Origin of the sequence: Winogradskyella helgolandensis, from assembly GCF_013404085.1 — a bacterium.
GTDB classification, from domain to species: domain Bacteria; phylum Bacteroidota; class Bacteroidia; order Flavobacteriales; family Flavobacteriaceae; genus Winogradskyella; species Winogradskyella helgolandensis.
The window spans coordinates 230,687-288,357 of sequence record NZ_JABFHO010000001.1 but is presented as its reverse complement, the minus strand read 5'-3'; the positions used below and the strand labels follow the sequence as shown (position 1 = coordinate 288,357).

Sequence of the window (57,671 nt, the reverse complement as noted above, 5' to 3'; positions counted from 1 at the left end):
TCTGGAAAATTATTATTTGCCTCAGCATCTTCAATGACAGTCACGGAAGGCTGTTCTAAAAAAGTGTTTAGTAATTTTGAAGCCTATAAAGATAAACTTCTATTAAGACCTCAGAATATTAGTAATGCGGCTGAAGTCATTAATCGTCTAGGTGTTATTGGAATTAACACCGCAATTGAGGTTGATATCTATGGAAATGTAAACTCTACACATATTGCAGGTACTAAGATGATGAACGGTATTGGTGGTTCTGGTGATTTTGCTAGAAATGGCTACTTGAGTATTTTTGCTTGTCCTTCCATGTCTAAAGAAGGTCGTATTTCTCATGTAGTTCCTATGGTTTCACATACCGATCACAGTGAGCATGATGTTGATATCTTGGTTACAGAACAAGGTTTGGCAGATCTTAGAGGTTTAGCACCTGTAGAAAGAGCTAGAGTTGTTATTGAAAATTGTGCACATCCTGAATATAAAGCACAGCTTTTAGAATATTTTGAAGATGCTTATAAGTTGGGAGGACATACACCACATAGTCTCGAAAAAGCCTTTAAGTGGCATATACAACTTAAAACAGAAGGAACAATGAAATTAAAACAATACGCCTGTAATGAGATTGGGGTTTAGGCTTAAAATTCCTATTAATTAGATTCAGACCTATATCTTATTACAGTGGGTGTTTACTTTACTGAACTTGATTGGAAAATGATCTCTTTATTTTAGAAATATAGAGAGATACGTTTCCGTTAGATTCAATATCTATTGCTTTACTGCAACCTAGATAAGTTAAACTTTAGAAGAATTTGAATAAAGGTATCTAACCTAAAAATTAAATGTACTTTCTATTTTTTAATGAACTTTAAAACTTGCTTATCTAGATAGATAAAGTATAAGCCATTTGCAAGCGCTTCAATATTGATGTGCTTATTATGTGAAATTGTGCCTGTTGTTACCTTTTCTCCTATTAAATTATAGATGCTATAATTTGAATGACCGGTTAATCCCGAAACTTGAATGTTATGTTTTGCAGGATTAGGAAATATAGCGAATTTAGGTTCGTCAAATTGCTCAATAGTTAATCCTTCTCCTTCTATTAATTGAACATCGTCAATATAACCATCGTTGTTACTTCCTTGGTATCGCTCAGAAAGTAGTGTCACTTTAATAGTTCTTGTTCCTATTGGTGCTAAACGCGTATCTGTAAAATAAACCCATTCATCAGTTCTCGTATTAACCCCTGTATCATATGTATCTAAGATATCTCCAACTGAATTTATATAGTCAACTATAACTCTACCTTCATCCGTAGGTGTTTGAGGCCAAGAGTGTAAATAACAACTAAATGTATAGTATTGATTACCTGAATCAATGTTTGTGCTATTGTTAGAAACATCTACATCTTGAAATAATTCAGCACTACTATTAGCACCAGCAAAGAAATAAGCACTCCCTTCTTGTGGTAATGGTGAAGTTGTTCGCTGTTGCCAATCTCCTGAAATTTGTGTCCATCCATTTTCTATAATTGGACTGACTTCCGCGTTGCCATTTTCTACTAAATTTTGACTAGCAACAAAAGTTGGAAGCAATAAAAGATATAAGTAATATGTAATTTTAATCATAGTGCGCAGTATTAATAGTTAGATAAATTTAATGATAATATTTTGTGCTTAATGTTAAGGTGTATTATTGGAGGATAAATATGTGTGGTTGGAATAAAAACCGATGTGATGATATACTAATAAATCAGATTGAAGTCTTGCATTTAATAATCTAGTCGGTTGTAATTTGTCTAAAAATCACTATTCAAAAAAAAATAAAAAAAAGGTTCGCATATTAAAAAATAATATACATTTGTATTGAAATTGGTGCAGATCTTATAGGATTTTAAAACCAGTTTTAGCTGAACAAATTGAAACATGTTTTTATGTTCGGGTTTTTGAAAATTAGGAAGTCAATTTCAAAAGCTGCTTATAGGATAAGTAACCGAATTTTAGAGCTAACTTCCGCTTCTGCGATTGCTGCTAGTCAGCATATTTATGGTTTTGTACCAACTACACAAAGCCAAATTCAGGTATGATATAACGTAACCTTAACACTTTTTACGCTTATATTTTTTAACTTATCACTTGAATTTTTAATTTACAACATGAACAATAAATACATTGATCTCATCGATCAATCCTTTCACTTTCCACAAGATGAATTTAAACTTGAGGACAAAGAGCTGCATTTCCATGATATAGACCTAATGAAATTGGTTGAAGACCATGGAGTACCTTTAAAATTTACCTATCTACCACAAATATCTAATAACATACAACGCGCTAAAACTTGGTTTGCTGATGCATTTAAAAAGCATGGTTATAAAGGCAAGTATAACTATTGCTACTGTACTAAAAGTTCGCATTTTAAACATGTTTTAGATGAAGCTTTAACTAATGATATTCATATTGAAACGTCTTCTGCTTTTGATATAGATATTGTAAAAGCGCTTAAAAAGGAAGGTAAAATTACGGACAAAACGTTTGTATTAAGTAACGGTTTTAAACGCGAACGCTACATTACTAATATTGCCAACCTTATTAATGACGGACATAAAAATTGTATTCCTATTATCGATAATTATGAGGAAATCGATTTGTTATCTGAAGAAATTGATGGAAAATTCCAAGTTGGAATTAGAATCGCATCAGAAGAAGAGCCTAAGTTCGAATTCTATACGTCACGTTTAGGAATAGGTTATAAAAACATTGTGCCTTTTTATAAAAATCAGATTCAGGATAATAAAAAAGTAGAGTTGAAGATGCTTCACTTTTTTATCAATACTGGGATTAGAGACAATGCCTATTATTGGAATGAATTGCACAAATGTTTAAAGGTTTATACCGCTTTAAAGAAAATTTGCCCAACGTTAGATAGTTTAAATATAGGTGGAGGCTTCCCAATAAAAAACTCATTAGCTTTCGATTTTGATTATGCTTATATGGTAGACGAAATCGTGAATCAGATCAAATTAGTTTGTGAGGAAGAAGAAGTTGCGGTTCCAAACATTTTCACTGAATTCGGTAGTTTTACAGTCGGAGAAAGTGGAGGCGCATTGTATAAAATCTTGTACCAAAAACAACAAAATGATCGTGAGAAATGGAACATGATTAATTCATCTTTCATTACAACTTTACCAGATACTTGGGCAATTAATAAACGTTTTATAATGTTGCCTCTTAACCGCTGGAATGATAGCTATGAGCGTGTGCTTTTAGGAGGTTTAACTTGCGATAGTGACGATTATTACAACAGTGAGCAGCATACCAATGCTATTTATTTGCCTAAATACAATAAGGATAAACCCTTGTATATTGGCTTTTTTAATACAGGAGCTTACCAAGAAACTATTGGTGGTTTTGGTGGGTTACAGCATTGCTTAATTCCAACACCAAAACATATTTTAATCCAGAAAGATGCTGACGGTAATCTAAACACTAAAGTTTTTGCAGAGCAGCAAAAAAGTGAAAATCTGTTAGGTATTTTGGGCTATGAGCCAGAAACTAAAGTAGAAAAGACTAAGTCTAATTCGATTTCAAAATCAAAAATTTAAATTAAATTTCTAATTACTTAGAATAACTTAATAATGAAAACAAAAACTTACGCTGGTATTCCAGAAGAATTAGCAAAATTAGAAACTGCTAAAATTGTATTAATTCCTGTGCCTTATGATGGTACAAGTACATGGCAAAAAGGAGCTGATAAAGGTCCTGATGCTTTTTTAGATGCTTCAGCTAATATGGAGCTCTATGATATTGAAACAGGTTCTGAAGTGTATCAACAAGGTGTGTTCTTAGCTGATGCGGTAACAGAAAATGCGTCGCCAGAAGCGATGGTTGAAGCCGTACATCAAGCCACAAAAAAATATATCAAAAAGAACAAATTTGTAACTGTTTTTGGTGGTGAGCACTCTGTATCAATCGGTACTATTAGAGCGTTTAATGAAATGTTCGATGATATTACAGTGTTGCATATTGATGCACATGCCGATTTACGTGAAAGCTACGAAGGTACTAATTGTAACCATGCATGTGCCGTTTATGAAGCGAGTCAAACCACTAACTTAATTCAAGTTGGTATTCGTTCTATGGATATTCTTGAGAAAACCGTTATGGACGAGGACAAAACGTATTTCGCTCATGAAATGGCGCAAGATGACAGTTGGATGGATGCTGCTATAGACCAAATGACCGATAACGTATTTATCACATTCGATCTAGATGCGTTTGATCCTTCAATTATGCCAAGCACAGGAACACCAGAACCAGGTGGTCTATTTTATTACGAAACACTAGAGTTCTTAAAACAAGTATTTGAAGAAAAAAATGTAGTTGGTTTTGATATTGTAGAATTATGCCCTAATGAACATGATAAATCATCAGATTTCTTAGCGGCTAAATTGTACTACAAAATGTTGAGCTACAAATTTCAAGATCAAAATATTGAAGATGGTTTTGAAAGTAACTTTAACGATTCAAACAACACAGGAAACAAAAAATCTAAATTCAACACAGAAGATGACTACTAATAAAGGAGAAATTTCAAAATTTATAGAGAAGTATTATTTACACTTTAATGCAGCGGCTTTGGTTGATGCGGCAAAGGGTTACGAAGATCAGTTAAATTCTGGTGCAAAGATGTTAGTATCTTTGGCTGGTGCGATGAGTACTGCCGAATTAGGTAAGATTTTTGCTGAAATGATTCGTCAAGATAAGGTGCAGATTGTGTCTTGTACAGGTGCTAATTTAGAAGAAGATATCATGAATTTGGTAGCACACTCACATTACAAACGTGTACCAAACTACAGAGATTTAACACCTCAAGATGAATGGGACTTATTAGAAAAGGGATTAAACCGTGTCACAGATACATGTATTCCTGAAGAGGAGGCCTTTAGAAGAATTCAAGAACATATCGTTAAAATTTGGAAAGAAGCTGAAGCAAACGGAGAACGTTATTTACCACATGAATACATGTACAAATTGTTGTTGTCTGGAGTTTTAGAAGAGCATTACGAGATAGATATTAAGGATTCTTGGATGTATGCTGCTGCCGAAAAAAACCTACCTATTATCTGTCCAGGTTGGGAAGATAGTACCATGGGTAATATTTTTGCCAGCTACGTATTAAAAGGCGAATTAAAAGCAAGCACTATGAAATCTGGTATAGAATACATGACATTTTTAGCAGATTGGTATACTAATAATTCTGAAAATGGTATCGGATTCTTCCAAATTGGTGGAGGTATTGCTGGTGATTTTCCTATTTGTGTAGTACCAATGTTATATCAAGATATGGAACGTCCAGAAACACCTTTCTGGAGCTATTTCTGTCAAATTAGTGATAGTACAACGAGTTACGGATCGTACTCAGGTGCAGTGCCAAACGAAAAAATAACGTGGGGAAAACTAGATATCAATACACCAAAATTCATTATTGAAAGTGATGCGACCATCGTAGCACCATTAATTTTTGCTTATCTTTTAGATATGTAATCATGGACGAACAAAAAATTGAAAATATAGAATTAAGCTATCTAACAGTTGGCGATTTTGAGGAATTAAAATCGGCAACCTTAGAAGCCTATGGCGGTGTTCTTAATTCGTATTGGAAAAAGGACCATATTGCACGTTTGACCTCTATTTTTTCTGAAGGGCAAGTGGTCATTCGCATCGACGGACAGTTGGCAGGTTGTGCGTTGTCTTTAATTGTGGATTACGATAAGATTGATGACAACCATACTTACGCTGACATTATTGAAGGTGATAAATTTAAGAACCACGATCCAGATGGTGATGTGCTTTATGGTATTGATGTCTTTATTAAACCAGAATTTAGAGGTTTACGTTTAGGACGTCGTTTATATGATTACCGAAAGGAATTATGCGAGAACTTAAACTTAAAAGGAATTGTTTTTGGAGGTAGAATGCCAAATTACCATAAGTATAAAGATCAATATTCTCCAAAAGAATACATTCAGAAAGTAAAGCATAAAGAAATTCACGATCCGGTTTTAAATTTTCAGACCTCTAATGATTTTCATCCTATAAGAATTATAAAAGGCTATTTAGAAGGAGATACAGCATCTAGCGAATATGCGGTTTTAATGGAATGGGATAATATTTATTATACCAAACCTAATAAAAAAGCGAGCAGTGTAAAAACGGTAGTGCGTTTAGGGTTGATTCAATGGCAAATGCGACCTTATGATGGTTTAGACGATTTAATGCAGCAAGTCGAATATTTTGTAGATAGTGTGTCTGCTTATCGTTCTGATTTTGCCGTATTTCCTGAGTTTTTTAATGCACCCTTAATGGCTAAGTATAATCATATGCACGAGCCACAAGCCATTAGAGAATTAGCAGGTTATACGCAAACTATTGTAGAGAAAATGCAGCAATTGTCTATTTCTTATAACATTAATATTATCACAGGTAGTATGCCAGAGGTTGTGGATGATGTGTTGTATAATGTGGGTTATTTATGCCGAAGAGATGGAAGTTTAGAGCGTTATGAGAAAATTCATGTGACTCCAGACGAAGCTAAAGTTTGGGGAATGCAAAGAGGTCATCAATTAAAAACCTTTGAAACTGATGCCGGAAAAGTAGGAGTTTTAATTTGCTATGATTCCGAATTCCCAGAATTATCAAGACTGTTAGCAGATGAAGGCATGGATATATTATTCGTTCCGTTTTTAACGGATACTCAAAATGGGTATTCTAGAGTTCGTTTATGCGCTCAAGCAAGAGCTATTGAAAATGAATGTTATGTCGCTATTGCTGGTAGTGTTGGTAATTTACCGAATGTAAATAATATGGATATTCAATATGCCCAGTCAGCCGTATTTACTCCGTGCGACTTTTCATTTCCAAGTAATGGTATTAAGGCAGAAACCACACCTAACACAGAGATGATTTTAGTAGCAGATGTAGACTTAGGCTTATTGCGAGAATTGCATTCATTTGGTGCGGTAAAAAATTTAAAAGATCGAAGAAAAGATTTTTATGATGTTATTCGAGTAAATAAATAAGTATTATATTTAAAAAAAATTAGCTTTAGAAATATTATTAAGGAATGAAACCAAAAGACGCACATTTAAAACGAGTTATAGTTGATTTTAAAAAATTGACACCAGAAATTTTAGCACTTCTGGTAGACAAATATCCTGATGGATATGATGACGATAATGTTATTTCGTTTAAAAATGCAAAAAATGAAACAGTCGAAGCTGTAGAAGTTACCACAGAAGACACCAAATATTTGGTTAAGGTAAGTACGAAGCTAGAACAAACGATGGAAAATTATGACGAAGAGGATTATGAAGACTTTGAAGATGATGATCCAGATGCAGTTCAAGATCCAGAATTAGAACCTGGAGCTGAGGACGAAGATTTTGACTAAACTTAAGTTGCTCGCTTAAGACTATTTTGTAATTTACTGTATAATAAATTGTTATAAATTTAAAATGGTTGAATTATGGAAACAGCATTTCACATGTCTTTGCCATGTTTAAGTATAGAAGACACTGAGAACTTTTACACCAAAAACATAGGAGCTTCTCTAGGCAGAACTGGCGATAATTGGTTAGATATAGATTTATTTGGTCATCAATTAACATTTATTCAAGCCGAAAAATTTAATTTCAATAGTCCAAATTATGTATTTGAAGGTAAGTTATTACCTTCATTTCATTTTGGTGTTATTGTAAATATTGAAACCTGGGGAGAACTCTATGCAAAGCTTAGTGACTTAAAGCTTAAAGTAGTGACTCAAACCACATTTTTAAAAGATAAATCTGGAGAGCATTTATCGTTTTTCATTAAAGATCCTAACGATTATATGTTGGAATTTAAGAGTTTTAAAGACTCTAAAGATATGTTTAAAGCCTAATTAGGTATCCTTATTCAGAATAACACAAAAATAAATTCTTCAAAAAGTACCACAGTAATTATAACCAAGAGGTTGTAATCTAAAAGCATTTGGGCTTGAGGTGGCAAACTCCCAAAACCACAATCTTAAATTAATACATGCCAACATTAGTTTGGTATTAAAATTGAACGCAATGAATACAAAAAAAATTACAGTATTTGTGCTTATGGTAATGGTTTTAAGCGCGAATGCATTCTCAATTTCTATTGAAAATGGACAAGAAAAGGAAAAAGTAACTACCATTGCAACTTTTGATGGTTACGATGAAGATGATGGGTATGCTTTTTTAATTAATGAGGACCCAAACGATGAAGACAGTGAAGAAACGGTGTATTTTTCCGAAATTACAGAACAAGCTCTTAAAGCTGTAAATTTAAAGGCTAAAGACTTGGTTGGTAAGCGGTTTGAAATTTCGTATGAAATTACCGAACACGAAGAAGAGGATGAAAATGGTTATATAGAAGTTTACGAAACGTATAAAATAATTTCGATAAAGAAGTTGTAATGAATATATAATATTAGACTGCTAGGTAACTGGCAGTGTTTTTTTGAAACATAATTCCCAAATAAAAACAGAAAACACGATGCTATATTCTAAAGCGATTATCCAAAGGTTTTCAGAATTATCAGTATTGGAATATGCTAAATAACTGAGTATAATCACTAACGACCACACCAATGGAAATTTATAATTGGTAAAGATACTTAGGATTACTAAAGTTGCAATATACCATGGATGAACCGTGGTACTCAAAAACAAATAACAGGTTAATGCTAACAACATCGACGTTGCTAATTTAGCTAAGCTATTATTTTGTTTAAAAAACGAAAAGCCAAGAATTATAAGCACCGCAATAATGGGGAGTATTTTTCCAATAATAGCAATTTCATTATAACCTGTTATGGCGTAGCCGATGGCTCTTGCGAGATAGTACATGCTCGCATTAAATTCAAAATTCCCAAACCAAAGTCCTACTGTTTTAGAGTAATTTGTTACAAAATCAATTGAAAAAAAGGGTAAGAACAAGAACAATGTCGTTGCCATTACCATGGTATAAAATGTAATTAATTTTAAGAGACCTAATGTCTCTGTTTTATCATTCAACTTTTTAGTGGTGAACCATCCAAAAAACAAAGGCAATAACATCAAAGGGATCAACTTCACGGAAATGGAACACGCTAAAACGACGGCAGCCCATTTCCATTTTCCAGAATGTAATAAATACAATGACCACACTAGGAAGAAAATCATGACTCCTTCAAAATGAAGATTTCCTGTTAATTCTATAATAATAAAAGGGTTTAGAATATACCAAAAGATTCTATTAGATGGCAGTTTCAGACGTTCTAAAAGTTTCTTTCCAAAGAATAAGGTTCCTATATCTGCTGCAATAATTAAGACTCGCATGACAACCACGGAACCCAAAATGTTTTGTCCAGAGAATATAGCTGCAATGGTAAAACACAATTGATTTATTGGTGGATAATTAGTGAAATGAGAAGCGCTTAAAGTTCCCATGCCATTGTATAATTCTTGAGCCTGTGGTATGGGAAATTTCCCATTTTGAATGAATGAATCAGGTGTAAATAAATAAGGATTATAACCTTCAATAATCATTCGTCCATCCCAAATAAAACGGTAAAAATCTTGAGATAAATTCGGGATTGCAAATAAAAATAACAATCGAAATACAATAGAAAAAATGACTAATAGCTTGAAGTTAAAGCCTGTTTTCTGAATAATTTGAAAAGCAATTACAAATAATACAATATATAAAAGCAGCAGTTGGGTAGTTTCAACACGAGTTATATCGTAAGCAAACCATAAATAAACGATGCAACTAACAATGAAAAATAGAAATGGAATTTTGTGATATTTCCAAAGCGAAATCACACCTTAGAACTTAAGGACTTAAAAAACACATAGCCAAAGCCAATAAATAGCATTAAGTGAAACGGAAACAATCCGAAGTCACCACCTTGGTCTCCAACCACAAAAGCACTATACATCCCAAAAGCAAAATAAAGCATTAAAATACCTTCAATAATAACGTGAGGCGACATCTTTTTCATAATGTATTTATTGCCTTTCCATGAATCTCTAATGGTACTAATATTAAACTTTGGAGTTCTTACAAATTCGCTGCGTTTTCCAATATGCCCTTCAATAACAGCTATAGAATTATGAAGTGAAAAACCCATAGCAATTGAGAAAAAGGTGAAAAACATACCTATATAACTAAAGAATTTTTTAAAACCACTACCATAAATACTGCGGTACATAAACCAATAACATACAAAGAAAATGATGGTACTCATTACAAAGAAACTCATTATGTAGAAGTAGTTTCTTAGGTGCGCGTATTCATTTTTTATATAGAGCATTGGAATACTTAGAATAGCAACTGTAAAGATGCTTAAAAACATAGAGCTATTCAGTAAATGAAGTAAACCGTGTACTTTTGTTTTGGTGGATATGTTATCCGATTTTAAAACGCGCCACAGCATTTTTCTAAAATTCTCTGCACCACCTTTATTCCAACGAAATTGTTGAGAGCGTGCCGCACTAATGACTACAGGTAGTTCAGCGGGTGTTTCAACATCTTCCAAATATTTGAATTCCCAATTTTTTAATTGCGCTCTATAACTTAAATCTAAGTCTTCTGTAAGTGTATCTCCTTCCCAATTACCAGCATCGAGAATGCAGGTTTTTCGCCAAACACCAGCCGTTCCATTAAAATTAATGAAGTGACCTTTACTGTTTCTCCCAACTTGCTCTAATGTAAAATGCGCATCTAAAGCGAAGGCTTGAATTTTAGTTAGTAAAGAATAATCGCGGTTAATATGTCCCCAACGTGTCTGAACAACACCAATTTTCTCATTCTTAAAATACGGAATAGTGCGTTTTAACCAGTTTGGTTGCGGTAAAAAATCAGCATCAAAAATGGCTATAAAATCACCTTTAGCAATTTTTAAACCTTCTTTAAGGGCACCAGCTTTAAAACCACTTCTATCTGTTCTAGTAATATGTGTAATATCTAAACCTGTTTTTGCTAGTTGATCTACATGTGCTTTTGTGGTGGCAACTGTCTCATCTGTAGAGTCATCTAAAACTTGAATCTCTAACTTGTCTTTTGGGTATTCTAAAAGCGCAATATTATCTAATAAACGCTCCATAACATACATTTCGTTAAATACTGGAAGTTGTATAGTCACAAGAGGAATTTCATCGGAATTTGAAAAGTCAAAAGTATCGCAATCTTGCCTTTTCTTTTTAGACGATAAATAATTGTAGAGTAAATTTAATTGTGCCAAAGCATACATGAATATGAGTACTATGGCAATGGTGTAGATAACAATAACGATTGATTCGAGAATCATTTTTTAAAACTGTATTTAAAAATCCAACCTAAGATCTTTATACCTGCAAAGATAGCACCTTTTATGGTACCTGAAACTTTTGAGACACCTATTCTGTTCCTATAATTAACAGGAATTTCCCTATAGCTTAACTTCTGTTTTAAAACTTTTAATTGCATTTCTACAGTCCAACCATATGTTTTATCTTCCATATTTAACCCTAAAAGTTTGTCGTATTTAATAGCTCTAAAAGGTCCTAAGTCGGTAAATGTAGATCGAAAGAATAAAGTCATTAGGTTGGTTGCTAGCCAATTACCAAAAATTTGAGGAACAGTCATTGAGCCCTCTTCTCGTAATCCCTTAACACGAGCACCTACCACAAAATCAATGTTGTGATCAATAATGGGTTGAACGATTTTCGTTAATTCTTCAGGATAATCACTAAAATCTCCATCTAAAAAAACTACGATGTCTGTTTTTTTTTCTTGCTTAGCGATATAATCCATGCCTTTTAAGCATGCAAAACCATAACCTTTTCGGTTTTCGATTAAAACAGTGGCTCCAGCATTTTTAGCATTATATTCAGTGTTGTCAGTTGAATTGTTACTAACCACAATAATTTCGTCAACTATCTCAGGAATGGCGTTAATTACAAACGGAATTGAAGCTTCCTCATTGTAAGCAGGAATAATAACTTTTATATTGGGCATTTAGTGAGTTTGAAGGTGCAAAAGTAAGAATTAAATCGCGTAAAGTCGCAGTGACGCAAAGTGATGCTATAGAATTCTAATTATAAGTATCATCATAAATATGATTGGAGATTTATGTTAAGCGTTTTCTATAGGTCTCTTTGTGTAAACTATGTGAATCTTTGTGATATAATATTTCACGCGCAAAGGGTGATAAATACAACGCATTCGTAAAACTCATGTCAACTATCATATTTTAATGAGACTGAAACTAAATCCTACTTATCATTTACCAAATCCATTAAATCTACATCATTTCCTAAAAGAATTTCAGTAGGATTAATACGTCCTTTTTCTGGTCCATTCTCTAATTTCAAAACTCCTCTTGGGCAAACAGCAGAACAGATACCACAACCCACACAACTAGAGCGTATAATATTTTCTCCTTTTTGAGCATAAGCTCTTACATCAATGCCTTGTTCGCAATATGTGGAGCAATTTCCGCAAGAAATACATTGGCCACCATTAGTAGTAATTCTAAATCGAGATTTAAAACGCTGTACAAATCCTAAATAAGCAGCTAATGGACAACCAAAGCGACACCACACACGATTCCCAAAAATAGGATAGAAGCCAGTACCAATAACTCCAGCAAAAATAGAACCGATTACCAAACTATAAATACTTTGCACAGTTGAAGTTTTAATGCCTAAAACGGTTCCTGTTTCTGTAAAGAAACTATATAACGTCATACCTGTCATTATTAAAACGAATAATAAAACGGCATGAATTAAATAACGTTCCACTTTCCAAGCAAATAACGATTTATCAGAGTGTTGTCTGTACGGATCACCAAGTGTTTCTGCTAAGCCTCCACAACCACAAACCCAAGAACAGTACCAGCGCTTTCCAAAGAAATACACCATTACCGGCACAATAATTAAGGTTAAAACGATGCCCCAAACGAGAATAAAAATTCCTATTCCACCATTATTGATAAGATCTTTTAAATTCCATTGGAAAAAGAAATCGTAATCTAAAGGAAAAGCATTTTTAAAATCGTAATAAGGCATTTGTAGCCTTACCATAATTTCTGGAATAAGAAATGCAAATACAATTTGAAAGAATAAGACCGACGTTGTTCTAAATACTTGATAAATATTGTGACGGTATTTTATATACATTCTTACAGCCATTACGGTCATCACAGTACAGTACATAAAACCATAAACAAACCAATGACCTGCAGGATTTCCACTTAAAGCTTCACTAATTGGGTCGACCAAAAGTGTCCAATTGGTAGCGTATTCTGATGCGAAGTAAAGCACTAAATAAAATGAGACTAAAAAGATAAAAACCATCCAGCCAATCCAACCACGATTGGTAGCACTTTCATGGTAAATACCATCGTTTTTAATACCTTTTTTACCTAATAAAATAACGTTTGGCAAAATGAACATTAATGCTCCAATAATGCCTAAACCAAAGGTCAGTAGCCACATTAAACCTTTATTATTCGCAATAAATCCATTAGCTGATTTTTTACCAATCATGGCAGCCATATCGCTAGAGCTGGTATAGATTTTTTTATCCCATTCCTTATTTTTTATATGCGCTTCGTTCGCATTAGTTATAGCTTTGGATATATTAGGAGAAAGGCTTTGCATACCATTAAAGTCTTTGCCAACCACATTTGATTTTAAATCGTTTATAAAAATGTCACTTTTAATGTTCTGTTCTTTTACGATTGTATTAAAATCGGCTTCATTTAAGTTGAAGGTACCTAGTAGAGGTAAAGCGGTAAAAATGGCTAATCCTACTAAGAAAATTACCAATCCTATAGTTTTAATTGCTTTCATGAATTTGTGTTATGTTTATTTGAATTGAAAAAGTTATAATTAGACCTTGCTAAAAATGCGTTTCCAACTCTTTTTATGTGCGGTAAGATTGGTGTTAAATGTGTTGTTGTATTGTTTTAGAATATCGTTTTCATAAGTTTTGAAAAATTCAGGATCAAAGTTGGCATCTTTTAAATAGCTCATCACGTAATCCACATCTCTTTTTTCAGTTAACCACTTATCAAAAATTTCGTGACGCATTCTAATACCAAACGTATTGATGCCTAAAAATTCTTTAGTGTCTTTATGAAAAGCTACTGTAATGCAAATATTTTCTTTGGCATGTTTCCAATGAAAATGATGCTCGTATTCTGGACGTCCACGTTCTCCAAATACCCAACCATAAGTTTGATATTCAATATCTAAAAACTTCGCTGAGTTAAACCAATGGCCTGGTTTATATGGCGTCTTGTTTCCACAGATGGTTTGTGCCAAAGTCTCTCCCATCATTCGACCTGTGTACCAAACGGCTTCAATAGGACGTCGGTTTCCAATGGCTTCATGTTGTTCAGCACAATCTCCAATAGCATATACATCTGCAATGTTAGTTTCTAAAAAACGATTCACTTTTACTCCACGTCCTAATTCGATATCAGAATCTTTTAAAAAATCAACATTTGGAGTTACTCCTGCGGTTAAACCAACCACATTACATTCGAGTTCTTCACCTGTTTCTTCAATGATTACAGATTTGACTTTTCCGTTTTCGTCAGATTTTATTTCTTTTAAGTTTGTTGATAATCGTAAATCGATATGATGATTTTTTATATGATCGTTAATCATTTTACTTTCACCTTCAGGTAAAACGCCATTCCAAAAGCTATTTTCTCGAACTAAAAACGTTACTGGAATTTTTCTCGAGTTTAGCATTTCAGCCAATTCAATGCCAATTAGTCCACCACCAACAATCACAGCACGTTTACAAACTTCTTTATTAGGTGCGTATTTTTCAAGTTGTTCTAAATCTTGTTTATGATACATGCCAATCACTCCGTCTAAATCTTGTCCTGGCCAACCAAATTTATTCGGTTTGCTTCCTGTGGCTATAATTAATTTATCGTAATGTAAGGTGTCTCCTTCTGCAAAATGAAGGGTTTTTGTTTCTGTTTCGACCTGTTTTACATAGCCTTTCTTTAGTTCAATTCTATTTTTTTTCCAGAACCAATTTTCGTAAGGTTGGGTGTGTTCAAACTTCATGTGTCCCATATAAACGTACATTAATGCGGTACGTGAGAAGAAATAATCGGTTTCGGCAGAGACGATAGTTATTTTTTTGTCTGATAATTTTCGGATGTGTCTTGCGAGCGTTACTCCAGAAATACCGTTTCCAATAATTACAATGTGTTCCATTTAATAGGGGTTGTTAGTGAGCTCTAAGTCGAAGCTTTTGTTAAAACCTTAATCGCTTAGACGAATTTCTTTAAATTTAGGCATAATTTTACAGTATGCGATATGTTTTCTATTTCCTTTTAAGTCTTATGTTTGTGAGTTGTGCTGCGATTCCACATCAATCTTCTAAGATTAATGGTGTTAGTTTTGTGGCTTCTAGAGGAGTCGTAGATTCGACACATGTTAAACCAATTGTGAACATTAATGCGAATGCAGCTTCTGTTATGCCTTTTGGTTTTATTAAGGATATCAATCACCCTGAAATAATTCATAATACCGATCGTCAGTGGTTTGGTGAAACACGATCTGGAGCAGGGCAATATATTGAAGCGCTTCACAAGGAAGGTATTAAGGTAATGGTGAAACCGCAATTATGGATTTCTCATGGCGAATTTACCGGATTTTTAAAAGCAACTTCGGAAGCCGATTGGCAGTTGTTAGAAACTTCTTATACGGACTTTATTATAGAATATGCTGAATTGGCAGAGGAGTTAAACGTGGAAGTGTTCTGCATCGGAACCGAGCTTGAAGAATTTATAAAAAATAGACCAGAGTATTGGCGTCAATTAATAAAGGAAATTAGAACGATTTATACAGGAAATCTAACTTATGCGGCCAATTGGGATGAATTTTGGACCACACCTTTTTGGTCGGAATTAGATTATGTAGGCATTGATGCTTATTTTCCGGTGAGTGATATGCAAACACCAACGATTGAGGATTGTATTAAAGGCTGGGAAAAACATAAGCAAGGTTTAAAAGCGTTTTCTGAAAAACTAGATCGACCAATAGTATTTACAGAGTTTGGCTATAGAAGTGTTGATTATTCTGGCAAAGAACCTTGGAGATATGATCGTTCTATGACTTCTGTTAATCTTGAAGCTCAAAATAATGCCACACAAGCCTTGTTTGATGCTATTTGGCAAGAGGACTGGTTTGCTGGTGGTTACTTATGGAAATGGTTTATAGATCACCATAAAGTTGGTGGTTTGGAAGACAATCAATTTACTCCACAGAATAAGCCCGTTGAAGAAATACTTAAGGTGCATTACGGAAAGTATTAGTCATTCTCATTTTTATATTTAAATTCTGTAATGATGCCTTGTGTTAAACGTCTACTTTGTTATAAATTAAACAGTTTGAAACAAAAATCAATAGTATTTATTCTTATATTTTCTTTAGGTCTTTTTGGTTATTCACAAGAAGTGAATGTCTCGGAGGTTATAATAGAAGGCAATAAACGTACACGAACCAATTTTTTAAAGCGTTTGGCTTTTGTAAAAGAAGGGAGTGCAGTAGATTCTATAAGAATAGCATCGGATGTTAGACGTTTTAAATTATTACCATCGGTGGCGAGTGCCTCCTCAAAATTAGAAAAAGTTGATGACACTACTTATAGACTTATATATACGGTTGTTGAAAATTTCGCTATCATTCCAGGATTGAATGTGTCTCAAGATAATAATGACGATTTAGCATTTAGAACCTCCGTTTTTGATTTCAATTTTCTAGGTCAAAACCAAATCATTGGTGGGTTTTATAGTAAGAATGTATTCGATTCTTATGGGTTTTATTGGGAAGCCCCTAATTTATTTACTAGGAAATTAGGGATTGGCATTAACTATCAAAATAATGTATTACAAGAACCTATATTTTTTGACGACGAACGCGATGTTAAATATAAAAATACGAATAGAGCCTTTGAGATACGATTAATGTACGAGCATAATTTTAAAAATAGATTCGAATTTGGCTTTAATATCGCTAATGACGACTATAATTACCTAAGTGGAGATGTGCCTGAATCTATACCTGAAACTTTAGGCGTAGATAAAGTATCGGCTGTTGGTGGGTATGAATATAATAATATCACCAATGAGTACCAATACGTCGATGGTTTTAGAAGTATTTTTACCTATAGTTTTACATTACACTCTAATGGTAATAATGATCTATTACGTAATTTTTTTATTGGTAGAAACGATTTTGAATATTTTAAACGGATTGGTAACAAAGGGAACTGGGCTAATAGATTACGTTTAGGTTATGCCACTAACGATACTACACCATTTGCACCTTTTGCTCTAGATAATCAACTTAATATAAGAGGGGTTGGGAATACTATAGATAGAGGAACTGCTTCTGTTGTCCTTAATACAGAATACAGACATACGATAATAGAAAAAGGTTGGTTTGCCATGCAGGCAAATGCCTTTGTAGATGCTGGTACATGGCAAGAATCTGGTGGTAACCTTGGGGATTTAATAGAAGGTGAAAAAGCGTCTGTATTCTCTGGTTTAGGTGTTCGGTTTATTCACAAGCGTATTTTTAATGCTGTTTTTCGAATTGATTATGGTGTTGGCATAGGAAAAAAAGCGAATAATGGTATTGTCTTCGGTATTGGTCAATATTTTTAGAGCGTTCTACTCTGAAGTCATCACTTTAAATTCTTTTATAGCTTTATTAGGTTCAATAATATTATAACCTTTCCAAAATTCAGGATTGTATTGGTTTAATTGTGTTGGTGAAACTTGTGGTTTTTCTTTAAAGTTTTTAAAATCAGATTCGGAAATCATATGGGTTTCGAAGACAATAAGTTCTGTTTTTTCAATATTTCTAACAATAAAATGAATATCACCTTTTAATTCATTTTGTTTGCGTCTGCCTTTTACATGTTTGTTTTTCTCCACAATTTTAAAAGGACGCTTCACACCAATTTGTTCTCCTAAGGTTTCATCTCTATATTTTAAAGTATATTTTTCGTTATCGTTTTTCTGAAAGATGATAGTGCCTTCTTTTAAATATTTCCGCATTGAAATACCAAGGATAGAAAACTTACTGAGTGGCTTCACGTTTTTGTAATCCACTCGTACTACTGCAAAATCTTCTGTATTCACATACATGGTACCAGAAAAGTCTTCACTTCGTTTGGGCTTAAACGGAATCACATATACAAACATATCATTGATATAAGCATAATCTGCTATTTCAAATTCATACCGACCCGATTTATGAATAAAGTTGAGGTCGTTGTCTTCATCAATAAAATTATTGTTTTCAAAATTATGAATCATCATTTTTCGCCAATGTAAAAAGCCAATTTTACGTATGGAATCTTTCTTCTGTTGTTCTGCAAGTAAAGCATCAGTAACGGCTTCTTCTTTCTCGTTTGTATCTCCAAATAAAGATGAGTCCATCTCTTCTTTTACACTAAACCAACCCGATTTAATTTTAAAATACGAATCGCGTTTTACATACTTTTTAAAGATGTCATTAAATCGTTTTTCATAGTTGTTTAAGTTAATGTCTTTAGATTTGTCATACAAACGACACGCTTTTAGGATGTCCATTTTTTGAGATGCTTCAGGTTCAATTTCTCCGTAGAGTTCACCTAGTATTTCAGTATGATTACTATTGTTTTTGGGCATAATTTGAAGCAAGCTATCTATAAATAACTGGTTAAATTCTGGTATGGTTGACTTTTCTAATTTAACATCATACTTATCCATTTCATCATAGTAAGACGTTCTATAAAACAATTTTCGTTTGTTGTAACTATAATCGTAATTTACAGTTAAGCCTTCTTTTATTTTATCTAGAATTTCGTCAATTGTATAGTTTTTATTGGTGACTAATACTTCAGAAAGATCAACGGTTTTTGAGGTTAAGTAAATCGTAGAGTTGTTAAAGTTTAAAAGCGGAATTCGTTTTTCTTCATACCCCAAACAACTAATCATTAATGAGTCGGTTGCTTTTATAGCACGTGTAATACTGATATTAAATTCTCCATTATCATTACTTATAACCCCATTATTTGAGTTAAACTGAATCGTCGCAAAAGCAATGGGTTGCTCTGTTTTAGAGTCTAGTAATGTTGAAGAAAAGGTTTGCTGTCCGTAAGATTGCGACGTTAAAAATAACGCAAGCGCAATGATGATTTGATTGATTTTCATGATGATGTATTGGTTGGTTGATTAGATTTCAGCCAAAGTATAAGAATGAAGTCTTTTAGAAAGTCGATTTAATCTTTTGTTAAGTTAGTTTTACCTTAAGTTTAACAACTTTAAGAAAAATTAAGAATTCAAATTAAGTCTGTCTTAATTAAAAATTAAATTTTAGCTTTGATGAAAATCGAAATAATATGCGAACGTTAGCAATAGGAGATATTCATGGTGGTTTAAGAGGTTTAATTCAGGTGGTAGAACGCGCAAATGTGAGTTCTGATGATGCATTAATTTTCTTAGGAGATTATGTAGATGGTTGGAGTGAAGCGGCACAAGTCATTCAGTATCTCATTGATTTATCTAAAACAAACACATGCGTTTTTATTAAAGGTAATCATGATATTTGGTGCGAACAGTGGTTGGCTTATGGTACCGTGAATGATGTTTGGTTTAAAAATGGAGGTAAAGAAACCATAGAAAGTTACGATGGATTCTCTAAAGACCAAAAATTAATGCATCTCGACTTTTTTGAAAGTATGCCTTTATATCATATGGATTCACAAAATCGATTATTTGTGCATGCAGGCTTTACCTCTATGCATGGTGTGGAACGCGAATTACACAAAGAAAACTTCTATTTTGATAGAACGCTCTGGGAAATGGCATTAACGATGGATCAACGAATAGAGAAAAACTCTAAACTTTACCCTAACCGCTTGAAGCATTATTCCGAAATTTATATTGGTCATACACCTACCATTAATTTTGGTAAAGATAAGCCTATGCATGCTGCTAATGTCTGGGATGTAGATACAGGCGCAACGTTTACAGGAAAACTATCGGCTATTGATATTGATACAAAAGAAGTTTTTCAAAGTGATAAGCTTATGGATTTGTATCCTGATGAGTTGGGCCGGAACAAAAGATAGTTGTTTTTCATTACCTAAAATCCGAAACATAAATGATTCAAGCCAAACATTGCGATTTATGCGAACACCCAAAAAGAGATTTTGAAAATGGCTTGACTTGTGGTTTAACGGATAAAAAACCGGATTTTATTGGCACATGTCCTGATATTTTATTAGATGATCTATTTCAATCAAAACTTGAGAGTACGAATCTAGAATTCTATAAAATACAAAAAGGTAAAACAAAAGCTTATTTGACTTTTTATTTTCTAATAATTATTGGGTTTTTAATGATAATTGGGAATGAATTGTATGCTGATTTTACGCATACGAAAATTTATTCTTGGAGATTTATAGCAATTGCAATTGGCTCGGGTATTACAATTTTGACTAATGCTTATTTCCAGCTAAACCGTTTTAGGACGAAGCTTAAAACAGCGGAATTTAATAAACGAAAGATTGATTCAGTTATTGAGCAATATGGAATTAGCTATAATACCAAATTTGAATTTAAAGAGAAAATTCACGGAAATCAATATATTGAAATCACTACCGAATATATAAACTGGAAAGAAAAACAAACCAAAACATTATGGGAGTATTTTTAATTGTGTTTACTGAAAACGTAGATTGTTATTGGATTTAAATGATTTGTGTAAAATGAATAAGTATTTATAATTTTATACCTACAAGGTTCTTGAAACCTTGCAGAAAAGCAAACTAACAAACATACTTCTTATAATAAGCCAGCAAATCATAGGCTGAAGCACCAAACCATTTCTTTACATATATCATCCAGAAGTGATACTGTAATGTCCAAACACCATGTTTACGATAGAGTCGTGCTGAGGTAATAATTTTTTTATTGATAACCACATATTCTTTGCGAGTGTAGAGCTCGTTAATTAATATGTTGTCTTCATAAATGATATAATTTTCGTCATAACCACCAATGTCGTTAAACAGTGTTTTGGTTATAAACTGACTTTGGTCTCCTCCTCTGCAAGCACGCCAAGAAAATTGGGTGAACCAACTCGCTAAACGCAGCCACCAATGGTTGCTGTCAAACTGCATTCTAAAGCAACCTGCTTTATTCCCTTTGTTTATTTCATCTATAATGAGTTGATCAAAATGTTTTGGAGGAAAAGAATCGGCATGAAGAAAATATAAAATATTTCCAGTTGCAAGCTTTGCGCCAAGGTTCATTTGTTTTGCTCTGCCTTTTTCTGAATGAATGAGTTGTATGTCAGTTCGAGTGAAATTCTTTTTTTGAAATTTTGTATCGAGAATATCTGAAAAATCTTCTCGATACAATGCTTCTCTGCGTTCAGAATTACTCGAAGTAACGAAGTTTTTAACCTTATCCTGAGTCCCATCCGTACTTCCGCCATCCACCACAATAATTTCAGAAACATGAGCAGCATCAGAATTTTCAAAAAGGTGCATCAATACATCACCAATACGTTCAGCTTCGTTTAAAACAGGAATAATAATACTTATCATATTTGTATCTACGAAAAACTTGAAGTCTTAGTTTTAATCATTCAAACCCCAATTATAATCCGTGTAACTTTTCTTAGCCGATTCTGAAATGGTTACGTCAGCATATTGGTTTAAAAAATCTATTAAGCTGCCGTTTGTTTCGAAGTCTTTTTTAAACCATTTAAAGATTTTTGAAATTTTAATGTTGTCTTTTGAAAGTTCGTTTTTAGACGTGTCCGCTAAAAATTCTTTAGTCACCTTCGTTAATTGTGCATCTAAGTTTACAGCTGTAAATGCCGTATTCTGAAGTTTAGGACAAGATACCGAAGCGCAAACAATGGCGAAATGAATTCGAGGTTCATCCATGTTTCTAAGAATCTTATGCTCAATATCATTAAGGTTTTGCCAGGTATCACCAAATTTCCAAAGTCGTTGATCCCAAGGGTCTTTAATGTCTTTAATGCTTTTTGTTGGGTAATTTCTAAGGATTAAATCTATAGTAAGTGCATTGTAGGCGTTAATCCAATAGGCTAATTTTTCATTTTTAGACCATGTTTCGTTTGGTTGATTATCACTTAAATAGTCAATATAAATATCAAATTCAGCCTTGTCATTTTTAATGGCTTTATAATCGACATTCCCATCATCTGATACATGGTTTTGTAAAATCGTATGCCATCGCTTGTGCATTAATTCTTTAAAATTTGCAGACTTTTTCGGTGGTTTTGGTGGAAGCGGAATTTCTGTTTTTTCAATCTCATTAGTTGAAACTTTAATTGATTTTTGCATACCACAACACGACAAAGTGAATATTAAAGTGATAATTAATACTGATAAATATTTCATATATTTTTTTTATTATTCTGTTTTCCGTTTGCGCTGAAATGCAGGATATGCAGACTGACTCATAAAATCTTTTGGGAAATTTTCGTCGTCATCAAAGCCTAATTCGATGTCTCTTCCATCGTGTGGAATGTAATCGGTTTTAAACAAATAATCCCAAAGACTTAAGGTGATTCCGAAATTCACACCAAACCGTTCTCCTTTAGGTAATTCTTTAACGTGATGCCAAATGTGCATCTTTGGATTGTTAAAAATGTATTTTAAAATTCCATAATCCCAGCCCAAATTCGCATGATTTAAATGTCCAATGGTAATATTAAAGAAATAGACGATCGCTACATCTTGCGCGTCAAATCCACCAATTATAGCAAGCGGAACGTATAATATTGTTTTATAAACAATAGGTTCCATCCAATGATATCGTAAATGCCCTGCAAATCCCATTTCCTTAATGCTGTGATGTACTTTGTGGAAATTCCAAAGCCATTCAAATCGATGTAAAAGCCTGTGGGTATTCCATTGTACAAAATCTGACACAATAAAAAGGATGAATAAACCTAACCATTTAGGTAGTGCTTTAACATCAAAAAGCTGAAAACTTGAAAGTGATAAGCCAACAACTCCCAAAATATCATTGAATAATTCCGAAACCGTATTAGACAGCGCAATAAGTATAATGAGATTTAAAAGAAAGAAATTGAAGAACATATAAAAGGTGTCCAACCAAAAATCTTTTCTGAAAAGTGCTTGCTCTTTTCTCCATGGAAAGGCAATTTCTAAAATCCAAACTAAAACAGATATCACAATAAGACCATAGAAGAAATTGTCCCAATGGTTAAGGTCAATAAGTTCATATTTCAGGTAGTTCCAGTAATTGGAATATGATTTTGTGAATATGTCTAGGTATTTTTCCATCTCTCATTCCTGCGAAGGCAGGAATCTCTTTTTATGCATTTAGACTTGCTTGGTTTTAAAAACCTGCTAAGTCAGGTATTTATTATAATGTTTTAATCAACGCTTTAAAAAGTGTAATCATATTTGGTTCAGCTTTTCCTGCCATAGCTATGATTTCATTAATGTCAACAGGTTTTAAGTCATCCGGATTACATTCGTCTGTTAAAACAGAAACGGCAGCGACTTTTAAATTTAAATGATTAGCAACAATAACTTCAGGAACAGTACTCATACCAACAGCATCAGCACCCATAATTTTTAACATTCTATATTCTGCTCGTGTTTCTAGTTGAGGTCCAACAACAGATGCGTAAACACCTTTGTGTAATGTAATATTATGTTGTTTGGCAATATTTTCAAATTTTGAATTGATTTCCGCATCATAAGGTGCACTCATATCAGTAAAACGTTCTCCTAATTCTGAAACGCCTTTAAATGCCAAAGGAGAACCTCCTTGAAGATTAATATGGTCGTCGATGAGCATTAATTCTCCTTTTTTATAATCGAGATTAATTGCTCCTGACGCATTTGAAACCAATAAAGTTTTAATACCTAATTTTTCCATTATTCGCACAGGGAAAGTCACATCTTGCAAGGTATACCCTTCATAAACATGAAAACGGCCTTGCATTACAACTACCTTTTTACCTTCAAGATTACCATAAATAAGTTTGCCTTTATGAAACTCTACAGTGGCTGTTGGGAAATTTGGAATGTGATTATAACTAGCTTCTGCAATGATGTCTATTTCGTCAATCAACTGCCCTAAACCTGTTCCTAATATAATGCCGATTTCAGGGTTTTCAAATCCTTTACTTTGTAAATATTCGGTGCTTTCTGTAATCTGTTTAATCATTGAGTTGCTGTATTTTTTCTTGTAATTTTAAGTTAGATTTATAAAAGTCTGAAGCAATTAAATCTTCATACGTATCAATATCGTTTAAAGTGTCTAAGGTACCAACAGAAATATCATTGTTGTGTAACTCTTGTAACGTAAGCTCTAATAACTTGGGCTGACTCCATGGTTTATTAATGAATATAGAATCGTGGAATTTAGACATACCAACCAAATAATAACCACCATCTTCGGCAGGTCCAAAAACAACGTCATTAGTAGTTAAGGCGTCTAATCCGTTTTTAATATGAGTAGAATTAATATCTGGTAAGTCTGAACCAATAAGTACAATCTTTTTATAGCCAGATTCAAAACCATCTTTAAAAGCGTTCATCATACGCTCACCTAAATCAACGCCTTTTTGCACTGCTTTAAAATCATGCTCCCATTGCGATTCAACCACAGTATTAGAAAAATAAATACGTTTGTCCATGTCTAAAGCTTCAGTTGCTTTTTCTGTAATTTTAACTAATTCGGTATACACTTCAAAAGCTCCAAAGTCGCCAATAGTTTTAGCGAGTCTGGTTTTTACGGTTCCTAATTTTATATTTTTTACAAATACAATTACAAGTGTATCAGTCATATATTTTGTTTCCTTTTAAAAGCCATTGGCTCCATTCTTTTGAAAATGCATGTACATTTTCAGTGGGTTTATTTTCAATATCGTAAACCGTGAAATCTTTGTTTTTCCATTCAAAAATACCACCAAATAAGTTGAATACGTTAGTGTAACCTTTCTTTTTAAGTTGTTCAGCAATAGCTTCAGAGCGAATTCCTAAGGAACAATAAACGACTATAGCTGTGGATTTGTCCGTAATTCGATTCGTAACTGATTCAATTTTGAATTTATCATAACCAACATGAATAGCGTCTTTTAAATGACTCGTTTCAAATTCAAATAGTTCTCTAGAATCTAATAAAATAGCGTTTGTTTTTGGCATGGCTAATTCTTGTACAGAAATATAAGGAACACTTTCTTTATTATGTGTTTTTAGCAACTTTTCAATTGATTCTTGGCCATTTACCAAAAAGCTTAAGAGTAAAAATGATAATGTAAAGATTTTATGCATGCCTTTTTAGTGCTATTAATTAGGGTAACCTTACAATTCTATAGGTTGTCCTTGTAGTTTTTTTTCAGTCTCAGGTAAAATTTCCATATTATCCCAAAGACCTGAAACGATTGTTTTGGCATAAGATTCTGGAAGTAATCCATTTAACATGAGTTTGTTTGCTAGTGTATGATTGTACTCTAACTTACGAAAATTTACTTGTAAAGGTTTTGTCGAGTCATCCAAAATAGCAAACCAAACATTAGGTTTTCCATCATTAGCAGGCATACCAATCACACCAGGATTTACCCAGAGTTTAGCATCGTTCTTATCTTCAAAAGGCAAGCCACAATGTCCAGCAATAATGACGTCAGTTTCTGTAGCTTCAAAATTAGATTGCTTAGTAGCCCAAGGTGTTGACTTAAAAATAAATTCTGAAACATTAAAATACGAACCATGTACGACGGTTACCTTCTGATTCCCAATGGTGAATTTTATATGGTCTGGAATCGTTTCAAGATAGTCAAGAGAATCTTTTGAGAGTTTACTCTTCGCATATGGATACCATTGTTGCGAAAAACCATCGCATCGCGACCCTTCTCTAAAATCGCATCCGCAATCATCTTCATCATCACGTAATTGTATTTCAACATTACCAACAATGCTTCTGGCATTCCAATTTTTGAAGGTCTGAATGGTTTCTTCGGGTTGGGCACAATAGCCAATAATATCACCAGTACAAATACAGTTTTCAGGGGTAATACCTTCAGATTCTGCCACAGCAATTAGTGCTTCAAGGGCTTGAAGGTTGCTGTAAACACCACCAAAGAGTAGTACTTTACCTGATAATTTTCCTATGTCAATTATGTTTTTATCCATTTCGGTATGAAATATAAAATATTACAACTTAAAATTCCCCAAATATTTACCCAAAGTAAATCGGCATACTTGCCTTCTGTAAAAATTAGGGCTTCTGGAAACACCTCAAATACGAGTAAAAATCCAAATACGAGTCCTGCAATCACACTAAGATAAAAACTCAGTTTTGGAACTTTCGTGTTCCAAAATAAGAATACAGGTGTTAAGCCAATGACCATCGTTCCTGATATGGTGGTTGCTGATAAAATTTCGGCTTCAAGAAAAACAGGAAGTGTGCCTAAAATCGCTATGGCAGCCATAGATGCTCTTCCAAAAGTTAAATCGTTAACCATGCCTAAATCAATCGCTAATAATTTTGAAAACGATGAAAACGTAGAGTCTAGAGTGGATGCTGCTGAGGTTATCATTATAAAATTAATAACTAATAAAATAACCACACCAAAGGCTTTGCCAACTTCTACGGCGGCTTGACCTTTAAAACCTTGGGTTTGCGCATAGACACCAATGACGCTAAATAGGATAATGCAAATGGCGCCTAATAAACTCGCCCATAAAAAGCTTTTTCGGGTTACTTTAGGTGAACTGATAAAGGCTCTATCGGTTAAAACCGGATCGTGAAACGGATAACTAAAGGATTGAATAATGGCTGCGAAAAATAGGTTTAAACCTAACTTAAAACTCCAAGTTCCAGAAGTGACGACATCAGTAACGCTAAAGGTTTCAATGGAGAAGATATTCCATAGAATTAGCATAAGTAGAATACTAAATAATACCATCTGAATCACATCAGTAAAAATAGAACTACTCAAACCGCCTTTTATCGCATACGCTAAAGTTAAAACAGTAAAAACGATAATGGCCCAATAATAATTGGAACTTCCTGTTTCTCCAAAATAACTACCAATAACCATGGTGTTACTCCAGACTTCATTAAATAATCTGATGGCAATCAATATCGAAAACAAAGCCATGGCTCCTTTTCCGAATTTGGTGGTTAAAAATTGATGAATACTTTTAAATCCGCCAACAACGCGCATTTTGTAAATTAGTAAACCAGCGACAGCAAACGATACATAATAACCAGCATAAGCAACACCACCAACAATGCCAAAATCCAAACCTAGATTTGCGGCATTGGTAATGCTCTTGGCAAAAATCCAAGAAATGATAAGACTTCCGGTAAGCACCAAGCTGTTTGGTGCTTTCTTTTTATGAACCGCCTTAAAAAATTCGTCTGTTGTCTTTGCTAATGGCGATAATATAAAGAGTAGTAAACTCGATGCAATTATCAATGTCCATTGCCAGTTAATTATATCCATATTCCATTATTCATTCCACCAAACTGGCACGTTTATACTATTGTTATCGGTTGCGTTGGCTGCAACACTGTAATTTTCAAAATTTAAGGCTGCTTCTTCAGCAGGATAAGGCATTCTAATCGGAATTAAATCATTGTTTAAACTCGCCGAAATGGTTTGTAACTGAGGGAAACCTGTTCTTCGGTATTCTATCCAGCCTTCATAACCATTAATCACATTAGCTATCCATTTTTGCGTTAAGATTTGTTCTATTGGATTTGACCCAAAAGCATTATAAGCCGCAGGACCAGTGAGGTAATCTACAGGTAATGCTGTGTTCCAATATTCGAAAGCTAAAGTGACTCCGGAATTATAAAGGGTTTGTGCATCTGCGTTGATAATACCTTTGGCAGCCACTTCGGCTAAGGCGAATTGTACTTCCCAAGCAGTTATAAAATTAGCATCTAAAGTAGACGTGTCTTCTCTGAAAGCTATACTTGCTAAAGAATAATCTGCTAAAGCAATAGAAGTCGAAGATGCATCGATACCGTTAAGCAATCCGTTAAATTCGTTTGAAGTTGAATTAGAAAAAGGGCGAAATAAACTTGAAAGTCTCGTGTCATTCAAGCCAATTAAAATATCTTCCATAGTTTCGGATAAGACAAAATTGTTGAAATCACCAATGCGTAATTGTGCCAATCTAAAACTGTTTGGATCTGTGTTTGTAAAATTAAAAATAGCATTTTCACTGTTGGAAGTGATATAGTTGCCTTCATCAAAAAGCGATTGTAAATCACTAGTAACATCTATTTTATCCGAAATACGAACCAAATGCTTAATTTTTAAAGCATTCGCGAATTTTATCCAAGCGTCTAAATTGCCATCAAATAAAATATCGCCTTCCAATGGAATCATATCAGAATAGGCTTCAATTGCAGCAATACCTTTACCTAAATTATCTAATATACCGTTTTCATTAAGATAGATATCTTCTTGTGAATCGTATCCTGGTGTTACGGTACCTTCAACACCATTGAACGCTTCAAAATAGGGAACGTCTCCAAATAAATCAGTTAAACCAGCAGCCATATAGGCTTTTAAAATTAAAGCAGGACCTTCATAAACAGCAAAGGTTTCTGTTGTTCTAGCTTGATTTAGGATAATCTCATTATCTCTCAAATTGGTATAAAAAATAGGCCAAGGATTACCTCCTAATTGTGGTGATTTTAACGCGTGTCTATCAAATAAATTGAAATCTAAAGCGGTTCTATGTTGTGCTAATAAATCGCCGGCAACAAAGCCTTCGTAACTCATGTTTTCTCCAAAATCGTAAATAACCTGTCTTAGCAACAAACTCGGTTGGACCGAACTGGGTTGGTTTGGGTTGGTATTTATGTCTTCAAAATCTTTGGTACAACTCATCGTTGTTGCAATAAATAAAACAGAAAGTATATATGTGAAATTTTTCATTTAAAATTTTATTTTCATTCCCTTGAAAAAGGGAACTTTATTCTTTTATTTTCTCTTCTTGAGATTCTCATTGTCGTGAGAACTAGAAGTTAAATCCGGCTTTGAAACCAATACTTCGTGTTGTCGCATAACTCATGTCTTCAACACCACTTACAAATCCATTGCCTTGAACGGCTAATTGTTCTGGGTCAAAATGCGGATTTCCAGTGAAAGCAAATAAGTTGTTTCCAACTAATGAAAGACTAATGTCAGCACCTTCTTTTAAACCTAAAAATCCATCTTTTAAGTCAAAAGTATAGCCAATAGCGAATTGACGTAACTTTAAAAAGGAAGCATCATAAACATTATTTTCTTCGTGATTTCTATCGTAAAATTGTCGGTAATAACTTTCTGCAGTAATCGCAACGGTATTTGCTTGTCCTGTATTTACATTGACACCTTGTGCAACAATTCCGGCATCTGGTCGGTAACTCGTTTCTGCTAGTTGACCACCAACATTTCCTAAAGCGCGTGTTCTAGATACAATTTCGCCTCCTTGTCGCCAATCGAATAAAAAGCTCATATTCCAATTTTTATAATTGAAATTGTTACTCCATCCTAATGTAAAATCTGGATTATAATTTCCTAGTTTTTTTAAGTTGTCATCGGCAATGTAGTTACCATTATCATCAATTAAAAATTCATCATTTTCATTTTTTAGATAACCAGTTCCGTAAAAATCTCCAACACGTCCACCTTCTTCCACCTGAAACCAAACCGTTTGATTAGCACTATCGTAAATTCTGCTATAAGCAAGTGTTAACCTTCCGTCCGACTGTGGTAAGTTTTTAATAACAGAGCGATTAGTGGCGAAGTTAAACGTGCTATTCCAATTGAAATTATCCGTTTGAATTGGTGTAATCCCTAAAACAATTTCTACACCTTGTGTGTTTACATTTCCGCCATTAACTACTTGTTGGCTGTAACCAGAAGAAATGGCAACAGGTAAAGAAATAATTTGGTCCTTTGTATTGGCATTGTAATACGTAAAATCGAATCGTAATCTATTATCTAAAAATCGTAAATCTGTACCAAACTCATAAGAGGTGGTGCTTTCTGGTTTTAAATTGGCATTGGGAATAAAATCTTGGTCGCTAAACGTAGGTTCGCTATTGTATGGTGTTTGTGATACAAAAGCACCAGAAGTTTGGTAAGCACTTGTGTCGTTTCCAACTTGTGCCACACTCGCTCGCAGTTTTGCAAAAGATATGGCAGTTGGTAATTCCACAACATTAGATAGTATAAAACTTGATGACACTGAAGGGTAGAAAAACGAGGTGCCATCTACCGAAAAAGGTGTCGCTAAAGCGCTAGACCAATCATTTCGACCTGTAATATCTAAAAATAAATAATCTTTATAACCCAATTTTGTAATACCGTAAAATGAATTGATACGCTTTTCACTTTCAAATTGAAAGACTTCAATAGGTGAAGCTGCATTGTTTAAATTGTAAATTCCGGGTTGTGCCAAACTAACCGTTTGTGATTGTTTGGTAGTTGCAATTTGATTCAATCTATTTCCACCTAAAAACACATCCACAGAAAAATTATTAAACTGATTTTTATAGTTAATTAAAAAATCGGTATTCACTTCTCTAAACATAACATCGTGCTCTGCATAAGCACCATTACTAAAACGATTACTACTGTAGGCTCTCCGTAATTGTCTAGTTTCGGTGCTGTAATCCATTCCTGTTCTAAGAGAAATACTTAAATTTTTAGTTAGGTCTTGGGTAATAGAAATATTACCAAAAATTCGGTCGCGATTAAAGGAATTGGTGTTCTCGTTTAAAATGAAATACGGATTGTCAAAAAACGTGTAATTAAATGAATATTGCTGTGTGCCTTCTAAACCAGGTTGCCAATAATTTTTAAGATTTTCTATATTTAAAGAGCGTGGTCCCCAAGCAACTAAAGAGTAATTCGCGTTTTCACTGCCGTAACCATTGGATGGTCTATTGTCACTATTAGAATTTATATAACTGAAAGATGAATTGATTTCGGTATTGTCACTTGGTTGAAAGTTTAATTTAGCAGAAATGGTTTGTCGGTCTAAATTCACGCCAGGAATAATCGATTCACTTCTTAAGTCGGTAAAAGATAATCGGTAATTTCCAGAATCGAACCCATTAGAAACTGAAATATTATTAATAGTGGTAACACCAGTTTCATAAAAATCTTTCAAGTTATCCGGATGAGAAACAAAAGGTGTAGCTGTGATGTCTAAACCATCATAAAGTGCAGTATCTCCACCTCTTACAAAAGTACCGTTTGGTAATTGCACAGGACTATCAAATTGTCTAATTAAAAGTCCAGCATCTAAACGTGGTCCCCAAGAATAGGTGATATTATCATTAATACCACCACCAAGACCATCACCATATTCAAACTGACCAGAATTACCTTGACCGTAAGAATTTTGAAAATCTGGCAACCTAAAAGCAGTGTCCACAAAAAGCGAGGAATTAAAACTAATACCTAAACCTCTTTTGTTTTTTCCGTTTTTGGTTTCAATAACAATAACACCATTAGATGCTCTTGTCCCATACAATGCGGCAGCACTTGGCCCTTTTAAAACGGTAACAGAACCAATATCATCAGCATTCACTTCCATACCACCATTTCCAAAATCAATTTCTTGAAATCCGGCTGCAGCTTCATTGGTGAAATTAAAAACCGTTTCGTTGTTAATCGGCACACCATCAACCACAAATAAAGGGTTGTTATTAGAAAAAGACGCTTCACCTCTAATCGTAATTTTAGAAGACGAACCAACACCTGTGGCACCTTGTGTAACCGTTACTCCAGCTAATTTTCCTTGTAGGTTGTCTAGAAAGTTCACGGTTTTTACTTCTGTTAATTTCTTAGAGGAAATGGCCTGGACAGCATAACCTAATTCTTTGGTATCGCGTTCTAAACCTAATGCTGTAATTACAACTTCATCTAAAGCAGCAGAATCTTCTTGTAATTCAATATTGATAATTGTTTGATTTGCGACCTCAATAGTTTGTGTTTTAAAGCCTAAAAATGAGTAGGTGAGTTTATCTGTAGTTGAATTAACGACTATTGTGTAGGTGCCATCATCGCTTGAGGTCGTTCCATTGCCGTTGCTAGATGAAATGTTTACAAAGGGCAAAGGTATTTTTGAACTGGCTTCGGTTACTGTTCCGGTAATTGTAATTTGAGCATTACTGAAAAAGCAAAAGCATAACAGTAAGCATAAGTAAATGTGCTTCATATGTAGACCACAAAACGTGGCTATTTTTTAAAATGAGAGATTATTTAGTTGAAAAAATCTTTAGGTATTAATGACATTAAAACCCAATTTTAAATATGAAGTAAAATAGGTGAGCCTTTATTGTAGTGTTTGTTGAAAACGGTTCTACCATGAAAAACAGAAGCGACTCTTGTAATTGTTTTTACTTTTTTTAGAATTTTTAAAAGCAGTTTTCTAATATTGAAATCTAAAGATTTAAAATTCTTTAAGACCAATTCTATATCTGAAGTGTCATCAATATCTGTTAGCGTTTCTAAATAAGAAACACTTTCGTTTTGCTTTAGTAATTCTTGATGTAAACAACGTCTTAATTTAGATGTTTGCCAAGGTAAATTTTGGATGTCTGTTTTACTGAAATGTGCTTCCTTGAAACCCATTAAATAGAAACCTCCATCGGTTGAAGGTCCTAAAACAAAATCTGAATTCTCTAATTTATCTTTAGCTTTTAAAATAAGATTAGCGGTAAGGTTGGGAATGTCATTACCAAGTGTAATCACATTTTGAAACCCTTTATTAAAAACGGTTTCAATAGCGTTGGTAAAACGTTCTCCAAATGAATGTCCTTTTTGCGCTTTCTCAGAAATATGAAAATAAGGTAAACCCGCTTTTTTTACTGTTTTTACAGTATCAGAATCAAGCAAATTAAAGAAGTCAGAAGAAACAACTGATTTTGAAGTCAATTCTTTTCCTGCAGAATTTGCAAAGATTAATATGGCGGTTTTGTTATTCATATGTTATTCCTGCGAAAGCAGGAATCTTAATTTGTTTAAGTCTGAGATTCCTGATTTGGCAGGAATTTGTTTATGCTACAACACCTTGACAACTACTTCCTGCTCCAGCAGTACAACCATAGCAATGTTGAGAAATAACGATGTTTCTTCCTTCTAATAATTCTTCGTTAAATTCTGAAATATGTCTCGATTTGCTATTTACGGGTAACTCTAGCATCTGATTAAAATCACAATCAAATAAATACCCATCCCAACTAATTGATAAGGTGTTGGTACACATCACATTTTCTACAGCAGCCGGATTATAAGCTTCCACTAAAGAATACATATAATCTTCGTAATTTTCTGAAGCAATTAAATAATCTAAGAATCGTGCGATAGGTAAATTTGTAATCGCAAATAGATTATGGAATTCAATTCCAAAATCGTCCATCAATGCCTTTTTGAAATCCTTTTCCATTGCAACTTGATCACCTGGTAAAAAAGCTCCAGACGGATTGTAAACTAAATCTAGTTTTAGATCACTTCCTGGCATTCCGTAACCCACGGCATTTAATTCTTGTAGGGCTTTTATAGATTTATCAAAAACACCATCACCACGTTGTTTATCCGTTTTTCCACGTGTCCAGTGTGGCATAGAACTTACCACATGTACATTGTGTTTTTTAAAGAATTCTGGCAAGTCATAATATTTTTTGTTTGCTCTAATAATGGTAAGGTTAGAACGCACGATGAAATCTTTAATTCCCACTTTGGCAGCTTCTTCTACAAACCATCTAAAATCAGGATTCATTTCTGGTGCGCCACCAGTTAAATCTAGCGTGTGCGCACCTGAGTTTTTTATGACTTCAAGACATTGTCTCATGGTATCTCTGGTCATTATTTCTTTTCGATCCGGACCAGCATCTACATGGCAATGGTCGCAAACTTGATTACACATGTAGCCAACATTAATCTGTAGAATTTCTAGTTTTTTAGCTTTAATTGGAAATTGACTCGTTTCTGAAATCTTATCTTTAAAGGTTGGTAATTCACCACTTTTAAAGATACCATTAGAGAGTATTTCTATTTGTTTATTGCTTTGCGCTAAATCGTTTCCGAGTTTTTTTAGGGACTTTGTTGCCATTAATCGTTTCTCTTGTTTGTAATTCTTACGAAATTAATGCGGTTGAGGTTTTTATCTTAACCGTCTAATTTGTTGACTTTATTCATCATTTGTACACCATGTACTAAAGTGGCGCCGCTTTTTATGGCTGCACCAACATGTATGGCTTCCATCATTTGCTCTTTAGTAATGCCACGTTGTAATGTGTCTTTTGTATAGGCATCAATACAATATGGACATTGTTCTGTATGCGCTACAGCTAAAGCTATGAGTGATTTTTCACGAGCAGTTAAAGCGCCTTCTTCAAATACTTTTGCGTAATAATCGAAGAATTTTGTTCCTAATTCTTCACTCCATTCTGTGATTTTTCCAAATTTGCGTAAATCCGCAGCATCGTAATATGGTTTTGACATATAGTTGTATTTTGATTAAAAAAATCAATATACAATCTTATGTCGAAGTTAAATCCTAAAGATTACAGAAAATTTTAAAAGTTTGATTGCTATTAAAAGGTTTGACTCTAGTTTTAGAAGATAATACCATTTATATCAAAAAAACCTTACTTTTAAATTCTCTTTTTTATTAGAAATGCAAAACTGGATTGAATTACTTTTTGAATTTAAACAAAAGCAAATACCTGTTGCCTTTATAACGGTGTCCAAGTGTTTAGGGTCAACTCCTTGTGTGGTGGGTTCGCGTATGCTCGTGACTGAGGGTAAAGAAATCCATGGAACGATAGGAGGAGGGAAACTTGAATTTAAAGCCATAGACGAGGCTATCGTTGCTTTAAAAGAGAATAGAATTATTGAATCGACTTATACTTTGGGACCCGAATTTGAACAATGTTGTGGTGGAAAAGTGGAATTTATTATAGAACCTATGAATCAATCACCAGAATTATTTTTATTTGGAGCAGGACATATCGGTGTTGAAATCACAAAATTATTAGTCGATACACCTTTTAAAGTGAACCTTATAGATTCACGCGAAGATTGGTTTTCTAATCTAGAATTAGACAGCATTGTAACCACGCATCAAGCCACTGAAACCGATTTTAAATCGTTTAAAGATGCTGTAAAATGGGGATCTAATTGTTATGTTTTAGTGTTGACTCACAATCATGCTATTGATTTTGATATTATAACAATGGCATTACAAAACGAAACTAAATTTTTAGGACTAATAGGAAGCAAAACAAAAAAAGTAAGATTCAATAATATGTTGATTAATGAGATGCATATTCCTGAAGGAATGACAAATGTGGTGTGTCCAATAGGTTTAGACATTGGAGGAGATACACCAAAGGAAATTGCGATTAGCGTGGTGGCTCAATTGCTTCAAGTGCATTATAAAGACACCGTTGAGAATTAAAAGAGATGCCCGTTTTTACGGGAAGTATGCATGAAAAACAATAAATCCATTATAGAAAAACTAACTGCACTTTGGGCTTTAAACGAGTCGGGTTTAGGTGGTTTTTTACACGTGTTTAATTCTCCATTCACAGGATTAATTGTGGGTGGTGTCTCTATTTTACTGATTAGTTTGATAGCCTATTATGCCGTAAATAAATGGCAAGCCATCTTAAAAGCCTTGGTGATTGTGTTAATTATAAAAATGGCCGTGAGTCCATATTCACCTTTCGGAGCTTATGTTGCAGTGAGTTTTCAAGCTATTCTCGGAGCCGTTTTATTTTCTAACTTTTCATGGAAAGGCATTACTTTAATGGTCTTAGGAATGGTGACATTTCTAGAGTCTGCGCTTCAGAAATTAATAATACTGACCATTGTATATGGTACAGAATTATGGGAGGCCGTTAATATTTATGGTGCTTGGGTGCAGAGTAAACTTAATTTTATGTTTAGCACATCAACAACATCATTTTTAGTGACATTATATTTATTAATCTATGGGGTTTGTGGTGTTTTGGCAGGAGTCTTTATTAAAAATGTCATTGGAATTATTGCCAATAAAACCGAAGCGGACTTTTACCTAGAATTAGATTCTGCAACCTCTGAGAATCACAAGAAAAAAGTAGCCTTTAAAACTAAAGTCATTTGGGTTTGGCTGGTTACGATTGCGATTATAGTTTTAGCTTTTTCAATATTTGGAGGTCCACTTTTTGGATGGGAAAAAGCCATTTATATTGTCTTGCGAAGCTTCTTAATTTTAATGCTTTGGTATGTCGTGATTGGCCCTTTCTTATTGAAAGTAGTTCAGAAGTTTCTTCGAAAAAAGGAGTCTAAATATCAAGAGGATATTAGTAATGCGATGGATTTGTTTCCTTATTTCCGACAGATAATTTCATATACTTGGAAAGATACAAAACACCTCAAAGGGTATACACGGTTCAAATATTTTATGGCCAATGGCATTTCTAATTGTATTCATTTTAAAGTGCCTTCGGAATGATTTATATTCTTACAGGTGAAATTCGATCTGGTAAAACAACAGCTTTATCGGAGTGGTGTAAGAACCGAAATGATGTCGATGGTTTGTTATGTCCAGATAATGCCGAAGGAAGACGTTATTTTCTAGAGGTTAAATCTAAGAATGAATTTGAACTTGAAACGGAACTCGACACTGAAGATATTATTAAAATAGGAAACTTTAAATTTTTGAAATCTGCTTTTGATAAAGCGAATGAATTTTTAATTTCTGCGGATTCCGAAACTAAGACGACATATCTCATTATAGATGAACTTGGAAAACTTGAATTAAGGAATGAAGGTTTGCATTGGTCTGCAGAGAGATTGATTCCTAATTGTTTAACTGATAAAAACAGGCATCTCATTCTTGTAGTTAGAAATTATTTGGTTGAAGTCATTGTGAAGCACTATTCAATCACAGAATATCGGATTCTAACAAAAGTAAACCTAGAAAACCTGAATTAGTCTTGTAAGATTTCCGCAACCTTGTAGATGTGAAAAGTCGATTTATACCTACAAGGTTATAATTAAACCTTTCTACATCATACCATCTCATTAGTTACGCTATGATGAGGTTAACGTTTACCAAAATTAATTGTCATTGAAGCATAAAAAAGCCCTTCCAAGAAATCTGCATTTTAGTTTGTATCTATTTTGAATAACAGTATTTTTATAAATTGAATCTCTCAGACCTAAATGAATAACAGAACAGAACGAATTACAAAACGATTAGAGCAATTGTCCTTAATCAGCGATGACGATAAGTGTTTATCTCGCTTTTTTGGAACACCTGCACATAATGAAGCCAAGAACCTATTAATGACTTGGATGGAAGCAGCAGGTTTGCTTGTGTTTTGTGATAGTTTAGGCAATGTAAGAGGTGTGTTGAAAAGCAACCAACAAAATGCAAAACACTTTGTTATTGGTTCGCATTACGATACGGTTTATAACGCCGGAAATTTTGATGGTCCTTTAGGGATTATACTCGGAATTGAAATAGCACAACGATTAAAAGAAAACAACACAGAATTACCTTTTCATTTAAATATTGCTTGTTTTTCGGATGAAGAAGGTTCACGTTTTAATACCGCTTATCTAGGAAGTAGTGTTTTGGCTGGTAATTTTGATACGGATTGGTTGCTAAGAACAGATGATTGCAACGTGACGTTATCTGAAGCCATAGAAACATATTACGGAAATGTAGAAGCCATTTCTAATGATAAAATTCCTGAAGGAGACTGGTTAGGTTATTATGAAATTCATATAGAACAAGGGCCTGTGCTTTGTAAAGAAAATTTACCAATTTGCTTAGTTAGTAATATTGCGAGCCAAATTAGAGTAGAAGTCACTTGGGAAGGTATAAGTGCACACGCTGGCACCTCACCAATGTATTTAAGAGATGACGCGCTTTGTGCAGCTTCAGAGTTTATTTTAGAAGTAGAAAAAACTGGGCAAAAGCATCAAGAGAAATTGGTAGGCACTGTCGGAAAAATGAATATGTTGTCTAATACATCTAATGTTATTCCTGCTTTTGTGTGTCATAGTCTGGATATCAGAAGTGCGGATTCCGACTTTTTAATCGAAATACAAGACCAACTTCAACATAAAGCTATAGAAATTTCTAAAAAAAGAAATATCAAACTGAGTTGGAAAGTCATGCAAATGAATCCGGCTGTGATTTGTGATAATCATTTAAAAGACGTGCTTAGAAAAAGTATTAAAAAAGTGGGCATTGATAAATCCATAGAAATCACAAGTGGAGCAGGTCATGATGCGGTTATGATATCCAAAGTAGCACCAGTTTCTATGTTATTTGTGCGTTGTACAGATGGAATTAGCCATAATCCAGAAGAATATGCGAGCCCAGAAGATATAGAAGTCGCTCTAAAAGTTTCAGATCAATTTTTGGACGAACTAATTAAAGAATTTAATTAAAATAGTTATGAGTAAAATAAAACTAACAGCCTTATCAAGGTCAGTTGTAGAATCTGATCATGCCGTGATTACAGGCGATGGATTTGTAAATAGTAAAGTTCCTGGTTGGGATAATTGCGAAGTTAATGTGGTAATTAACGAAGCTATGGGAGCCAATTTTTGTCAGCTTTTAATAACCATGGAGGCCTCAGGACAATTGAAAGGCAGAACTAAAGACTCACAAATTTTCTTTTATGTTTTAGAAGGTTCATGCGACGTAACCGTTGAAAATCAAAACGAAAATCTCAAAAAGGGATCTTATGTTTATATACCAGTAGGAAAAGATTATTTGTTTTCTAAGGCTGAAGCAGGCACTAAACTATTAACCTTTCATAAGGTTTATGAACCGTTAGAAGGCTTTCCTGTTCCAGAAATTATAATTAATTCCGATTCAAAAATTAAACAAAACATCTATTGTGATGATCCTAATTTGTTGATGCAAAACTTATTGCCAGAACAAGATAATTTGTCTTGGGATATGGCTGTTAATATTTTCACCTATAATCCTGGAGCCAATCTTCCATTTGTTGAAACGCACATTATGGAGCATGGCTTAATTTATTTAGAAGGTCAAGGGATTTACCGATTAGCAGATAAATGGTATCCTATTAAAAAAGGAGATAGCATTTGGATGGCACCCTATTGTCCACAATGGTTTGGTGCTTTAGGAACAGAACCAGCCGTCTATATTTATTATAAAAATGTGAACCGATTTCCAACAACAATATAAATAACTATGAATAGAATACACCAAGAACTCGATACTTTAGCGCGCTTTTCATCAAGCGAATTTCCATCGGTGACCAGAGTTTTATATACGCAAGAAGATTTAAACGCGCGTGATTATTTTATAGGCATGTGTGAAGAGATTGGCTTAAAAGTTAGAGTAGATGCCATAGGAAATACGTATGCGCGTTGGGAAGGCACAGCACCAGAATTAGCAGCTGTGGGTACTGGTTCTCATATCGATGCTATTCCATTATCTGGACAATATGATGGAACCGTTGGTGTTTTTGGTGGTTTGGAAGCTATTAGGTATTTGAAAAGTATAGATTATAAACCAAAACGCTCTATAGAATTGGTGTTGTTTACGGCAGAAGAACCAACACGTTTTGCCATTGGTTGTTTGGGAAGCAGAATGATGTCTGGACAATTAACACCCGAACAAGCCTTAAAGCTTAAAGATAAAGAAGGTGGTTTTTTTAATGATATCAGAGAAGCAGCTGGATTTAAAGGCGATTTAAATGATGTGAAACTGTCTGAAGATTACTACCACGCCTTTGTAGAATTACATATTGAACAGGGGCCACGTTTAGAAAAAGAAAACTTAGATATTGGTATAGTAGATAAAATTGCTGCGCCAAGTACGTTGATTGTAAAATTGATAGGCGAAGGTGGTCATGCAGGAGCTGTGTTAATGCCGATTAGAAAAGATGCTGGTGTCGCAGGAGCTGAAATTATGATGGCTGTTGAACGCATTGCAAAAGATTCTAAAAGTGAAGATACTGTGGCCACGACCGGAATTTTTGATATTCTTCCACGTGCAGTCAATAGTATTCCCAAAGAAGCATACTTAGAAATAGATTTACGGGATACAAATATTGAAACGAGAGACAAAGCTCTTGCAGATTTAAAACATGAAATCGCTGAAATTTGCGAGAAGCGACATATTAAATATTCAATAGAATTATTGAATTGCGATCCTCCTGCCACTTGTGATGAGAACTTAGTGCATACAGCGGAAAAAGCAGCCAAAGGTTTAGGGTATTCAACGAAAGTGATGACGAGTCATGCTTATCATGATTCTTTGTTTATGGCACAATTGTTTCCAACTACCATGATTTTTATTCCTAGTAAAGATGGAGTAAGTCATCGTCCAGATGAATACAGTTCACCTGAAGAAATAGATAAAGGAGTGCAAACGTTAGCTTTAACGTTAAAGGACGTTGCTAGCTAAAAAACAATCCAAAATGTCAGTTTGAGCGCAATTAAAAATCTAGAATTCATTTTCAATTGCGCTCATTATGACAACATATGTTACTAAAGTATTTCTTTCAAAGCACCTATTAGCATATTTACATGGTTATGCGTACAACTTTCACCCATAATTCCGATACGCCAAATTTTACCTGCAAAATCACCAAGTCCACCACCAACTTCAATATTAAAGTCAGTTAATAATTTGGTTCTTAAAGTAGCTTCATCTGTTACGCTTTCTGGTAAATAAACAGAATTTAAGTTAGGTAAACGATGTGCTTTGTCCACTAAATATTTAAAGCCAAGAGCTTCTAATTCTTGTTGTAAATAATCGTGCACCTCATAATGTCTTTTCCATCGGTTTTCTAAGCCTTCTTCCATGACTAAATTTAATGCTTCATGTAAAGCAAAAACAGCAGAAACAGGAGCTGTATGATGATACGCTCTTTTAGCTCCAGCCCAATAATTTTTAACGAGATTTAAGTCTAAAAACCAACTTTGAACTTTGGTCTTTCTATTTTCAAGAACTTCAACTGCTCTTGGAGAAAAACTTACAGGAGATAATCCAGGAGGCGCACTTAAGTTTTTTTGTGATCCTGTGTAAATAGCATCAATTCCCCATTCATCAACTTTTAAGGGTACACCACAATAAGAGGTTACAGCATCAACGACTAAAAGTGAATCAACATCATGCACAAGTTTACTAATCTCTTCTAAGGGTTGTAAAGCACCAGTTGAGGTTTCAGCATGCACTAATGCTACCAATTTTGGTTTCGGGCAGTCTTTTAAAGCGTCTTTTATTTGTTGCTCAGAAGTGACTTTTCCCCAAGGAGTCATTACTTTGTGAACTGTAGCACCACAACGTTCTGCGATTTCTGCCATACGTCCACCAAACACACCATTGATGCAAATAATACATTCGTCACCTGGTTCTAATAAATTGGCTAAACAGGTTTCCATGCCTGCACTTCCAGGTGCTGAAACTACAAATGTTAGATTGTTTTGCGTTAAAAAGGTTTTTTGAACCATATCCTTAACTTGATCCATCATGGTTACAAAATGTGGATCTAAATGACCAATTAAAGGAGATGCCATAGCTTTTAGAACTCTAGGGTGTGCATCGGATGGTCCAGGACCCATTAAGTAACGCTTTGGTGGATTAAATGTATATGCCATAATATTGTATTTTAAATTAATGTTTTTATTTAGTGTGACTAATTAACTTCCTTTATATGTTGAATAACCATAAGGGTTAATTAATAATGGTACGTGATAATGGTTTGTATCTGTCACTTCAAATTGAATTGAAACTTCAGGATAAAATCCTTTTTGATTACTATTTTTAAAATAGTTTGCTGTGTCAAAGAGCATCGTGTAATGTCCAGGTGTTAAAAGTTGACCAGGAGGCAACACATCTGAAATCCGACCATCGTTATTTGTAATGCCAACACTCATTGGTTTCCATTGATTGTTACGTAAACCTTTTAGTGTTATCAGCATATGTTTTGCAGGAATTCCTAAAGAAGTATCTAAAGCATGCGTGGTTAAATGACTACTTAAATCTGCGTTTTTAGCAAGATTTTCAATGAGTTTTACTAATCGAATGACGGTAATTTTATGCTGCTCATTCATAGCAACATAAATTTCATCGGCTTCGTCATGATTCAACCTACAATTGATAATCGCTAACATTTCTTCAGCCGATTTTCCACTAGCGCTCACTATAAAAATATAACCGAATTTAGCTTCGTATGCATCATTGGCTTTTGCTAAGGCTTCAATAGTATCTGTATTGGCTTCTGCAACTTTAGCTTGTTCGTTTCCTGCCCAATTTGCGGTATGAGCGAATTTGGCTTTTAAACTTTCTATATTTCCAATTTTTGGATGGCCAGTAAAGGCTTCTTTAAAATCGTCTAAAGCACAATCGTTATACCATATTGATGCGGCTTTTGTGATCAATTCACTTTCCGTTGCAAAAGGTCTACTTGCAAGCATACCATTCACCCAAGTTTTGGAAACACAGCATTGCTCTAATTTAGAAAATGCTTCCTCATTAGAAAGTGAATTAAGTTGGTCTATTGTTATCATATGCTTTATTTTGGTGCTCCTTGATTGATCCAACAATTAATCATATCGCGTTCTTCCTGGGTCATTCCTGTTTGATTATTATTAAAAGGCATGTTTTTACTTACTACGACGCGTTGAAAAATTTTATCTTTTAAATTATAAATCTGTTCAGCCGTATCATATTTCACGCCATTTGGTGCAACTTTCCATACAGCATCTGTTGGATTTGAAGAATGGCAAACTGTACATCTATTGTTAATAATAGTTTGAACATCTATAAACGAAACCATTTCTTGGCAGTTTTCATATTTTGGAGGTGTAGGTGCCGTCATAAATGCCATCCCAAATAAAAGTAATACAGAAATTGGCATTACCCAAATAGAAAGCTGTCCTTTTTCACGTAAATTGAGATAGTGTTTTACTCCTGCTGTACCCAGAGTAATACCAATAAGAACAATCCATTGGTAGGCATTTCCAAACGTACTCGGAAAATGATTGCTAATCATCACAAACAACACAGGAAGTGTAAAATAATTATTAGTGTACGATCGTAATCCAGCTGCTTTTCCATCTGCAGGATCTGGAAGCAAGCCTTTCTTTGCAGCAGCGACCATCCGTTTTTGCCCAGGAATTATAATGAAAAATACATTGGCAGCCATTAAAGTTCCTAAAAAAGCACCAAAGTGAATATAAGCCGCTCTACCACTAAAAACTTGAGCATAAAACCAAGCAAATAAAAACATCAAAACTGTTATTGCCATGGTAAAAACGACTTTATTGTTGCTTAAGCGTTTGCAAATTTGGTCATATAAAATCCAACCAATTATTAAAGAAGCTACACTAATGGCGATAGCTGTTGAAGGCAAAATATCTAAAACTTCAGGGTCTATTAAGTAAGAGCTGGCATTAAAATAATAGACTATTGAAAGCAGACAAAACCCAGAAAGCCAAGTAAAATAAGCTTCATATTTAAACCAATGCAGATGCTTCGGGATTTTTTTTGGTGCTAATTTGTATTTTTCTACATAGTAAAATCCACCACCATGAACGGCCCAAAGGTTACCTGCTAATTCATCTCTTACATTTTCAGTTCTGTTTAAGGCATTCTCTAAAAACACAAAATAGAATGAAGCTCCAATCCAAGCAATTCCGAAAGTGATGTGAATTAAGCGAACCGTTAAATTTAGCCATTCAAAAAAATGACTTTCGTAAATAGTGCCTTTCAAAAAAAGATATAAAACACCAATACCACATATAGAAGCGATAACAATTAAAGCGTAAAACCAATTTTGAGATGTTTGTAAGACTTCTGCTTTTTCATCCTTGCCTTTAGCTTTAAAATCACTGATGAGATTCTGAATTTTGTAGGTGCCAGCAACTATAATTATAAAAATAGTAAGCCAAGTTAATAATATTAATATTTTAATCATATATCCTCTTAAGTAGTAATTGTCCTTGTTGAAGCGTCTTTAATTTTGAGTCTTCAACTACTTGAACACCATTCACAAATGTATGCATTACTTTTCCAATGAGCTTTTCATTCATATATGGTGTTGCTTTATGCTTGTGTTGTATGGTGCCTTCTAAAATAGGAATTTCTAAAGTGTCATCCCAAACTGTAATATCAGCATCAAAGCCTGCGATTAAAGCACCTTTTTTATCATTAATTCCTAAAAATTCTGCTGGTTTCTTTGTTAGCAATGAAATGAGTTTTTCTGTTGGTAATCCTCTTTTTTTACCTTCAGAAAACAATATAGGAAGTGTAAACTGCAATCCTGATATGCCTCCCCAAGCTTTAAAGAAATCTCCACTTTCTAATTGTTTACGTTCAGGTGGAGCAGGTGAGTGGTCTGAGGCTAAAAAGTTAAAACCATCGTCTAATAAAAAGTCCCAAAGTTGGTCATTATTAGCTTTTTCTCTAATGGGTGGAGCACATTTGAAAATGGGTGACTCATCCGGAATGGTTTCGGCATTAAAATATAAATAATGCGGACAGGTTTCTACAGTCAGTTTATTGGTTTCTTTTTTGCGCTGTTTAATCCGCTCAATACCTTCTGAAGCCGAAAGATGAACAATATGCACTTTAATATCAAAGGCTTTTTGAAGCTCTAAAGCTAAATCAATAGCATTAGTTTCCCAATGTTGAGGTCTTGATTCTAAATACTCTTGATAACTTTTAGGATTTGTCACTTCAGGAATAGCCTCGTCAGTTAATTCACAATGAAGCAATAAAGGGGTGTCATATTGTTTTAGAATAGGCGCAATAGCTTCCAAATCTAGTTTTGAAACATTAGGAAATTCATCAATTCCCGAATGGGATAGAAAACCTTTAATTCCAAAAACACCTGCTTTTATTAAATCTTCTATATCCTTTTTATTTGTTGGAATAACACCACCATAAAATCCGCAATTCACATGAAGCTTACCTTTAGAAGCGTCTTGTTTTAATTTAAATGATTTGATGTTTGTAGTAACTGGACTTGCATTTAATGGCATTTCAATTAGCGTAGTGACACCTCCAATAGCTGCCGCTTTTGTGGCTGTATCAAAACCTTCCCAATCTTCGCGTCCAGGTTCATTAATATGCACGTGCGCATCAATAATGCCAGGCATAACGATAAGGTTCTGATAGTCTAAAAACGGAATGTTTTCAACTTGATGATATCCTGCGTTTATACGATGAATTTTCCCATGTTTTACATGAATTGTAGCTTCTTTAAATACATCATCTAAAAAGCATCGCTTACTATATATAAGACATTCTTCCATGGCTTTTTAACTGTATAAACTCATTAAGACTTTTTCAGGAGTCATTGGAGCGTGAAACTTTAAATCATAGTTGGAATTAAAGGCTTTTATGGCATTTTGAAGTGCAAAATAAGCACCAATGCCATACATTAAAGGCGGTTCGCCAACGGCTTTTGATTTTAAAATAGCTAATTCATGTCCTTTGGTTTCCACAGGAATCACTTCCACGCTTTTTGGTACAGAAAAAATATCTGGTATTTTGTAAGTGGAAAGCGCGTTCGAGAGTAATTTGCCTTCATCATTATAAGCAATTTCTTCCATAGTCATCCAACCCATACCTTGAATTAATGCACCTTCAACCTGACCTAAATCTATACCTTCACTCATGCTTTTGCCATAATCATGAACGATTTTTACAGAGTCAAATTCGTAAGTCCCACGTGTACAATCTATGGTTGTCGTAGTAATCGCTGTACCATAAACATGATAGGCAAAAGGATGTCCTTTTTCTTTAGTTTTATCAAAGTGAATTTCTGGTGTGGCGTAATGTGCATTTTCGGTTAAAGCAACCCGCTCTAACATGGCCATGCTTATCAGATGCTTCCATTCCACTTCTGTTTTTTCATTATTCATGTAAACGAATTCGTCTTTTAATACAATGGCTTCAGGTGTCACTTTTAAGTAGGCAGCTGCCACGTTTTTGAGACGTTCCAATAAAGCATTACATGCCATTAGAGTAGCCTTTCCATTTAAATCGGCTGTAGAACTCGCAGCAGAAGGTGAGGTGTTGGCAACTCTAGTGGTGTTGGTAGTTTCAATCTTAATGTGTTCTATGGAAACCGAGAAAACATCAGCCGCAATTTGCATCATTTTTGTGTTTACTCCTTGTCCCATTTCTACAGCAGCAGTACTAATGCCAATACTTCCATCTAAATAAATATGAACCAAAGCACGTGCATGATTCATTGGTGTATTGGTAAACGAAATACCAAAAGTAATGGGCATAAACGATACCCCTTTTTTAAACGCTGTATTGTTTTTGTTGAAGTCTGAAACCTCTTGTTCTAAAACTTCACTATTAAATATGTTTTTAGCAGAATTCCATGTGTTTTTAGCTTCTACTTTTTTAGCTATTTGTCCATACGAAAACGTGTCATTTTCATCTAACAAATTGGCTTCTTGAATTTGTCTGGCAGAAACTCCAATTTCAGAAGCAGCTTTTGCAATCGCAGACTCAATAACAAACATACCTTGTGGTCCACCAAAACCTCTAAAGGCTGTATTTGGTGGTAAGTTGGTTTTACAACTCAATACTTTGGTTGTTACATTTGGTACATAATAACTGTTGGTGGCATGAAATAAGGTACGCTCTGCAATGGCTGGCGATAAATCTGCTGCTGCTCCAGAATTTTGTAAAAATTCAGTTTGGTAGGCTAGGATTTTTAAGTCTTTAGAAAGTCCAATTTTATAAGTGCTTTCATAAGGATGACGTTTACCTGTCATGCGTAAATCATCATGACGATTCAGTATCAATTTTACCGATTGATTTAAATGATACGTTGCCAATGCAGCCATCACAGCCCAAGGTGTCGCTTGGTCTTCCTTGCCACCAAATCCGCCACCAAGTCGTGTGACATCAACTTCAATTTTATGCATTGCAATACCTAAAACTTGAGCAATTGTTTTCTGTACAGAAGTTGGTCCTTGTGTAGAAGACGTCACTTTTATATTGCCATTTTCTAAAGGTTCTGCGTAAGCACCTTGCGCTTCAATATATAAATGTTCTTGACCGTTGGAAAAGGTTTCGCCTTCAAAAACGTACTCACAATCTTGAAATGCTTTTTCTGTATCGCCTAAACTAAAAGAACGTGGTGCATTAATAAAGCTGCCTTTTGCTTTTGCTTCTTTTGCTGTGGTGATGACTGGTAAATCTTCAATTTCAATCTCGATTAAATCTCGAGCTTTTCTGGCAATAAATTCTGATTCTGCTACAATTAGCGCAATTGGCATGCCCCAAAAATCGACCTCGTGTTCTGCAAATAAAGGTTCGTCTGGAATAATGCCGCCAATTTCGTTTTTACCAGGAACATCTTTATACGTAAAAATACGTTCCACACCATCTAATGATTCCGCTTTTGAGTAATCAATACTTTTAATTTTTCCGTGAGCTTTTGGTGAGTCAAAAACCACGGCGTGAAAGGTACCTTGTCTAATATTAACATCATCAACATATAGAGATTCACCTCTAACATGTGTGTAAGAATCTAAGTTTTTAATGCTGCGTTTTAATGATTTTGAAACCGCATCTAACTTCGTATCTAAGACTTTATTTTCTTTGTTCTTATGCATGTTGAATAAAATCGTTTAAGGTGAAATACTTTGGAAACAACTCCGTGAAATGCGCGAAAAACAATTGTCTAGCAAGCAAGCGTTTGTAATCTGTTGTGCCTCTAACATCGCTAATTGGACTGATTTCTTTTTGAAGTATCTCGTTAGCTTTCAATATTGTTTCTAAAGTCAGTGGTTTCCCTACTAAAAAAGCGGAAGTTTCATGTAAATACTTTGGAATAGCAGCAACACCACCAATTGAAACGTGAGCTTCTGAAATGGTGTCGTTTTCAACAGACAACTGAATGGCAGAATTGACACTTGCAATATCTAAATGGGTGCGTTTACACACTTTTTCAAAATTGAAAAATGACTGTTCTGTTGGTAATTTAAAGGTGATGTCTTTTAGAAGTTCGCCTTCTTTTAAATCGAAGGTTTTGTATCCTTGGTAGAAATTTTTAAGCTTGCGAGTTCGTTCTTTTTGATTTTCGTTTGAAATTGTGATTTCACTATTCAACGCTAAAAAGAAAATGGTCATATCACCAATTGGTGAGGCATTCACTAAGTTTCCGCCTAAGGAAGCCATGTTTCTAATTTGCTCAGATGATACTAGTTTTAAATACTTTTTTAAGTGTGGTAACCTGTTATTTAATTCTATATGATTCCATAAATCTGAAACTGTTGAGTTGGTTCCAATGGTACAAATTCCGTTTTCAATGGTAATGCCTTTTAGATAATCTTTCTCAGCAATTAGATGCACGTCATTATCTGCTAAGTGATCTGCTTTTTGGACGTATAAATCGGTACCTCCAGAAACATATTTTCCTTTGGGTTGATTTAGATATTTTCCTTCGATGTCTTTTAAACGTTGTGGAATGCTTTCAAAATACTCTGGAATAAATCCATTGTCAATTAACCATTTAAAAGAATTTTTTTCTTGATGCTCTAGTTTTTCAACCACTTGGTGAGCGGCTTTTTCAATGGCTTTATAACCAGTGCATCTACAAATATTGCCGCTAATGGCATTTAGTGCATTCTCGTAATTGTTTTCAGAATTCGATAATGCAAAACCTGTTAAAGCGACGACGAAACCTGGTGTGCAAAATCCGCATTGCGTCGCGTAATTTGATTTCATGGCTTCTTGAGCTGTGGTTAGTTTGCCTTTTAGATTTGTGCCTTCAACCGTTACAATATGTTTGCCATGCGCATTACCTAATGGTGAAATGCACGAGGTGATACTTTGGTATTCCATAATATCGTTGGTTAATGTGCCAACTAAAAGTGTGCAAGCTCCACAGTCACCTTCGCGACAACCAATTTTGGTTCCTGTAAGGCGTTGCTCGTAACGTACAAAATCCAGTAAAGTTGTGCCTGAATGTTCTGACGTTTTAATGGTTTTGTTATTTAGGATGAAGGTGATCAATGGTCTAGTTCTTTGTTATGTTATCAATTTGTATTCTTTATATTTATAATATTTTGGCTTAGAGTCTAATCTAACATGTAGCCAATGAACTCCTAAACCAGCAGTACTCAACCATTTTTTTTCAGTGCCAATTATTTTTGAATATTCTTGAGCTACTTTTTTCCAAAACTTTATTATTTGATGTTGAGGAGCTTTACAAATGAATATGGCTATATGTGTGTAATTTTCTATATCAGATATTTTAGTAGGAACTATTAGTTTAGCATCACCACGTAAATTATTAAAACTAACAACTTCTGAATTATTTTGAAAATATTTTTCAAAAGGAGTGATATTTGATTTTAAAGAATTGAGATGTGAAGAAAAAATTAGAACAAATTCAAACTTTTCACATATACTTTTCTTATCAATCGGCTTAACTTCCCAATAATATGCATCGAATTCACAATTTCTTAATAGTTCAATGAAGAATTCAATAAATTCGGAAGAGTTTTGAATAAGGAAAATCCAATCTTTGAAATTGATAATTTTGTCATTTTCATGAATTTGAAATTTAATAATTCCTTCGCTTATTAATTTACTTTTATAATGCCACAAAATAATTTTATTTACTAATACTCAGTCTTATCAAGTTTCTTAGTCCATTCCTGAAAAGGTTCTAAAGCCACTTCTCTTGCCAATTGTTCAAAAGGAATACTACGTTCTGAGTATGGTAATGGAATTTCTTTATAAATAAATTCGTCATCAAAGCCAATATTCGCAGCATCTACTTGATTACTACCGTAATAAACCTTGTCTGGTCGTGCCCAGTAAATGGCTCCTAAGCACATTGGGCACGGTTCGCAAGAGGTATAAATTTCGCAACCGTCCAATTGGAAAGAATCTAAATTTTTACAAGCATCTCTAATGGCTGTAACTTCGGCATGTGCTGTTGGATCGTTAGTAGAGGTGACCTTGTTGTTGCCGCGTCCTACAATTTTTCCGTCTTTAACAACAACGCAACCAAATGGTCCACCTTCATTATTGTTCATTCCTTTAAGGGCAGCGTTAACCGCTTCTTTCATGAATTGTTCTTTATCTGTCATCTAAATGTGAATCTGTGTTTTTAAAATATGTGAATCAATAAATATATAATAATTTTAGGAATTAGGTGCGACCTTATTAAGGTTTTAGCTTGAAGTTTGAGATAAATGATAAAAAAAGAAGATTTATGGTGTCAGCTTACTTGGGCTTGTCTCTATTTAGAACGAATACCCAATAGCAAAATTAAGCACAGGTTCATCATATTTAAAATCCCAGCGCTCACCTTCTGCTAGTGAAGGATCGTGAAATGGTGCTGCCAAATCGAACCGAATGACAAAGCCTTGCACATCTATATGCAATCCAAATCCAGCTCCCATACCTAATTCATTGATGAAGTTAGAGGTAAATTTATCTTCGCCATCAAATACTGAATTCGTTTTAGAGTTCCAAACATTTCCAGCATCAGCGAATACCGCACCTTTAAAAAATGAAAATAACGGAAAACGATATTCTACATTGGCTTCGAGTCTAATGTTTCCGGTTTGGTCAAAGTAGGTCACATCGCTATCGTCATCGCTCTCATCGTCATAGGTTCCTGGTCCTAAAGAGCGTGTTTTAAATGCTCTAACGCTGTAAGGTCCTCCTGAAAAATATTGTTTCACGTAGGGAATAACATCCGAATTTCCATAAGGTAAACCATAACCAGCAAATAAACGCGTTGCTAAAGTTTGCGCTCGGTCTTTGCCGAAATTAAGATGGAATCTTAAATCTAAATCGGCTTTCGCATATTGCGCATATTCCAAACCTAAAAATTCTTTAGGTTCACCAGATGTGGTTTCTTGTCCTAATAAGCTTATTGAATTACCTGCAACATCTAAGGTAGTATTGAGGTAAAATTGATTAGGATCGTTTGCGTCTACCATTTCGTTATAGGTGAATGAAAAGGTCATCCCTGAAATAAATTGCTGATCGAAACTTTGTTGTAGATATACATTTTCATCTAAAATAGCGTCAAATTCATCGGTTGTATTTGAAAGTCTTGTGTAACTCACCGATATAGGGTTAAAAGCATAAGTTATATATTTATTCGCATTCCAAGAATACCCAAATTGGCCATTTGCAGAGAGTAAAGTGTACAATTCGCTTCGACTTAAATAGTTAAGTCCAATGCTTGTTTTGGTTTTTGGTATAGAATATTTAAAGAAATCCGTATTAATTTTTACCGGAAATAAAACACGTGGAAAAATAAGTTCGGTAGTTAAGCCTAATTCTAAACTTGTATTTCCTGCATCATCACCACTGGCAAACTGCGATTCATAACCCACATTTGTGCTAATATTTAAGGTTTCTCCACCATTAAAGACATTACGATTACTGTAGGTTAATGCTAAATGTGGTCCTGTATAATTATTAGATTTTGTAACGCCTTGTAATTCTGCACGAACAGCGCGTTTTGTTAATGGTGATAAGAATATATTGGCTTCTAGAAGTCCTAAACTATCGGTTTCTAATGAATCAATTTCTTTATATTGAATGTTCACGTATTTATAGGCTCCGATTTTTGAAAGTCGTCTTGCTGTATTTTTAGATTCGTCAGGACTGTATAAATCGCCTTCCTTTAGTGTAACAAATTCATCAAGATATTTTAGTTTCATAAAAAGTGTATCTTGGATGTAATTTTTATTGTTGAATCGTTCGGGCGCTACGTACGTCGAATCTTGTAAATCGTAATTTGAAAAGACATTTATTGTAGAAATTTGGTAAGGAATGGTTGCCTTTTTAGGGACTTCAGCTTTTAATTTTAAAAATAAATCGAAACGCTTTTTATCATATTGCGTCGTGTCGGCTTCAAAAATGAAAAAATCTGAATTCAGATTATAATAGCCTTTTTGTTTTAGCTCTGTATCAATACGTTGGCGTTCTAATTTCATATTAGACAAATCGAAACGCATATCATTTTGAAAATGAGATTTATCGGTTTCTTTTTTGACCGCTTCATACAGTGGTGAAGGCATTGAGTCAATTTCAAAACGCTCCATTTTATAAGGTTCCGTGACATTTAGTTTATAATTTATAGAGGCTTCAATCTCTTTCTCTTCAAAAGAAGATGTTGCAGTACTGTAGAAAAATCCTTTGTTTTCTAATCGGTTTCTTAAAACAGCTTCAACTTCAAACGGTTCTACGCTAGATTGATAAACGGGTTTTTCTCCAAGTTGTTTATAGAGCCATCTATTGAGAAATCCTGGATTCTCTTTTTGGTTTTTGTAATAATAATATAAACCCACATACATTCCTAAAAACTTTGAATTAGGTTCTGGTCTCAAAATCGTTTCTAATTCTGTTTTTAGTTCTTTTTCATTTTTTATAATAGAATCAGCTTCAATTTCAATGGTAGCACCTGTATATAAGCGTTCGCCTTCAGGAATGTGTTTTGTGATACTGCACGAGTATAGCACCATTCCGAATACGATAAAAGCAACGCTATGTCTTAAAGTTCTTTTCAAATTTAATTTGTTTTCTGTTCCATGCTTTCGTCCGTAGCTTCTTGCTTTTCTTGAGTAACGTCCTCAGCTTCGGATGCTGCTTCTTTCTCTTTCTTAGAACGCAAAATAGCATCCCAAAGTTCGTTAAATTGGTTAAATTCTTTAGTAAATATTAAGCTAATACCACTGACTATTGTTTGACCATCAATGACATTTTCAAATTCACTTTTTCTAAAGCCTTTTAATCGGTACCTACCATCTTCTGTTAAGGCATATTCTAAACTTACATTACCAATGATAGGTGTTTCTTCATCAGTGCTGCTGCTACCTTGTATGTCCACATCACTACCAACACTCACGGTTAATCTGTCGTTAAACAATTTTTTCTTTGCCGCAATTTCTAATTCTGTACGGTCTGTTGGTGAATCGCCTTGATAATCAGTGTAGCTGTTCAATCCAAAATCGAGTTCAATACCAGAACGGCCTAAAAGTTTGTCTGAAAACGCATTAAGTTGGTCAGAAACCGCATCATTTAAATTGTCTCTTGCTATGGTTGCAAAACCACCATCACTACCATCGCTGCCAGAATCTGGGTAGAATCGATTAAGGACTAATAAAGAAAAGACTTGTCGATTCAGTTCACCTTCTTGTTGGTTCACTTGTTGCACTCTACTATACACTTGTCCGCTTACTGCGCCTTGTTCTTCTTCTGGCATATCTAAACCAAAGGAAATTTTAGGCTGCAAAAGTTCCCCGTCAATATTAAGATACACATTAAAGGGTAAAACTTCTTGGTATTTACTTTTTACAGAAGAATCTGCACCAGAAATTTGAGAGGCCATCAGTCCATATGCTGAGGTTTCTAAGTTGTAAATAGCGCGTACATCAAGTTTAGCATCAAATGGATCACCAGACCAAGTAACACGACTGCCTTGCGCAATTAAAAATTTTCGATTAACTAAATTGTAAAGATTGAGTTCGTAATGCCCTTCTGAAATTTCATAAGCACCAGTTAATGTAATTCTGCCGTTTGGTTTCATGGTAAAAACAAAATCGCCTTCACCCGAAATTTTAAAATTATCTCCAGTTTCTTCATCTATAATTATAGTAACGGCAGCATTTTTACCGACGTTAAATAAGGCCGAAATATCAAAGCCTTTTATTGTTGCCGTTTGTTCTTCTGTTTGGGTGAGAATAGCATCTCTATTTTCTCGATTTACAAATACAACCACACCATCACGTTCTTCAACACTAGCAACAGAAGATGGTAACACGTAGGTGAAATCGGTATCAGAACCTAAGGTGAGTTTTGCATCTAATTTAGGGATTTGTAAATCTCCAGTAAGTTTTGCATTAGCATCAAAAGTCACTTTGCCGTAAAATTCTTCGTTGTCTTCTTTAGTGGCATTTAAGACTTGAAAATTTTTAGTTTTTACAGTTAAATCGAATGTTGGATTGATAAAACTTTCGGTGCCAACGTTTCCTGAAAGCACCAAGGCATTATCATTTTCATCACGAATGGTAAAATCTTTCATAGAAAGACCACTGTTGTTAATGTTTAGTTTTTCATTGGCCATGCTAAACTTTGAGTTGAGTTTAGCGATGTTGAAACTTGCATTATTAAATGTGAGATACCCATCGTATTGTGGATCTGCTGTGGTACCTGTTACTTTAAAAGCACCAGAGAAACTACCTTCAGAATTTTTAACTTCACCTTGAGATAAGGTGTTCAGCGCTTTTATTTTGAATTCATTGATGTCAAAATCAAGATCGAGATTCGCTATGTTGTTTGTCACTGTATAATCTCCGGTGAGATCAAAATCAATATCACCACCTTTTAATCCAGCATTAAAAGCATAACTATTTGCGCCAAGAGAATTCCCGTTAATGCTCAAAGTACCTAAATCCGTTTGCAGTGCATAGAAGTCTTTAATGCTTAGGTCGGCAATGATTCCTGCGTTTTCAAAAGGATCTTCAAGAACAAAATTACCATTTAATTTTCCAGTGGCTAATTCGGCTTTTGGACTTAAATAGTTGAAAAATTCATTGATGTCATAATTTTCAAATATAATAGCAATATGCTTCTTAGCGATGTTTTCTAATGTATCAGTGAGTTCTATAGATTGATTGTTCTTTGTAATCTTGAAGTCATTAAATTCCAAATTTTTCTCTGTTAGAATCACTTCATTGCCAGATGGGACGATCCATTTTTCTTTGTTGAGAATTAAACTATCAGGATTCACTGTAAATCGTAATTGATCTCGACTGCCTGTGATTTTAGTATTGACATTCATTAAGGTTTCTTCCTCGTGATAGCCTGAAAAATTGAGGGCTAATTCATGATCGGTTTGTTTACCTGTAATCACCGTTTTCGGAACGTCTAAAGGACCAATATTCACATTATTAAAACCAAAATTAAAGTTGAAGTTTTCTGGGTCTGTATCCATTGAAAAGGCGAGACTATCTAAGGTGTTTCCACTATAATTAAGATGTGGTGCCGTGATATTTGCTTTAAAAATTCGTGCTTTTTCATTAAAATCAACGGCAATATCAATCGTATCCAAATCTTTTACATTAACCAAAAACACATCATTTAGTAAAGACGATTCAGCAATTTTGCCTTCAAGTTTTAAGTTTACAGAATCTGAAATGGTATCTGATACAGTTTCATCTCTATAAAAATAGCTTAGTACATGTCTTTGTATCGCTTTGCTAAATGTTTGAGGATTGGCGTTAGACTGTAAATTTAAATCTATAATTTTATTTTGAAGCGATACAGATGTGGTGTCGTTATCTACATGGGCAACGGCATCTAAATCACCAATTAAATAGGTTCTATTGTCATAAACGACAACACCATCATTCATTTTCGCACTCGCGTCATAGCGCTCTCCATTACCTTTAAAATTGGCATTAATATGCATAGCCGTTTTAACATTACGCTGCATTACACCAAGTGCTTCTAAGTTGGCACCTATAACATTGAGATCTACTTTAATCTCGGGATTTATAGAATCTAAAACGACGTAAGCTTCTAAAGTTGCGTTGAGGTTATCGTCTTTATATTTTGAGTTAATGTTGCCTGCTCCGTTGACAATATCTCCGCTAATAATAAGATCTTTAATGTCATAGTTGTTCAGTTGAAATTCAGAAATTTTTGCGTCTAAATTAGCATTAAGTGTGTTGATGGTATTACCACTTCCTTGCGATGTAATAGAAAGACTTAATGCGCCCAATTGTGGGTTATTTAGTAATTCATTTATTTTATAGTCGTCAATGCTAATATTAGCGTTAAAAGCAATTAATTCTGCGTTTTTATAATTCCCATTAACGGTCGCGATTCCTTGTGTTGTCGTTAATTTGGCTTTAGTTGAAATGTCCTTAAGATTCCCTTTAAATTGTGCTACAAACTTTACATCTTTCGGTAAGCTAACTCCCAAATCTTTTTCACTGACAAACTGAATTAAATCCGATTGTTTTGTAATTGCTGAAAACTGTGGAATATTAAAGGCTAGTGTTTCTGTGTCTGTTATATTTTGAAGTGTTCCGTTGGTGGAAATTCGTGTTGAATTTCCCCAATTAAGCTCGGCTTTATTTAATTTTATTGAAGCTAAAGTTCCTGAGGCATTAAGGTTTCCTAAAACGAGTTTTTTACTTAATTTATTAAGGTATTCGTTCTTTTTTAAATCGGGTTGAAATTTGAATATCTCTGTTAGTGAAAATTGAAAAGACGGTAAGTTTAAGTTGACTTTAGTGGTTTCAGGTGACTCAATTAAATTTGAAAGTGATTGATACTCTAAATGAGCGTAACCTGAAATGGAATTGTTATTTAACTTGAATTTTAAATCATCCAATTGCAGGTTTTGATCTGTAGCATCAAAATTGACAGCCAGCTGATTTAAATTTAATCCTGAAGCTTCATTAAAATTAAGCTGCTCTAAATTTAGGCTTGCGTTTTTATCTTTTAATAAAATGTCCTTCGCTTGAAGCGTGAAATTTGACAGTGCAATCGCATCAGGATTGAATACGTCTTTTGTCGGTTTTGCATTGCCTACACGATAATCGATGGTGTTGTTTTCAAAATCAATAGCAGCAACATTAACTTTTAGTTGAGGCCATTCAAAAGTATTGTTATTTGTTGTTGAATCTTCAGTAACGTCATCTATTTTTGATGCTAAACCATCAATTTCAGCTTCGGTTGTTAAGCTGATTCTAGAATTTTTCAGTGTTATTTTTCCAAGACTAAAATCACTTTCAGCCAAATTGATATAAGGTGATCGTGTTTCAAATTCTGAAATATCAACATCTGCAATTAATCGATCGGGTTGCGATTCGTAATAAGCAACCACATTATTGAACGTTATGTTTTCAAAAGCTAATTTTGGTAATGGAGCGTCAGAGGATGTGGTGTCAATGGTAGCAGGCTTTTGTATGAATTTAATGTTAGCGTTAGTCAACTCTATATCTGAAGCCTCAAAAATCATGTCTTCAATATTGGTGGTTTCCAAATCGGCTTTCAATTTACCAATTTTAAATCTCGACTCGATGCCTGCAACCGCATCATCAAACACAATATCGAAATTATTGAAATTTAAGTTGCCAATTACAAGGTTCAATGGAGTAGACGTGGTGTCTGTTTCAACGGTTGTTGTGTCTGTTGTGGCAAAAGCATCAATTAAGAACTGAAAATTATAACCTGTAATACTATCTTTTCTAATAATATTGGCACGTAAGCCATCCCAATCTAAAGCATCTACACCGACACCTTCTCCACGTATCATTTTCCATAATGGTATATTGGCTTCTAGTGATTTAGAGTAGACTAGAGTATCACCCTTAATGTCTTCGAGATACAGGCCATCGAGTTGCACATCGCCATCAAATGTGATAAAAAGCTTTTCTATGGCCACTTTAGTTCCTGTTTTATCAGCGACGAAATTGACAGCTTTATCAACGATAATGGATTGTCCCCAAGGACTGCGAACAAAAAGAATTACCAAAAATAAAAACACAAGAACTCCTAGCAAAACGCGTAGGGTTCTGC

At 34.2% G+C, this 57,671-nt stretch carries 48 protein-coding genes (1 of these 48 cut by a window edge); 18 read left to right on the top strand and 30 right to left on the bottom strand.

Annotated elements, in window-relative coordinates; translation table 11 throughout:
• Positions 1-624: the final stretch of a succinate CoA transferase gene (locus HM992_RS01050; protein ID WP_178983286.1), read on the top strand. Its footprint begins 891 nt before the window's first position; the window shows 624 of its 1,515 coding nt (coding positions 892-1,515); the start codon falls outside the window, past its left edge; its stop codon occupies positions 622-624.
• A 215-nt stretch (positions 625-839) separates the two neighbouring features.
• Here HM992_RS01050 and HM992_RS01045 read toward each other — a convergent pair whose 3' ends face one another.
• On the bottom strand, positions 840-1,616 hold the full coding sequence (locus tag HM992_RS01045) for a T9SS type A sorting domain-containing protein (RefSeq protein ID WP_178983287.1): 777 nt from the start codon (positions 1,614-1,616) through the stop codon (positions 840-842).
• A gap of 527 nt (positions 1,617-2,143) precedes the next feature.
• Here HM992_RS01045 and HM992_RS01040 point away from each other — a divergent pair.
• The 7 genes from HM992_RS01040 (at position 2,144) to HM992_RS01010 (ending at position 8,473) form a co-directional block, all read left to right on the top strand.
• Positions 2,144-3,592, top strand: a complete 1,449-nt coding sequence (locus HM992_RS01040) for an arginine decarboxylase (RefSeq protein ID WP_179318239.1) — start codon at positions 2,144-2,146, stop codon at positions 3,590-3,592.
• A gap of 33 nt (positions 3,593-3,625) precedes the next feature.
• Positions 3,626-4,567 carry an agmatinase gene (speB, locus tag HM992_RS01035; protein WP_179318237.1) on the top strand — a complete coding sequence of 314 codons (942 nt, stop codon included), beginning with the start codon at positions 3,626-3,628 and terminating at the stop codon, positions 4,565-4,567.
• The gene (locus tag HM992_RS01030; protein ID WP_178983290.1) at positions 4,557-5,534 is read left to right on the top strand and encodes a deoxyhypusine synthase family protein; all 978 of its coding nucleotides are present in this window, start codon (positions 4,557-4,559) and stop codon (positions 5,532-5,534) included. The genes speB and HM992_RS01030 overlap by 11 nt, the downstream gene beginning before the upstream one ends.
• Positions 5,535-5,536: 2 nt before the next feature.
• Complete coding sequence (locus HM992_RS01025) at positions 5,537-7,069, top strand: carbon-nitrogen hydrolase family protein (protein WP_178983291.1); 1,533 nt, start codon at positions 5,537-5,539, stop codon at positions 7,067-7,069.
• Between the two features lie 44 nt (positions 7,070-7,113).
• Positions 7,114-7,440 (top strand): hypothetical protein, encoded by a 327-nt coding sequence (locus HM992_RS01020; protein ID WP_178983292.1) that lies wholly within the window; start codon positions 7,114-7,116, stop codon positions 7,438-7,440.
• A 75-nt stretch (positions 7,441-7,515) separates the two neighbouring features.
• On the top strand, positions 7,516-7,929 hold the full coding sequence (locus HM992_RS01015; protein WP_178983293.1) for a VOC family protein: 414 nt from the start codon (positions 7,516-7,518) through the stop codon (positions 7,927-7,929).
• A 172-nt stretch (positions 7,930-8,101) separates the two neighbouring features.
• The gene (locus HM992_RS01010) at positions 8,102-8,473 is read left to right on the top strand and encodes a hypothetical protein (RefSeq protein WP_178983294.1); all 372 of its coding nucleotides are present in this window, start codon (positions 8,102-8,104) and stop codon (positions 8,471-8,473) included.
• Positions 8,474-8,494: 21 nt separating this feature from the next.
• Here HM992_RS01010 and HM992_RS01005 read toward each other — a convergent pair whose 3' ends face one another.
• From HM992_RS01005 to HM992_RS00985, 5 genes are all read right to left on the bottom strand, one after another.
• Positions 8,495-9,862, bottom strand: coding sequence for a mannosyltransferase (locus tag HM992_RS01005; RefSeq protein ID WP_394366257.1), 1,368 nt, complete (start codon positions 9,860-9,862; stop codon positions 8,495-8,497).
• The gene (locus HM992_RS01000) at positions 9,859-11,349 is read right to left on the bottom strand and encodes a cellulose synthase family protein (RefSeq protein WP_179318235.1); all 1,491 of its coding nucleotides are present in this window, start codon (positions 11,347-11,349) and stop codon (positions 9,859-9,861) included. Before HM992_RS01000 ends, HM992_RS01005 begins: the two co-directional genes overlap by 4 nt.
• A complete protein-coding gene (locus tag HM992_RS00995) occupies positions 11,346-12,038 on the bottom strand; it encodes a glycosyltransferase family 2 protein (protein WP_179318233.1) in 693 nt (230 codons plus the stop codon). The genes HM992_RS01000 and HM992_RS00995 overlap by 4 nt, the downstream gene beginning before the upstream one ends.
• A gap of 257 nt (positions 12,039-12,295) precedes the next feature.
• Positions 12,296-13,876: a 4Fe-4S binding protein gene (locus HM992_RS00990; protein ID WP_179318231.1), complete on the bottom strand. Its 1,581-nt coding sequence runs from the start codon at positions 13,874-13,876 to the stop codon at positions 12,296-12,298.
• A 39-nt stretch (positions 13,877-13,915) separates the two neighbouring features.
• Positions 13,916-15,265 carry an NAD(P)/FAD-dependent oxidoreductase gene (locus tag HM992_RS00985; protein WP_179318229.1) on the bottom strand — a complete coding sequence of 450 codons (1,350 nt, stop codon included), beginning with the start codon at positions 15,263-15,265 and terminating at the stop codon, positions 13,916-13,918.
• Between the two features lie 95 nt (positions 15,266-15,360).
• Here HM992_RS00985 and HM992_RS00980 point away from each other — a divergent pair, with 95 nt between their 5' ends.
• Together HM992_RS00980 and HM992_RS00975 are read left to right on the top strand one after the other, a co-directional pair.
• On the top strand, positions 15,361-16,368 hold the full coding sequence (locus tag HM992_RS00980; protein ID WP_179318227.1) for a glycoside hydrolase family 113: 1,008 nt from the start codon (positions 15,361-15,363) through the stop codon (positions 16,366-16,368).
• Positions 16,369-16,443: 75 nt separating this feature from the next.
• Complete coding sequence (locus tag HM992_RS00975; RefSeq protein WP_195806593.1) at positions 16,444-17,721, top strand: BamA/TamA family outer membrane protein; 1,278 nt, start codon at positions 16,444-16,446, stop codon at positions 17,719-17,721.
• Positions 17,722-17,727: 6 nt separating this feature from the next.
• On the opposite strand, the gene HM992_RS00970 is transcribed toward HM992_RS00975, so the two are convergent.
• Positions 17,728-19,257, bottom strand: coding sequence for a carboxypeptidase-like regulatory domain-containing protein (locus tag HM992_RS00970; RefSeq protein ID WP_179318225.1), 1,530 nt, complete (start codon positions 19,255-19,257; stop codon positions 17,728-17,730).
• A gap of 188 nt (positions 19,258-19,445) precedes the next feature.
• Between HM992_RS00970 and HM992_RS00965 the strand changes: the two genes are divergently transcribed.
• Together HM992_RS00965 and HM992_RS00960 are read left to right on the top strand one after the other, a co-directional pair.
• Positions 19,446-20,177, top strand: a complete 732-nt coding sequence (locus HM992_RS00965) for a metallophosphoesterase family protein (protein WP_179318223.1) — start codon at positions 19,446-19,448, stop codon at positions 20,175-20,177.
• Between the two features lie 32 nt (positions 20,178-20,209).
• On the top strand, positions 20,210-20,764 hold the full coding sequence (locus HM992_RS00960; RefSeq protein WP_179318221.1) for a hypothetical protein: 555 nt from the start codon (positions 20,210-20,212) through the stop codon (positions 20,762-20,764).
• A gap of 112 nt (positions 20,765-20,876) precedes the next feature.
• On the opposite strand, the gene HM992_RS00955 is transcribed toward HM992_RS00960, so the two are convergent.
• The 13 genes from HM992_RS00955 to HM992_RS00895 all read right to left on the bottom strand — a co-directional run bounded on the left by HM992_RS00955 (position 20,877) and on the right by HM992_RS00895 (position 34,591).
• Positions 20,877-21,659 (bottom strand): TIGR04283 family arsenosugar biosynthesis glycosyltransferase, encoded by a 783-nt coding sequence (locus HM992_RS00955; protein WP_179318218.1) that lies wholly within the window; start codon positions 21,657-21,659, stop codon positions 20,877-20,879.
• Positions 21,660-21,692: 33 nt separating this feature from the next.
• Positions 21,693-22,484 (bottom strand): DUF547 domain-containing protein, encoded by a 792-nt coding sequence (locus HM992_RS00950; RefSeq protein WP_179318216.1) that lies wholly within the window; start codon positions 22,482-22,484, stop codon positions 21,693-21,695.
• 12 nt (positions 22,485-22,496) lie between these two features.
• A complete protein-coding gene (locus HM992_RS00945; RefSeq protein ID WP_178983305.1) occupies positions 22,497-23,396 on the bottom strand; it encodes a sterol desaturase family protein in 900 nt (299 codons plus the stop codon).
• A gap of 82 nt (positions 23,397-23,478) precedes the next feature.
• Complete coding sequence (locus tag HM992_RS00940; RefSeq protein WP_179318215.1) at positions 23,479-24,291, bottom strand: purine-nucleoside phosphorylase; 813 nt, start codon at positions 24,289-24,291, stop codon at positions 23,479-23,481.
• A complete protein-coding gene (locus HM992_RS00935) occupies positions 24,284-24,913 on the bottom strand; it encodes a TIGR04282 family arsenosugar biosynthesis glycosyltransferase (protein WP_179318213.1) in 630 nt (209 codons plus the stop codon). Before HM992_RS00935 ends, HM992_RS00940 begins: the two co-directional genes overlap by 8 nt.
• Positions 24,906-25,400 carry a rhodanese-like domain-containing protein gene (locus HM992_RS00930; RefSeq protein ID WP_179318211.1) on the bottom strand — a complete coding sequence of 165 codons (495 nt, stop codon included), beginning with the start codon at positions 25,398-25,400 and terminating at the stop codon, positions 24,906-24,908. Before HM992_RS00930 ends, HM992_RS00935 begins: the two co-directional genes overlap by 8 nt.
• Before the next feature lie 30 nt (positions 25,401-25,430).
• Positions 25,431-26,258, bottom strand: a complete 828-nt coding sequence (locus tag HM992_RS00925; protein WP_179318209.1) for a metallophosphoesterase family protein — start codon at positions 26,256-26,258, stop codon at positions 25,431-25,433.
• Positions 26,243-27,577, bottom strand: coding sequence for a sodium:solute symporter family transporter (locus tag HM992_RS00920; protein ID WP_179318208.1), 1,335 nt, complete (start codon positions 27,575-27,577; stop codon positions 26,243-26,245). The genes HM992_RS00925 and HM992_RS00920 overlap by 16 nt, the downstream gene beginning before the upstream one ends.
• Before the next feature lie 6 nt (positions 27,578-27,583).
• Entirely contained in the window at positions 27,584-29,026 is a 1,443-nt protein-coding gene (locus HM992_RS00915) for a SusD/RagB family nutrient-binding outer membrane lipoprotein (RefSeq protein ID WP_179318206.1), read from the bottom strand.
• A gap of 82 nt (positions 29,027-29,108) precedes the next feature.
• Positions 29,109-32,303 (bottom strand): SusC/RagA family TonB-linked outer membrane protein, encoded by a 3,195-nt coding sequence (locus tag HM992_RS00910; protein ID WP_179318204.1) that lies wholly within the window; start codon positions 32,301-32,303, stop codon positions 29,109-29,111.
• A gap of 89 nt (positions 32,304-32,392) precedes the next feature.
• A complete protein-coding gene (locus HM992_RS00905) occupies positions 32,393-33,073 on the bottom strand; it encodes a TIGR04282 family arsenosugar biosynthesis glycosyltransferase (RefSeq protein WP_179318202.1) in 681 nt (226 codons plus the stop codon).
• A 70-nt stretch (positions 33,074-33,143) separates the two neighbouring features.
• On the bottom strand, positions 33,144-34,199 hold the full coding sequence (gene arsS, locus HM992_RS00900; RefSeq protein ID WP_179318200.1) for an arsenosugar biosynthesis radical SAM (seleno)protein ArsS: 1,056 nt from the start codon (positions 34,197-34,199) through the stop codon (positions 33,144-33,146).
• 56 nt (positions 34,200-34,255) lie between these two features.
• Positions 34,256-34,591: an arsenosugar biosynthesis-associated peroxidase-like protein gene (locus HM992_RS00895; protein WP_179318198.1), complete on the bottom strand. Its 336-nt coding sequence runs from the start codon at positions 34,589-34,591 to the stop codon at positions 34,256-34,258.
• Positions 34,592-34,766: 175 nt separating this feature from the next.
• On the opposite strand from HM992_RS00895, the gene xdhC reads away from it, so the two are divergent.
• From xdhC to HM992_RS00865, 6 genes are all read left to right on the top strand, one after another.
• Complete coding sequence (xdhC, locus tag HM992_RS00890; RefSeq protein WP_179318196.1) at positions 34,767-35,549, top strand: xanthine dehydrogenase accessory protein XdhC; 783 nt, start codon at positions 34,767-34,769, stop codon at positions 35,547-35,549.
• Between the two features lie 30 nt (positions 35,550-35,579).
• The gene (locus HM992_RS00885; protein WP_179318194.1) at positions 35,580-36,587 is read left to right on the top strand and encodes a hypothetical protein; all 1,008 of its coding nucleotides are present in this window, start codon (positions 35,580-35,582) and stop codon (positions 36,585-36,587) included.
• Positions 36,584-37,069, top strand: a complete 486-nt coding sequence (locus HM992_RS00880) for a nucleoside-triphosphatase (RefSeq protein WP_179318192.1) — start codon at positions 36,584-36,586, stop codon at positions 37,067-37,069. The genes HM992_RS00885 and HM992_RS00880 overlap by 4 nt, the downstream gene beginning before the upstream one ends.
• Positions 37,070-37,300: 231 nt before the next feature.
• On the top strand, positions 37,301-38,539 hold the full coding sequence (locus HM992_RS00875; protein WP_179318190.1) for a M20 family metallo-hydrolase: 1,239 nt from the start codon (positions 37,301-37,303) through the stop codon (positions 38,537-38,539).
• A 7-nt stretch (positions 38,540-38,546) separates the two neighbouring features.
• On the top strand, positions 38,547-39,308 hold the full coding sequence (gene allE / locus HM992_RS00870) for a (S)-ureidoglycine aminohydrolase (protein ID WP_195806592.1): 762 nt from the start codon (positions 38,547-38,549) through the stop codon (positions 39,306-39,308).
• Positions 39,309-39,314: 6 nt separating this feature from the next.
• Complete coding sequence (locus HM992_RS00865; protein ID WP_179318189.1) at positions 39,315-40,535, top strand: M20 family metallo-hydrolase; 1,221 nt, start codon at positions 39,315-39,317, stop codon at positions 40,533-40,535.
• 83 nt (positions 40,536-40,618) lie between these two features.
• Here the strand turns inward: HM992_RS00865 and HM992_RS00860 are convergent, their stop codons facing one another.
• From HM992_RS00860 to HM992_RS00815, 10 genes are all read right to left on the bottom strand, one after another.
• Entirely contained in the window at positions 40,619-41,731 is a 1,113-nt protein-coding gene (locus HM992_RS00860; protein ID WP_195806591.1) for a pyridoxal-phosphate-dependent aminotransferase family protein, read from the bottom strand.
• Positions 41,732-41,773: 42 nt separating this feature from the next.
• Entirely contained in the window at positions 41,774-42,643 is an 870-nt protein-coding gene (uraD, locus tag HM992_RS19785) for a 2-oxo-4-hydroxy-4-carboxy-5-ureidoimidazoline decarboxylase (protein WP_229720423.1), read from the bottom strand.
• 5 nt (positions 42,644-42,648) lie between these two features.
• Positions 42,649-44,052, bottom strand: a complete 1,404-nt coding sequence (locus HM992_RS00850; protein WP_179318187.1) for a urate hydroxylase PuuD — start codon at positions 44,050-44,052, stop codon at positions 42,649-42,651.
• On the bottom strand, positions 44,045-45,391 hold the full coding sequence (allB, locus tag HM992_RS00845; RefSeq protein WP_179318185.1) for an allantoinase AllB: 1,347 nt from the start codon (positions 45,389-45,391) through the stop codon (positions 44,045-44,047). Before allB ends, HM992_RS00850 begins: the two co-directional genes overlap by 8 nt.
• Before the next feature lie 6 nt (positions 45,392-45,397).
• On the bottom strand, positions 45,398-47,719 hold the full coding sequence (locus HM992_RS00840; protein WP_179318183.1) for a xanthine dehydrogenase molybdopterin binding subunit: 2,322 nt from the start codon (positions 47,717-47,719) through the stop codon (positions 45,398-45,400).
• Positions 47,712-49,121 (bottom strand): FAD binding domain-containing protein, encoded by a 1,410-nt coding sequence (locus HM992_RS00835; protein WP_179318181.1) that lies wholly within the window; start codon positions 49,119-49,121, stop codon positions 47,712-47,714. Before HM992_RS00835 ends, HM992_RS00840 begins: the two co-directional genes overlap by 8 nt.
• 15 nt (positions 49,122-49,136) lie before the next feature.
• A complete protein-coding gene (locus HM992_RS00830) occupies positions 49,137-49,718 on the bottom strand; it encodes a DUF6940 family protein (RefSeq protein WP_179318179.1) in 582 nt (193 codons plus the stop codon).
• A gap of 14 nt (positions 49,719-49,732) precedes the next feature.
• On the bottom strand, positions 49,733-50,206 hold the full coding sequence (locus HM992_RS00825; RefSeq protein ID WP_179318177.1) for a nucleoside deaminase: 474 nt from the start codon (positions 50,204-50,206) through the stop codon (positions 49,733-49,735).
• 156 nt (positions 50,207-50,362) lie between these two features.
• Positions 50,363-52,648 (bottom strand): translocation and assembly module lipoprotein TamL, encoded by a 2,286-nt coding sequence (gene tamL / locus HM992_RS00820; protein WP_449658188.1) that lies wholly within the window; start codon positions 52,646-52,648, stop codon positions 50,363-50,365.
• Between the two features lie 2 nt (positions 52,649-52,650).
• Complete coding sequence (locus tag HM992_RS00815; RefSeq protein ID WP_229720422.1) at positions 52,651-57,654, bottom strand: translocation/assembly module TamB domain-containing protein; 5,004 nt, start codon at positions 57,652-57,654, stop codon at positions 52,651-52,653.
• Positions 57,655-57,671: the final 17 nt, after the last annotated feature.

Coding starts and splice junctions, on each gene's coding strand:
- HM992_RS01045 (WP_178983287.1), bottom strand. CDS start 1,616: ATGATTAAAATTACATATTACTTATATCTTTTATTGCTTCCAACTTTT.
- HM992_RS01040 (WP_179318239.1), top strand. CDS start 2,144: ATGAACAATAAATACATTGATCTCATCGATCAATCCTTTCACTTTCCA.
- speB (WP_179318237.1), top strand. CDS start 3,626: ATGAAAACAAAAACTTACGCTGGTATTCCAGAAGAATTAGCAAAATTA.
- HM992_RS01030 (WP_178983290.1), top strand. CDS start 4,557: ATGACTACTAATAAAGGAGAAATTTCAAAATTTATAGAGAAGTATTAT.
- HM992_RS01025 (WP_178983291.1), top strand. CDS start 5,537: ATGGACGAACAAAAAATTGAAAATATAGAATTAAGCTATCTAACAGTT.
- HM992_RS01020 (WP_178983292.1), top strand. CDS start 7,114: ATGAAACCAAAAGACGCACATTTAAAACGAGTTATAGTTGATTTTAAA.
- HM992_RS01015 (WP_178983293.1), top strand. CDS start 7,516: ATGGAAACAGCATTTCACATGTCTTTGCCATGTTTAAGTATAGAAGAC.
- HM992_RS01010 (WP_178983294.1), top strand. CDS start 8,102: ATGAATACAAAAAAAATTACAGTATTTGTGCTTATGGTAATGGTTTTA.
- HM992_RS01000 (WP_179318235.1), bottom strand. CDS start 11,349: ATGATTCTCGAATCAATCGTTATTGTTATCTACACCATTGCCATAGTA.
- HM992_RS00995 (WP_179318233.1), bottom strand. CDS start 12,038: ATGCCCAATATAAAAGTTATTATTCCTGCTTACAATGAGGAAGCTTCA.
- HM992_RS00990 (WP_179318231.1), bottom strand. CDS start 13,876: ATGAAAGCAATTAAAACTATAGGATTGGTAATTTTCTTAGTAGGATTA.
- HM992_RS00985 (WP_179318229.1), bottom strand. CDS start 15,265: ATGGAACACATTGTAATTATTGGAAACGGTATTTCTGGAGTAACGCTC.
- HM992_RS00980 (WP_179318227.1), top strand. CDS start 15,361: ATGCGATATGTTTTCTATTTCCTTTTAAGTCTTATGTTTGTGAGTTGT.
- HM992_RS00970 (WP_179318225.1), bottom strand. CDS start 19,257: ATGAAAATCAATCAAATCATCATTGCGCTTGCGTTATTTTTAACGTCG.
- HM992_RS00965 (WP_179318223.1), top strand. CDS start 19,446: ATGCGAACGTTAGCAATAGGAGATATTCATGGTGGTTTAAGAGGTTTA.
- HM992_RS00960 (WP_179318221.1), top strand. CDS start 20,210: ATGATTCAAGCCAAACATTGCGATTTATGCGAACACCCAAAAAGAGAT.
- HM992_RS00955 (WP_179318218.1), bottom strand. CDS start 21,659: ATGATAAGTATTATTATTCCTGTTTTAAACGAAGCTGAACGTATTGGT.
- HM992_RS00950 (WP_179318216.1), bottom strand. CDS start 22,484: ATGAAATATTTATCAGTATTAATTATCACTTTAATATTCACTTTGTCG.
- HM992_RS00945 (WP_178983305.1), bottom strand. CDS start 23,396: ATGGAAAAATACCTAGACATATTCACAAAATCATATTCCAATTACTGG.
- HM992_RS00940 (WP_179318215.1), bottom strand. CDS start 24,291: ATGATTAAACAGATTACAGAAAGCACCGAATATTTACAAAGTAAAGGA.
- HM992_RS00935 (WP_179318213.1), bottom strand. CDS start 24,913: ATGACTGATACACTTGTAATTGTATTTGTAAAAAATATAAAATTAGGA.
- HM992_RS00930 (WP_179318211.1), bottom strand. CDS start 25,400: ATGCATAAAATCTTTACATTATCATTTTTACTCTTAAGCTTTTTGGTA.
- HM992_RS00925 (WP_179318209.1), bottom strand. CDS start 26,258: ATGGATAAAAACATAATTGACATAGGAAAATTATCAGGTAAAGTACTA.
- HM992_RS00920 (WP_179318208.1), bottom strand. CDS start 27,577: ATGGATATAATTAACTGGCAATGGACATTGATAATTGCATCGAGTTTA.
- HM992_RS00915 (WP_179318206.1), bottom strand. CDS start 29,026: ATGAAAAATTTCACATATATACTTTCTGTTTTATTTATTGCAACAACG.
- HM992_RS00910 (WP_179318204.1), bottom strand. CDS start 32,303: ATGAAGCACATTTACTTATGCTTACTGTTATGCTTTTGCTTTTTCAGT.
- HM992_RS00905 (WP_179318202.1), bottom strand. CDS start 33,073: ATGAATAACAAAACCGCCATATTAATCTTTGCAAATTCTGCAGGAAAA.
- arsS (WP_179318200.1), bottom strand. CDS start 34,199: ATGGCAACAAAGTCCCTAAAAAAACTCGGAAACGATTTAGCGCAAAGC.
- HM992_RS00895 (WP_179318198.1), bottom strand. CDS start 34,591: ATGTCAAAACCATATTACGATGCTGCGGATTTACGCAAATTTGGAAAA.
- xdhC (WP_179318196.1), top strand. CDS start 34,767: ATGCAAAACTGGATTGAATTACTTTTTGAATTTAAACAAAAGCAAATA.
- HM992_RS00885 (WP_179318194.1), top strand. CDS start 35,580: ATGAAAAACAATAAATCCATTATAGAAAAACTAACTGCACTTTGGGCT.
- HM992_RS00880 (WP_179318192.1), top strand. CDS start 36,584: ATGATTTATATTCTTACAGGTGAAATTCGATCTGGTAAAACAACAGCT.
- HM992_RS00875 (WP_179318190.1), top strand. CDS start 37,301: ATGAATAACAGAACAGAACGAATTACAAAACGATTAGAGCAATTGTCC.
- allE (WP_195806592.1), top strand. CDS start 38,547: ATGAGTAAAATAAAACTAACAGCCTTATCAAGGTCAGTTGTAGAATCT.
- HM992_RS00865 (WP_179318189.1), top strand. CDS start 39,315: ATGAATAGAATACACCAAGAACTCGATACTTTAGCGCGCTTTTCATCA.
- HM992_RS00860 (WP_195806591.1), bottom strand. CDS start 41,731: ATGGCATATACATTTAATCCACCAAAGCGTTACTTAATGGGTCCTGGA.
- uraD (WP_229720423.1), bottom strand. CDS start 42,643: ATGATAACAATAGACCAACTTAATTCACTTTCTAATGAGGAAGCATTT.
- HM992_RS00850 (WP_179318187.1), bottom strand. CDS start 44,052: ATGATTAAAATATTAATATTATTAACTTGGCTTACTATTTTTATAATT.
- allB (WP_179318185.1), bottom strand. CDS start 45,391: ATGGAAGAATGTCTTATATATAGTAAGCGATGCTTTTTAGATGATGTA.
- HM992_RS00840 (WP_179318183.1), bottom strand. CDS start 47,719: ATGCATAAGAACAAAGAAAATAAAGTCTTAGATACGAAGTTAGATGCG.
- HM992_RS00825 (WP_179318177.1), bottom strand. CDS start 50,206: ATGACAGATAAAGAACAATTCATGAAAGAAGCGGTTAACGCTGCCCTT.